The organism is Mucilaginibacter sp. NFX135 (assembly GCF_048565145.1).
Lineage (GTDB): Bacteria > Bacteroidota > Bacteroidia > Sphingobacteriales > Sphingobacteriaceae > Mucilaginibacter.
Map to the genome: position 1 here is coordinate 3,170,137 of NZ_CP183412.1, position 57,671 is coordinate 3,227,807.

At 41.9% G+C, this 57,671-nt stretch carries 42 protein-coding genes and 1 tRNA gene (1 of these 43 running past the window's edge); 23 read left to right on the top strand and 20 right to left on the bottom strand.

What is annotated here, in order from left to right; genetic code table 11:
- Nucleotides 1-84 precede the first annotated feature (84 nt).
- The 18 genes from ACNURT_RS13435 (at nucleotide 85) to ACNURT_RS13520 (ending at nucleotide 30,127) form a co-directional block, all read left to right on the top strand.
- Nucleotides 85-3,273, top strand: coding sequence for a SusC/RagA family TonB-linked outer membrane protein (locus ACNURT_RS13435; RefSeq protein WP_419698105.1), 3,189 nt, complete (start codon nucleotides 85-87; stop codon nucleotides 3,271-3,273).
- Between the two features lie 21 nt (nucleotides 3,274-3,294).
- Nucleotides 3,295-5,115 (top strand): RagB/SusD family nutrient uptake outer membrane protein, encoded by a 1,821-nt coding sequence (locus ACNURT_RS13440; RefSeq protein WP_419698106.1) that lies wholly within the window; start codon nucleotides 3,295-3,297, stop codon nucleotides 5,113-5,115.
- A 66-nt stretch (nucleotides 5,116-5,181) separates the two neighbouring features.
- Nucleotides 5,182-6,387 (top strand): glycoside hydrolase family 172 protein, encoded by a 1,206-nt coding sequence (locus ACNURT_RS13445; RefSeq protein ID WP_419698107.1) that lies wholly within the window; start codon nucleotides 5,182-5,184, stop codon nucleotides 6,385-6,387.
- Between the two features lie 410 nt (nucleotides 6,388-6,797).
- Nucleotides 6,798-8,639: a sodium:solute symporter family transporter gene (locus tag ACNURT_RS13450; protein WP_419698108.1), complete on the top strand. Its 1,842-nt coding sequence runs from the start codon at nucleotides 6,798-6,800 to the stop codon at nucleotides 8,637-8,639.
- Nucleotides 8,640-8,681: 42 nt separating this feature from the next.
- Nucleotides 8,682-9,497, top strand: coding sequence for a glutamine amidotransferase (locus ACNURT_RS13455; RefSeq protein ID WP_419698109.1), 816 nt, complete (start codon nucleotides 8,682-8,684; stop codon nucleotides 9,495-9,497).
- Nucleotides 9,498-10,712, top strand: a complete 1,215-nt coding sequence (locus tag ACNURT_RS13460) for a hypothetical protein (protein ID WP_419698110.1) — start codon at nucleotides 9,498-9,500, stop codon at nucleotides 10,710-10,712.
- A gap of 41 nt (nucleotides 10,713-10,753) precedes the next feature.
- On the top strand, nucleotides 10,754-12,904 hold the full coding sequence (locus ACNURT_RS13465) for a hypothetical protein (RefSeq protein ID WP_419698111.1): 2,151 nt from the start codon (nucleotides 10,754-10,756) through the stop codon (nucleotides 12,902-12,904).
- A 222-nt stretch (nucleotides 12,905-13,126) separates the two neighbouring features.
- On the top strand, nucleotides 13,127-14,305 hold the full coding sequence (locus ACNURT_RS13470) for a glycoside hydrolase family 172 protein (RefSeq protein WP_419698112.1): 1,179 nt from the start codon (nucleotides 13,127-13,129) through the stop codon (nucleotides 14,303-14,305).
- Between the two features lie 10 nt (nucleotides 14,306-14,315).
- Nucleotides 14,316-15,485 (top strand): glycoside hydrolase family 172 protein, encoded by a 1,170-nt coding sequence (locus ACNURT_RS13475; protein ID WP_419698113.1) that lies wholly within the window; start codon nucleotides 14,316-14,318, stop codon nucleotides 15,483-15,485.
- A gap of 32 nt (nucleotides 15,486-15,517) precedes the next feature.
- Nucleotides 15,518-16,621 carry a family 43 glycosylhydrolase gene (locus tag ACNURT_RS13480; RefSeq protein WP_419698114.1) on the top strand — a complete coding sequence of 368 codons (1,104 nt, stop codon included), beginning with the start codon at nucleotides 15,518-15,520 and terminating at the stop codon, nucleotides 16,619-16,621.
- A 25-nt stretch (nucleotides 16,622-16,646) separates the two neighbouring features.
- Nucleotides 16,647-17,939, top strand: coding sequence for a histidinol dehydrogenase (gene hisD, locus ACNURT_RS13485; RefSeq protein WP_419698115.1), 1,293 nt, complete (start codon nucleotides 16,647-16,649; stop codon nucleotides 17,937-17,939).
- An 11-nt stretch (nucleotides 17,940-17,950) separates the two neighbouring features.
- Nucleotides 17,951-20,227: a DUF2961 domain-containing protein gene (locus ACNURT_RS13490; RefSeq protein WP_419698116.1), complete on the top strand. Its 2,277-nt coding sequence runs from the start codon at nucleotides 17,951-17,953 to the stop codon at nucleotides 20,225-20,227.
- 9 nt (nucleotides 20,228-20,236) lie between these two features.
- The gene (locus tag ACNURT_RS13495) at nucleotides 20,237-21,667 is read left to right on the top strand and encodes a sialate O-acetylesterase (RefSeq protein ID WP_419698117.1); all 1,431 of its coding nucleotides are present in this window, start codon (nucleotides 20,237-20,239) and stop codon (nucleotides 21,665-21,667) included.
- 28 nt (nucleotides 21,668-21,695) lie between these two features.
- Nucleotides 21,696-24,326: a GH116 family glycosyl hydrolase gene (locus ACNURT_RS13500; protein WP_419698118.1), complete on the top strand. Its 2,631-nt coding sequence runs from the start codon at nucleotides 21,696-21,698 to the stop codon at nucleotides 24,324-24,326.
- Between the two features lie 1,206 nt (nucleotides 24,327-25,532).
- Entirely contained in the window at nucleotides 25,533-27,596 is a 2,064-nt protein-coding gene (locus ACNURT_RS13505; protein WP_419698119.1) for an NAD(P)-binding protein, read from the top strand.
- A 46-nt stretch (nucleotides 27,597-27,642) separates the two neighbouring features.
- Complete coding sequence (locus tag ACNURT_RS13510) at nucleotides 27,643-28,164, top strand: JAB domain-containing protein (protein WP_419698120.1); 522 nt, start codon at nucleotides 27,643-27,645, stop codon at nucleotides 28,162-28,164.
- An 835-nt stretch (nucleotides 28,165-28,999) separates the two neighbouring features.
- Entirely contained in the window at nucleotides 29,000-29,719 is a 720-nt protein-coding gene (locus tag ACNURT_RS13515) for a hypothetical protein (protein ID WP_419698121.1), read from the top strand.
- Nucleotides 29,720-29,818: 99 nt separating this feature from the next.
- A complete protein-coding gene (locus ACNURT_RS13520; protein ID WP_419698122.1) occupies nucleotides 29,819-30,127 on the top strand; it encodes a helix-turn-helix domain-containing protein in 309 nt (102 codons plus the stop codon).
- Nucleotides 30,128-30,317: 190 nt separating this feature from the next.
- Here the strand turns inward: ACNURT_RS13520 and ACNURT_RS13525 are convergent, their stop codons facing one another.
- The 19 genes from ACNURT_RS13525 to ACNURT_RS13615 all read right to left on the bottom strand — a co-directional run bounded on the left by ACNURT_RS13525 (nucleotide 30,318) and on the right by ACNURT_RS13615 (nucleotide 51,726).
- Nucleotides 30,318-31,046: a TatD family hydrolase gene (locus ACNURT_RS13525; RefSeq protein WP_419698123.1), complete on the bottom strand. Its 729-nt coding sequence runs from the start codon at nucleotides 31,044-31,046 to the stop codon at nucleotides 30,318-30,320.
- Nucleotides 31,039-32,337, bottom strand: coding sequence for a Qat anti-phage system QueC-like protein QatC (gene qatC, locus ACNURT_RS13530; protein WP_419698124.1), 1,299 nt, complete (start codon nucleotides 32,335-32,337; stop codon nucleotides 31,039-31,041). Before qatC ends, ACNURT_RS13525 begins: the two co-directional genes overlap by 8 nt.
- Entirely contained in the window at nucleotides 32,334-33,176 is an 843-nt protein-coding gene (qatB, locus tag ACNURT_RS13535) for a Qat anti-phage system associated protein QatB (RefSeq protein WP_419698125.1), read from the bottom strand. Before qatB ends, qatC begins: the two co-directional genes overlap by 4 nt.
- A 3-nt stretch (nucleotides 33,177-33,179) precedes the next feature.
- Nucleotides 33,180-34,994, bottom strand: a complete 1,815-nt coding sequence (locus ACNURT_RS13540; RefSeq protein WP_419698126.1) for a KAP family P-loop NTPase fold protein — start codon at nucleotides 34,992-34,994, stop codon at nucleotides 33,180-33,182.
- A gap of 802 nt (nucleotides 34,995-35,796) precedes the next feature.
- Entirely contained in the window at nucleotides 35,797-37,482 is a 1,686-nt protein-coding gene (locus ACNURT_RS13545) for a UvrD-helicase domain-containing protein (RefSeq protein ID WP_419698127.1), read from the bottom strand.
- Between the two features lie 3 nt (nucleotides 37,483-37,485).
- Nucleotides 37,486-38,760, bottom strand: a complete 1,275-nt coding sequence (locus ACNURT_RS13550; RefSeq protein ID WP_419702129.1) for an ATP-dependent nuclease — start codon at nucleotides 38,758-38,760, stop codon at nucleotides 37,486-37,488.
- Between the two features lie 5 nt (nucleotides 38,761-38,765).
- Nucleotides 38,766-39,239, bottom strand: a complete 474-nt coding sequence (locus ACNURT_RS13555; RefSeq protein ID WP_419698128.1) for an AAA family ATPase — start codon at nucleotides 39,237-39,239, stop codon at nucleotides 38,766-38,768.
- A 37-nt stretch (nucleotides 39,240-39,276) separates the two neighbouring features.
- Entirely contained in the window at nucleotides 39,277-40,959 is a 1,683-nt protein-coding gene (locus ACNURT_RS13560; protein WP_419698129.1) for an RNA-directed DNA polymerase, read from the bottom strand.
- 577 nt (nucleotides 40,960-41,536) lie between these two features.
- Nucleotides 41,537-42,583, bottom strand: a complete 1,047-nt coding sequence (locus ACNURT_RS13565; RefSeq protein WP_419698130.1) for a restriction endonuclease — start codon at nucleotides 42,581-42,583, stop codon at nucleotides 41,537-41,539.
- Between the two features lie 284 nt (nucleotides 42,584-42,867).
- Nucleotides 42,868-44,157, bottom strand: a complete 1,290-nt coding sequence (locus tag ACNURT_RS13570) for a serine/threonine-protein kinase (RefSeq protein WP_419698131.1) — start codon at nucleotides 44,155-44,157, stop codon at nucleotides 42,868-42,870.
- A 279-nt stretch (nucleotides 44,158-44,436) separates the two neighbouring features.
- Nucleotides 44,437-45,162, bottom strand: a complete 726-nt coding sequence (locus ACNURT_RS13575) for a hypothetical protein (RefSeq protein ID WP_419698132.1) — start codon at nucleotides 45,160-45,162, stop codon at nucleotides 44,437-44,439.
- A 439-nt stretch (nucleotides 45,163-45,601) separates the two neighbouring features.
- Entirely contained in the window at nucleotides 45,602-46,036 is a 435-nt protein-coding gene (locus ACNURT_RS13580) for a helix-turn-helix transcriptional regulator (RefSeq protein ID WP_419698133.1), read from the bottom strand.
- A gap of 323 nt (nucleotides 46,037-46,359) precedes the next feature.
- Nucleotides 46,360-47,580 (bottom strand): site-specific integrase, encoded by a 1,221-nt coding sequence (locus tag ACNURT_RS13585; protein WP_419698134.1) that lies wholly within the window; start codon nucleotides 47,578-47,580, stop codon nucleotides 46,360-46,362.
- 246 nt (nucleotides 47,581-47,826) lie between these two features.
- Nucleotides 47,827-47,916 (bottom strand) — tRNA-Ser (locus ACNURT_RS13590).
- Nucleotides 47,917-48,014: 98 nt separating this feature from the next.
- Complete coding sequence (locus ACNURT_RS13595) at nucleotides 48,015-49,001, bottom strand: YihY/virulence factor BrkB family protein (RefSeq protein ID WP_419698135.1); 987 nt, start codon at nucleotides 48,999-49,001, stop codon at nucleotides 48,015-48,017.
- A 10-nt stretch (nucleotides 49,002-49,011) separates the two neighbouring features.
- Nucleotides 49,012-49,419: an acyl-CoA thioesterase gene (locus ACNURT_RS13600; RefSeq protein ID WP_370995720.1), complete on the bottom strand. Its 408-nt coding sequence runs from the start codon at nucleotides 49,417-49,419 to the stop codon at nucleotides 49,012-49,014.
- Complete coding sequence (gene mltG / locus ACNURT_RS13605) at nucleotides 49,419-50,474, bottom strand: endolytic transglycosylase MltG (RefSeq protein ID WP_370995719.1); 1,056 nt, start codon at nucleotides 50,472-50,474, stop codon at nucleotides 49,419-49,421. The genes ACNURT_RS13600 and mltG overlap by 1 nt, the downstream gene beginning before the upstream one ends.
- 174 nt (nucleotides 50,475-50,648) lie before the next feature.
- Nucleotides 50,649-50,951 (bottom strand): rhodanese-like domain-containing protein, encoded by a 303-nt coding sequence (locus ACNURT_RS13610; protein WP_419698136.1) that lies wholly within the window; start codon nucleotides 50,949-50,951, stop codon nucleotides 50,649-50,651.
- Nucleotides 50,935-51,726, bottom strand: coding sequence for a PASTA domain-containing protein (locus ACNURT_RS13615; RefSeq protein WP_419698137.1), 792 nt, complete (start codon nucleotides 51,724-51,726; stop codon nucleotides 50,935-50,937). Before ACNURT_RS13615 ends, ACNURT_RS13610 begins: the two co-directional genes overlap by 17 nt.
- A 253-nt stretch (nucleotides 51,727-51,979) precedes the next feature.
- On the opposite strand from ACNURT_RS13615, the gene ACNURT_RS13620 reads away from it, so the two are divergent.
- The 3 genes from ACNURT_RS13620 (at nucleotide 51,980) to ACNURT_RS13630 (ending at nucleotide 54,889) form a co-directional block, all read left to right on the top strand.
- The gene (locus ACNURT_RS13620) at nucleotides 51,980-52,960 is read left to right on the top strand and encodes a D-alanine--D-alanine ligase (RefSeq protein WP_419698138.1); all 981 of its coding nucleotides are present in this window, start codon (nucleotides 51,980-51,982) and stop codon (nucleotides 52,958-52,960) included.
- Between the two features lie 181 nt (nucleotides 52,961-53,141).
- Entirely contained in the window at nucleotides 53,142-53,777 is a 636-nt protein-coding gene (locus ACNURT_RS13625) for an ABC transporter ATP-binding protein (RefSeq protein ID WP_419698139.1), read from the top strand.
- Nucleotides 53,777-54,889 carry a hypothetical protein gene (locus ACNURT_RS13630; protein ID WP_419698140.1) on the top strand — a complete coding sequence of 371 codons (1,113 nt, stop codon included), beginning with the start codon at nucleotides 53,777-53,779 and terminating at the stop codon, nucleotides 54,887-54,889. Before ACNURT_RS13625 ends, ACNURT_RS13630 begins: the two co-directional genes overlap by 1 nt.
- Before the next feature lie 151 nt (nucleotides 54,890-55,040).
- Here the strand turns inward: ACNURT_RS13630 and ACNURT_RS13635 are convergent, their stop codons facing one another.
- Nucleotides 55,041-55,463 (bottom strand): acyl-CoA thioesterase, encoded by a 423-nt coding sequence (locus ACNURT_RS13635; protein WP_419698141.1) that lies wholly within the window; start codon nucleotides 55,461-55,463, stop codon nucleotides 55,041-55,043.
- A 454-nt stretch (nucleotides 55,464-55,917) separates the two neighbouring features.
- Here ACNURT_RS13635 and rpsO point away from each other — a divergent pair, with 454 nt between their 5' ends.
- Together rpsO and pnp are read left to right on the top strand one after the other, a co-directional pair.
- The gene (gene rpsO / locus ACNURT_RS13640) at nucleotides 55,918-56,196 is read left to right on the top strand and encodes a 30S ribosomal protein S15 (protein ID WP_370995712.1); all 279 of its coding nucleotides are present in this window, start codon (nucleotides 55,918-55,920) and stop codon (nucleotides 56,194-56,196) included.
- Between the two features lie 132 nt (nucleotides 56,197-56,328).
- Nucleotides 56,329-57,671 carry the 5' portion of a polyribonucleotide nucleotidyltransferase gene (gene pnp / locus ACNURT_RS13645; protein WP_370995711.1) on the top strand. The gene runs 790 nt beyond the window's last position, so only the first 1,343 of its 2,133 coding nucleotides appear in the window; the start codon lies at nucleotides 56,329-56,331; its stop codon lies beyond the right edge, outside the window.

Genomic DNA, 57,671 nt, shown 5'->3' on the forward strand with positions numbered 1-57,671 from the left:
TTCTGCAGTGCTGACGATCGTTGCGCTACACGTTCGTTGTGAGTAATTAATAAATAATACACGTATGCTAAACTTTATTAATTTATGCGAATTTCTACAAAACCATGGGTTTTGGATCTTGAAACCCACATTAACCTGAAAAGGAGTTTTAGATATATCCGTTACCAGGTGTGCAAATCTTTGCTTTTGTTGTTAGTTATCACCTGTAGTTTATATAACCAGGTAAATGCGGCAACACCAGCCGAAACAATGAACGCGCAAAAAACAGCAACGATTGCTTCATTTGTGCTTTCGGGTACTGTTGTTGATGAAAAGGATGAGATATTGCCTGGAGCAACAGTTAAAGTGATAGGCAGTGCAAAAGGAACTATTACCGATGTATACGGGAAGTTCCTGATTGAAGTGCCCAGCGAAAGCGACTCGATATCTGTAACATTTGTTGGATACAAAACCCAGCATATCCGGGTAGGCAACCACCGCACCATGCGAATAAAACTGGTGCCTGATGAAGCTGGCCGGAAGTTAAATGATGTAGTTGTTGTTGGCTTTGGTACACAGAAAAAGGTGTCAGTTACCGGAGCCGTATCAACTGTAAAGATCTCCGATCTGCAGCAGGTATCAACACCTTCATTGTCCAACGCAATAGGTGGCCGGCTGCCGGGTATTATAACCAGGCAAAGCTCTGGCGAACCTGGTTACGATGCTTCGAGCGTGTATATCCGGGGCTTCGGTACCACATCTGGCGGAAGAGCTCCATTGGTGCTGGTTGACGGGGTGGAGCGGGATATGAATAATCTCAATATACAGGAGGTTGAAAGCTTTTCGGTATTGAAGGATGCTTCGGCTACTGCGGTCTACGGTATACGCGGTGCCAATGGTGTTATTCTTATCAATACCAAAAGAGGTGCTGAGGGGCGGCCAAAAGTAACTTTCCGTACAGAAACTGCTATGCTGACAGCCTTGCGCCTGCCTGATTTTATTAATAGTTATGAGTATGCAACATTAGCCAACGAAGCCATGGCCAATGTGGGAAAGCCCGCTTTTTTTACACCGGCCGAGGTACAAAAATACAAAGACCATTCCGACTCGTTTTTGTATCCGGATGTTAACTGGATTGACGCCACGTTGAAAAAGAACACGCTTCAAACCATCAATAATTTAAGCCTGCAGGGTGGCAATCAAACTTTTAAATATTTTACCAATGTTGGTTACACCATTCAGGATGGTATTTATAAGGAAGATCCTACCATTCCATACCCTACCAATACCAGTGTAAAGCGTTATAATTTCCGCTCAAATGTGGATGTCAGCTTATCTAAAAGTTTTTCCATAGCGCTTAATGTAGGGGGCATTATATCCAACGGTAATTATCCAGGTTCAAGTGCCGGTGTTATCTATGATGCTTTAAATTATACTCCAAATAACAGTTACCCTTTTAAAAACCCCGATGGTTCTATCCCCGGAAAAGGTACGTTCCTGTCCGAAAGTCCCTATACCCGCACTACGCAGGAAGGTTATCAAAAGCAATTCCGCACTACGCTACAAAGCTCACTGGGTACAAAGTGGGATCTGTCTTCACTGATCACTCCCGGCTTATCTCTTAATGGGTTGTTTTCCTATGACTATTATAACCAAACAGATAATGTGCGCCATAAAATACCAAGCACTTATCAGTACCTGGGTAAAGATGCTAACGGTAAAGATCAATATAAGCTGATCCAGACGGAAACAGCATTAGGGTTCTATTACGGCAGCGCCTCAAATCGTGCGGTTTACCTGGAAACATCAATTAATTACGACCGCAAATTCGGCAAAAGTTCGGTAAGCGGCCTTTTGCTGGGTAACAGGCGCGAATACATCAACCTTACAGCGGCTAACTCGCTTGATAATATTCCTTTCCGCAGACAGGGTTTAGCAAGCAGGGTAACGTATGATTATGATTCACGCTACCTGCTGGAATTTAATGGAGGGTATAACGGATCTGAGAATTTTCCGGCCGGTAAGCGGTATGGATTCTTCCCTTCCGGGGCTTTTGGCTGGATCATATCCAATGAGAAATTCTGGAATAAGAATGTGGTCAGTTCCTTAAAGATCAGAGGGTCATACGGAAAGGTTGGTAACGATCAGATCGGTGGCTCACGGTTTCTGTTCCAGACCACCATTAATAAAAATGCCGATAATTATCCTTTTGGCTCCAGCCAGGCTTATCCCACAGGTGCCTTTGCCGAAAGCCGCATTGGTAATGAAGATATCAGCTGGGAAACATCAACCAAAGCCAACCTGGGTTTAGATATGGAAATGTTTAACGGTAAGGTGGTATTACAGGTTGATGCTTTTAGGGAACACCGTACCGGTATATTGCTGCAGCGCCAGCAGATTCCCAGTTCGGCTGGTTTTGGTGGCAATATCCCTTATGCCAACCTGGGTATTGTTAATAACAAAGGTGTTGATGGTAATATACAGATTAGGAACCGGACAGCAGGTGGTTTCTACTATGCATTCCAGGCCAATTTTACTTATGCTCGCAACAAAATAATAGAGGACGATTCGCCGGTGAAGCCATTGGCATATCAGAATTCAAGAGGCCAGAGTATCGATCGCCCATATGGCTATATCGCCGCAGGCCTGTTTAAAGATCAGCAGGATATTGACAATAGCCCGTCACAAACGCAGTTACAATCTATTATCCGTCCCGGCGACATTAAATATAAGGACCTCAATGGCGACGGGAAGATAACCACAGATGACCAAACCTACTTTGGTTATGCCCGCAACCCCGAAATTATGTATGGTTTTGGCGTAACACTGGGGTATAAGAGTTTTGATATCAGCGTGTTCTTTACGGGTGCTGCCCGCTCCACCTTCTTTTTAGGGGGCAGGCCGGTTTGGGCATTTATGGATGGCGTAGGTAACTATAATGTGATCAAAGAATACTACGATAACCGGTGGATCCCGGGCGCAAATAATGCCAACGCTAAATACCCTTCTGTTATCGATGTGAAAAACACCAATAACTATGTCACCAATACGCTATATGCAGCAAATGGCAATTATCTGCGTCTTAAATCGGCCGAAATAGGTTACAACATACCCAAAAGCTTTTCACAAAAAGTGGGTGTAAGCAACGCACGCTTTTTTGTTAACGGAACCAATTTATTGCTTTGGGATCACTTGAAGGTGATTGATCCTGAACAGGACAATAGTAATGGTGTGAGTTTCGGCGGATATCCGCAGGTACGTACACTCAACTTGGGTCTGCAGGTTACTTTTTAAACACATTTAATTAATAGTATTATGAAATTACTTGTAAAATCAGTTATGATCATGTTGTTGCTTTTTGTAGCAGCATCCTGTAAAAAAGATTTTTTGAATAAAGCGCCGGATGACGACCTGACCATTGATAAGGTTTTTGCCAATCGGGATTATGCACAGAGTTTCCTGAGTAATATTTATGCTTCCTTACCAAAAGAGCACCGGCAGGTTGACAACGATACAAAAGGTAACCCTTACATAGGCGCATCTGATGAGATGGATCAGTTTTACGCCATCTCTTTTTCAAACAGCATGAACGCGGGTTCATGGAACCCGACATCTTATGGCAATAACATTCCAGATCCCTGGACCGAAAATTATAACGCCATTCGTAAAACCAATATTTTTATTGAAAACATTGATAAGGTGCCGCTTGATGATTTCTTTACCGATGCTTTGCGGGCCAGATTAAAAGGGGAAGCTCTTTTTCTGCGTGCCTACTTTCATTTTTTACTGATCAGGGTTTATGGCCCGGTACCTATTTCAGATCATAGCATATCACTTTCCGCGGACCTGAAAAGTATCAGGCGAGATCCAATAGATAAATGTGTTGCCTTTATCGCTTCGGAATGTGATAAAGCCGCTGCATTACTTCCGGCACGTATTACTTCTGATGCCGAATATGGCAGGCCGGCAAAATCTGTTTGCCTGGCTTTAAAAGCCAGAACATTGCTTTATATGGCCAGTCCATTATGGAACGGAAACCCGGATTACACCGGTTTGGTTGATGATAAGGGGACACATTTATTCCCGGCTTTTGCCGCCTCACGCTGGCAAGATGCAGCTAATGCTGCCAAAACCTGCATTGACCAGACTGAGGCTGCGGGATACGGGCTTTATACCTCGGCAACTAATGACCCGGTTAAAAATTACCAGGAACTATTTTACGCAAATAACAATAAAGAAGCTTTTTTCTCTTATAACGCTGGCTTATTTAATGACCATGACGTGTATAGTGAGCCACTGAGCTTATTGGGTTTTACCTTGAATGCGCCGACTCAAGATCTGGTTGATGATTATGAAATGGCCAATGGCACCCGACCTATAACCGGTTATAATGCCGATCATACACCGATCATCAATCCCGAATCGGGTTATACCGAAACAGGTTTTACCGACGTGGCCGATCCCGGGGGTAAATATGTAGCAGGTACCAGTAACATGTATGTTAACCGCGATCCGCGTTTTTACGCTACCATTCATTTCTCGGGCGATATATGGAAAACCCGTACACAGGGCCTGGAATTTTGGTTTAACGGGGCCGACGGCAAAAAGGCCGCTGGCTCAGGAAATTATTCTAAAACAGGTTACCTCGTGAAAAAATTATGTAACCCAAGTTTTGTTTGGCGGCCGGTAGTACAGCCGGTATTGCGCACCTGGGTTCTTTTTAGGCTGGGCGAACAGTATTTGAACTATGCAGAGGCCTTGAATGAAGCACAGGGGCCCGTAGGCGATGTATACCGGTATGTCAATCTGATCAGGGCCCGTTCGGGGATGCCGGGGTTGCCAGGCGGGCTTTCGCAAAGCGATATGCGCGAGCGTATCCATCATGAACGCCGTATTGAGCTGGCATTTGAAACACAGCGTTATTTCGATTGCCATCGCTGGAAAATAGCCGAACAAACCGATAATACCTACATCTATGGTATGAACATTCAGGCGGGTGCATCAAAAACCGACCCTGCCTTTTTCGTTAGAACAATAGTTGAAAAACGCGTTTTTGAAAAGAAACATTACTTATGGCCAATGCAAAAACGCGAAACAGATAAAAATCCAAACCTGGTACAAAACCCGGGTTGGTAATGTTTAGTTGGTTAGTTTAATACCGGGGGCGAGCCCCGGTATTATTACTTACTTAATAATATTTATATGAACAGATCATTTACGATAATCACATTATTATTAATTCTTGGCGTTTGTCCCCTTAGGATAAAGGCACAGCAGCTTTATGAGCTTCCGCCAGATGCCGAAACACGTTGGGTAAGCTTTGAGAACCGCACCGGCGATAAAGGCAAGGGCGGCATGGAAAATAAGGGGGCTAAAGGCCATCCCAGCGAATGGATAAATGCCGGTAAAAGTGTTACCCTGCTTGATTTTGAAGGTGCCGGCATTGTCAACCGTATCTGGATGACCATTATTGACCGTAACCCGGAAGCCTTGCGTGCTATCCATATTGAAATGTATTGGGATGGTGCCGCAAAACCGGCTGTGTCAGCTCCTTTAGGTGATTTTTTTGGGATCGGTCTTGGAAGAATGACTGCTTTTCAGAGTGCTTTGTTTAGCGATCCTGAAGGGAAATCATTCAACTGCTATGTGCCTATGCCTTTTAAAAAGCATGCCCGTATCATGCTGGTTAATGAATCGAAACAAAACCAGTTGTTATTTTATGATGTGGATTTGATCAAGGTAAAAAAACACCCTAAAGATATAGCCTACTTTCATGCTTATTGGAGTAATAGCAGTGGCGTTGGACTGGGCAGCGATTTTGAGATATTACCCCGGGTAAACGGCAAAGGCCGGTTTCTGGGTACAAATATTGGTGTAGTGGCCGATAAAGTATATGGTGATACCTGGTTTGGGGAAGGTGAAGTAAAAACCTTTCTTGACGGGGATCGGAAGTACCCGACTTTAGCCGGCACAGGCACGGAAGATTATATTGGCTCCGCCTGGAATCTGGGTCCGTTTTCGCAATTATATCAGGGAGCAACCGTAGTTGATAAACAAAACAAAAAATTTGCTTTTTATAGGTATCATATACCCGATCCGATCTACTTTCATTCCGATTGCCGGGTAACTATTCAGCAAATAGGAGGGGCCGGGCGCGATCTGATCAGAGCGATTGCCCGGGCAGGAGGTAGGGTGAAACCCATTTCGGTTGGGACGTCAAAAAGTTTGATCAAACTACTGGATAACCCCGATTATCCGGATCTTTTTGATGATAAGTTCCCCGCGGATGAATGGGTGAATTTTTACCGTGTTGATAACTATTCGGCCACGGCATACTTTTACCTGGACAAGCCCGAAAGTAATTTGCCACCCCTGGCTCCATTGGCCGAAAGGATAAAGGGGTTATAAAATAAATGTATTTTTATTTTGATCAGCTATTGGAATGTTAATTGTAAAATTTTAAATTTGAATACGCATTCATAAATAATACATGTTTATGATATAAGTATGCTAAGCTTCCTGATCTGTCTGAGGTCATAAAACCTAATTGAAAAATGAAGGAGTCAATAATGATAAAATATCAATAGCGTTTTTGTATAAGAAAATTAAAAATGACTACGTATTCAAAATGAAAATATCCTCTATTCTATGCTTCGTAAAGAGATGTCATGCTGAACTTGTTTCAGTACCTCACATGCAGAGTAGGCAACTGTGTATGCGAACTACTAATCAGATGGGATCCCGAAATAAATCCGGGATGACTTCAGGGATTTATCCATTCGTAATTAATTCCCTAAATTAATTATCAAAAAAACAATATGAATTGGAACCAACCGGATATTTGGATAGTGGCAGGGTACCTGGCATTAATGTTTGCCTTATCGCTGTGGCACCGGCGCTTTGCATCAGCCAACCTCGAAAACTTTTTTCTGGGTGGCCGAAAGATACCGGGATGGCTAAATGGCATATCGTATACCGCCGCGCTGGTTAGTCCGGATGCGGCAACCGGTTATGGTGGCCTGGCCGTAGTAACGGGAGCTTTTATATCCTGGTGGTATTTGAGCCGGTTCGGACTGGCATTATTTATCGGCGGAGTGCTGTTTGCTGTTTTTTGGAGGCGTTTAAACTTATTTACATCACTTGAATTTTATGGGTTAAGATTCCCCGCAAGGGCAGCATCGGCCATGAGGATATGGATAGCCATACGCACCTCGCTTATCGCGATGCCTGCCTGGACAGGGATCACCTTGCTGGCTGCCTTTAAGATCATGGGACCGGCGTTTGGGTTAACCAAAATAGAAACGCTGTACCTGGTAGTGCCGGTTTCATTTCTGTTTGTTTTCTTTTCGGGTTATAAGGGAGTGGTGATCTCGAACCTTATCCAGATGAGTATTTTCTTTATTGGCACCATTACCCTGGCCGGACTCACGCTGGCTCATTTTGGCGGACCTGCGGCGATGACGTCTGCTATAAGTCATGTGTTTGGCGCTACCCATCCCGAAATGTTGCAGATGACACCACCTGTTAAACATGATGTATTCCCACTGGCGGCTGCTATGGCCTGGATGTTTGGTCAAAGTATAGGCTACGGCGGCGATGCCGCGCCTATGGGGGGTGCTATGGAGGGACAACGCATTCTTTCAACCCGCACACCATCAGAGGCGCTGACCATGTATGTGGTCGCAGCTATCACCATGTTTATTTTATTGCTGCTGGTTACGCTGCCCAGTATCTCGGCGGCGGTGATATGGCCTGAGTTGCGCAATGCCGGCGCCGACCGGGAGCTGGTATACGGCCGCCTGATGAAGGAGATGCTGCCGCACGGCGCCATGGGACTGCTGGTGGCGGCTATGATGGCGGCTACGATGTCGGTAGTAGGTGATAACCTGAACTTTGGCAGCCAGGTGCTGGTAAGTGATATTTATCGTAAGTGGTTTGTACGCACAGCCAGCGAAAAACACTATATGCTGATGGGCAAAGTGGGTATGGCCATTATCATATCCCTGGCCATTGCTGTGGTATTTAACGTGAGCATCATTACAGATGTAGCCATATTTATGCTGCAGCTTAGCGCCGCCGAACTGCCTGCCAACTGGGCACAATGGTGGTGGTGGCGGTTTAACGGTCCGGCCCGGGTAGCCGCTTCATTTGGTGGGGCAGGTATATTTTGCCTGGTGGTATTGGGGCCAAAGCTGTTGTTGTTTATGGGTGTTGCCTCGGCGCAAAAGCTGATGCTACCCTGGTACTGGTCAACCTTATTGGTAATGGGGCTTACTACCATCCTCTGGATAAGCGTTGCTTTGTTGACCAAACCCGATCCTGATATATTACTAAACGACTTTTATCAACGGGTTCATCCATTAGGTTTCTGGAAATCATTCCGGGTAAAACATGGTTCAAAACCACTTACTAATATTGTTAAACCCATATTTCGTGGCTTGGGTGTGGCGGTTATCGGCTTCGCGGCAACATCTTTATTGATACAGGGGCTCACGGAGGCATGGTTCGGACATTACTACAGGAGCATGGGTGAGTTGGCGGTATGCGCTATACTGTTCATCATATTTAAACGGACAGCCAAAGCTTATCTGGCTTACCTGGCCATCCGCACGGCGGAGAACACCGAAATGCCAAAATCAATCTTAACTGTAATCGAATAAAATCTTTAAAAAATTAATAAAAATCAACACGCTAAAAAATTTATGAGAGCAAAAAAAGAGTTCAGATCAAAAGACGAACATGTGCTATATCTTGGCGACTGGGTATTTCACGTTGGCCCTACATTTATCGAAACCCCCTTTGGAACAGAAACAAAAGATGCCGACCTGCATTTCTACGGCGAACGCCTGACCGAGGCCCTGGAGCATCACGTTGATGTTACCCCTTTAGCCAATTGGGAATTATATCGTTTGGAACCTGGCAAACTGGAAGAGTATCTGGAGCAATCTGTTTCCCTGATCATTAGCGATGTTGAAGCCAAATGTTTTCATCTGTACCCAAGTTTTTTTGACCGTGCCAGGCGCGAAAACAAAGTAGTAACCTTTCCCGACAGGCTAAACGTGATCAAAGACTGGATCAGCGATGGCGGCGGTATGATGATGCTGGGCGGTTGGTTATCCTTTAGCGGCGTGCAGGCCAAATCGGGTTGGGGCAGGAGCAGTCTGAAAGATGCCTTACCGGTTGATTGTTTACTGGTCGAGGATCTGGTGGAGTCATCAGCCGGGTTTACAGCCGAAGTTCTGGTGCCTGATCATCCTGCAGTAAAGGGCCTGGCATGGGATAAATTCCCGCCCATATTTGGTTATAACGAGGTAAACGAAAAGTCAGAGGGACAAGTGCTGGTGCGCGTAAAAGAAACCGGCCATCCCTTGGTAGTAGTGGGCGAATATGGTAAGGGTAGGGTGTTAACCTACATGTCTGATCCGGCTCCGCACTGGGGTATCAATTTTGAGTTATGGGCCGATTATGACAAATTCTGGCAGCAATCTTTAAACTGGGTTAAAAAGAAAAATAAATAAATGACCCCATCACCATTACTTGTGGGAACCTCGGTTACTGATATCACCCCACCGCTCGAAGTTGGGTTATTAACCTCTTCGATAAACGGATTATATGAGCCATTTGAATCGGTAAGACTGCCTCTAAAAGCACGGGTGCTGGTATTTCGTTTGGGTGCCGAGCTCATTGCTCTTGTATCCGCTGATCTGTTGGCGCTAAATGATACCGCAGTTGACGGATGGGATAACTTTAAACAAGGCATGACTGATATTATCGACGGGGATAAGATTATTTTTACCTATACCCATACCCATAATGCGCCTGAATCCGTGGCCCTGTCAAACTTATATCAAACAGAGATTTATCAATTTTGGCTGGCACGGGTACAGTTCAGGATTCGGGAAGCTATAAAGACTGCCATGGTAGCCATGCAGCCATGTACACTATCTGTTTTTTACAATAAGTTGGATGGCTTTTCCATGCAGCGCCGTATAAAAACCACCAATGGTATCGTCATGTCTGATAGTATCCAGCCCATAGCTCCAGAATTGCTTGATCTGCCTCCGGTTGACCATCGCGTTAAAACCGTTCGCTTTTATAATGATAAAGGGGATAGCGTAGCTACTATGGTTCATGCTATATGCCATCCGGTGCATGAAATGTGTCTGAAACATATCTCAGCTGAGTTCCCCGGCGAAATGTGCATAGAAATGGAACGTTCTGCTCAAAACGGAATGCCTTTGTTTTTAAATGGTGCAGCTGGTGATACTAATCCACCAACGGTTTCCATGGGGCCTGATTACGCGCGGGAACATGGCATGGCCCTGGCCAAAGTTGCTCAAAACGATGAAAACGGATTAAAAATAAATAGCTCAGTTTTTGCATTTACCCGTAGTAAAGTGCAGCTGCCTGTAAGGGAGGGTTCGGGAATTACCAATGATAAGGATGCCCTGGCCCGCTTTAGCGCTATCAGAATAGGTGAACTGGCGATGGTTTTTTTACCCGGCGAACCCTTTGTAGAAACCGCGTTAGATATTGAAGACAGATCGCCCTTTACCTATACCATAGTTGTGGCTTATGCCGAAAATAATATTGGTTATATCCCAACGGAAGAAGCGCTTAAACTGGGAGGCTATGAAGCAGGACCGGGTAAATGGTCGTACATGGAAGCGGGAACCGACAAGGTGATCATTAAAGAGGCTCTGCGCTTGTTAAATGAATTGTATAACAGATAAATACCGGCAACAGCTGATCGAAAACAGTAACGATAAACATTATGAAAATAAATACAACCATAAAAAGTATGATTTGGATCTGCATCTTGCTGATCAGTACCGCTATCCAGTGTATTGCAAAGGGTGCGGACCTGTATTTTTACGGCAGCGAGAAAAACGACCTTTATCAATTGCTGAAGCGTGAGGGTTTCAGCATAAAAAAATACAACACCCCACAGGCAGCGGTAAATGCAGCTACCCAGGGATCTGGAGTGTTTATTATTGCCTCAGCCTATCCCAAAACAGACCCGGTTAACAGGATCAGTCAACAACTGCTCGATCAGGCCAGTAAAAAAGGGATCAAATTATATGTGGAATACCCTTCATCATTCCCGGGTTTAACTATTCCTGAAAAACCGATTGAAACCCATTTGGAACGTGCCGTGATAACCGAAGACGTTTTTGGCGATAACCTAAAACCGATGGCCCTGTTTGCAGTGCAGAACAGTTTTATATTACCAGTTGAGGTTAATAAACCGCTCATTGTACTGGCCAAAGTAGTTGGTTTTGATAAAGCCGAATATGGGCTTAAGGATACTAAAGCCTATCCCTTACTCTTTGAGCAAGGCGGGGCACTGGTAAGCATGACTGGTCTTAGCAATTTTGAAACCGGCCGATACGGTCCGCAGCAATCTATCAAAACTGTATGGAAATACATCTTATCGCGTATAACGGGTAATCAGAATATTAACCTGGATAAATGGATAGAAGATGTAAAACCGATGTTTAACCGCGATGAGCCATTACCTGCTAATGCCCGTTTAACCACCATCAAAAAAGGAGCGCAATGGTTTAATAACGGCCGGTTTTTTATCGACCACAGTTGGAAAGCCGACTGGCTGAAACATGACGGATCTAACAACACCGAGCCGCTTGGTCCGCCGGTAAGTCAAAGTAAACCAAGTGGCGATGGTAGTCTGGGCATAATTGAAGGACATACATCTACTATTTATTATGATGGCAGCCAGCAGTACCGTTACTGGATGCGTGCCGATGTGCAGGGTGAGGTGAGTATGGCTATGGCCGCAGCGGGCAGTTTACTAAACAATAAGGAATATCAAACAAAATCGGCCAATTTGGTCAATTATCTGTTCAAAACCTCCAACCTGCGTGCGGGTAATAAAAATAATCCCAACAGCCCTGCTTATGGCCTTTTAGGCTGGTCGACGCCCAACGCGGTAACTTTTTATGGCGATGATAATTCCAGGGCTATACTGGGCGCTATAGCCGCGGCATCGTACCTGCATACCGATAAATGGGACAAGGAGTTAACCGAGGCCATCATAGCTAATTTCAGAACAACAGGTAAACAAGGGTTTCGTGGTGAGCGGCTGGAAGAAGCGGATATCATTAAAAATGGCTGGCAATATTATTACAATCGCAATCTGGTGCATGAATCACCACATTTTGAATCTTGGATGTGGGCCTGCTATTTATGGCTGTATAGTAAAACCGGTTATGCTCCTCTGCTGGATAGAACGAAATCAGCTATCAAAATTACGATGGATGGCTACCCCGATCAATGGAAGTGGGGGAGCAGTATGCAAACCCAGCGTGCCCGCATGATATTGCCGCTGGCCTGGCTGGTACGGATAGAAGATACGCCGGAACACCGCCAATGGCTGGATAAAATGGTAAATGAAATATTAAAATATCAGGATGCAAGTGGCGCTATACAGGAAGAATTAGGCAAGGGCAAAGGCATGTTCAAAGCGTTGAACAGTAATGCCGATTACGGGACAGACGAAGGTTCGCTCATCTTTAAAAATGGCGAAAAAGCGTCCTGTATGCTGTATACCTGCAACTTCGCGCTGTTTAGTTTAAATGAAGCATACAGGGCTACAGGAGATAAAAAATATAAAGGAGCAGTTGATAAATTATCTGATTTTTTAACCCGCATACAAGTACAAAGCACCAAACATCATGATCTGGATGGGGCATGGATGCGTGCCTTTGATTATGGGCGCTGGGACTACTGGGCATCTAACTCAGACGCAGGCTGGGGGGCCTGGTGTACACTAACCGGCTGGATCCAAAGCTGGATAGTGACTTCGCAGATCCAGATCGAACAAAAGAACAGCTTCTGGGAAGTAACTAAAAATTCGGCTATTAAAACCAAAGCAAAACCGGTGATTGAGCAAATGATGAAGTAGAAAAATACAGCCATGTCATTGTGAGCGATAGCGTGGCAATCTTATACTGTACAGGGAAGATCTGCATAGTTTGCGATTGCTTCGTCGTTCCTTCCTCGCAAAGACATGAGAGGGAATGGATGTCACCCTGAGCTTGTCGAAGGGCGTGCGCAGAGGCCACTTCACCATGCTTCGACGGGGGATGACACCCTTTTAAAAAATCAGAATTTAAAAACTAAAAACGTGAAAAAAAAGATACTTCATATTCTATCGTTTATCATGCTGATTGCCGTCTCAACAAGCGCGCAGATCTTAAATAATGACTTATCAGCTTTATCACAGATACAGCAAGGAGTAACTTCCAAACGAATTAGTAGTTATGACCGTACCGGCGGAACCGATGATTTTATACGGATAGCTAAAGACGAGAAAAAGACCATATTTGAAGTGAGGGGTGCAGGCATCATCAATCACATCTGGATAACCATGGCACCCGACCCCGGTACGCTGAGCCGTAACGATGTGATCATCAAAATGTATTGGGATGGTAATGAATATCCGTCAGTAATATCGCCCATAGGGCCTTTCTTCGGGCAAGGCTGGAATGAATCGTATCAATATAGCTCCCTACCACTTTCTGCAAGCCCAGTTGAGGGACGGGGTATGGTATGTTATTTTACCATGCCATTTAGTAACGGTGCACGTATTGAAATAGAAAATCAATCGGGCAGGAGGATAGATAACTTTTACTATAGTATTGACTACTTAACCATGAACAAGTTGCCCGCCGGCACCGGACGTTTTCATAGCTGGTATAATAAACAGTTAACCGACGCCTCTAAAACAGAAGGAGAAAACGAATGGGGTGTTTTTGGCAAGTCGGGTAACAATTTGAAGGGAGAAAGAAATTATGTTATTGCCGATATTAAAGGCAAGGGGCATTTTGTGGGTGTAAATTATTACGTCAATTCGCCAACACCAATGTGGTATGGTGAAGGTGATGAAATGATATTTATTGACGAAGCGACCTCACCTACGCTCAATGGTACCGGTACCGAGGATTATTTCAATACGGCATGGTGTCCTAAAACGGCTTTCTCCAATCCTTATTATGGTTATCCACGGGTAAATAATGATATCGGCTGGTTGGGGCGCACGCACCTGTATCGCTTCCATATTACCGATCCTTTATATTTTAATAAAGCCTTTAAGTTCACCATTGAGCATGGTCATAATAATGTGCTCACACTTGATCTGGCGAGTGTGGCATATTGGTACCAGGACGTGGCCACCCCGGTTCCGCCTATTCCCGATGCCGAGGCACGCAAGCCGATGTCATTGATTACCATTGGCGATATTCATCGCTGGCGTAACGAATGGCGTAAGAGTAAAGGTAATGATCCAAAACTGTGGGGCAATTAAACGCATCGGTATGGAATCATTAAAATATATCATCATCGCATTGTTATTGGCTTGCTCTTCGCGGTTATATGCCCAGGAAATGATGGACCTGACACAGGTTAAACACGACGTAAAATCAAAGCGGGTAAGCAGCTATGACCTGAGCGGTGATAATCACGATAACCTGCAGAATATCAAACCTGGCGAAAAACGGACGATCTTTAATGTGCAGGGCACGGGTATCATTAACCATATCTGGATCACGATGGCACCCGAGCCCCGGTTTTTGAGCCGCAATGATATCATTATTCGCATGTATTGGGATGGTAATGATTATCCTTCGGTTGAGTCACCTATCGGGCCGTTCTTTGGGCAAGGCTGGCAGGAATCATACCTGTTCACTTCAGCGCCCTTACTGGCCACACCAATGAATGGGAATGGGTTGGTAAGTTATTTTGCCATGCCGTTTGCTAAAGGGGCACGGATCGAGATCGAGAATCAATCGGGCCAGAATATCAATGCCTTTTATTTTTATGTGGATTACGTGGAAATGAAAAAGCTGCCCGCCAATACCGGCAGGTTTCATGCCTGGTACAATAAGCAACTCACCGGTCCGGTAGATAGCGTGGAAGATGAACACTGGATGTTTGGCCCTAATAAACCGAATAAATTAGGTAAGGACAATTATGTGATCGCCGATATTAAAGGCAAAGGACATTTTGTTGGTGTAAATTATTATGTGCATTCGCCTACACCATATTGGTATGGTGAGGGTGATGACATGATATTTATTGATGGCGATGAAAAGCCCGCGCTAAATGGAACCGGTACCGAAGACTATTTTAATACCTCATGGGGCGCTCCAAAAACACCTTATAGCACGCCGTATTTCGGTTACGCTAAAGTGAATAACGATATCGGCTTCCTTGGTAAAACACACATCTACCGGTTTAATGTTGCCGACCCAATTTACTTTGATCAATCCCTGAAATTTACCATAGAACATGGCAGCTCTAATGTAATGACACTTGATTTGGCCAGTGTGGCTTATTGGTACCAGGATAAGGCTGAACGTATACCACCCATTCCGGATGCAGCCGCACGGAAACCCATGCCCATGATTGGCCCGGTTGATATACACCGCTGGCGCAACGAATGGCGCAAAAGCAAGGGTAATGATCCAAAGCTGTGGGGCAATTAATGCAATTAGTATTTACCAAATATAGAGAACCTATGAAAACAGATTATAAAACGAGGATCATCAGTGTCATTAAAAACAATAGATTAATAAGACTGGCATTATTGATAATCCCTGTGATTATTATTTTATCATGTACTAAAAAAAACACTCAAAATATACCACCACCTGATCCGCCGGCTAAGATAACCACATTTAAAAACCCGTTAGTTAGTAGCGGTGCCGATCCATGGGTGATCAAGAGCGGCAACTCATTTTATTATATGAGTACTCAGGGATCCAATATCTCCATTACCAAAACTCCGGCAATTTCCGAACTGGGTAAAGCCAGTTCAACCGTAGTATGGACGCCTCCGTCAAGCGGAGCCAATTCCAGGAATATATGGGCACCCGAACTGCATTACCTGCAGGGTAAATGGTATTTATATTATACTGCCGGTGCATCTTCAGATCTGGGTACCCAACGCTGTTTTGTACTTGAAAACTCATCTGCAGAACCGTTAAATGGCACCTGGGCCGATAAAGGCAGGCTGTTTGATCCTAATGGTGATTTTTTTGCCATTGATGGTACTGTATTGGAGTATAAAAACAAGCTGTACTTTATCTGGAGCGGACAGATCTCCAAACAGGATATTACCCAGCGTATTTACATAGCCGAAATGGCCAATCCCTGGACGCTAAAAACTGCCAAAGTGCAGATCTGCGTGCCGGAATACGATTGGGAGAAAAAAGGATCGCCGGTTAACGAAGGTCCCGAAGTATTGCAAAATGCTGCCGGGCGGGTATTCCTGGTTTATTCGGGCAGCAGTTGCAATACGGATGATTATGGTCTGGGTATGCTCAGTCTTAAAGCTGATGGCGACCCGCTCAACCCGGCCGATTGGACTAAAAGCCCTGTGCCGGTATTCAGTAAGAGCATTGATAACAATGTATTTGGTCCCGGGCATAACGGTTTCTTTAAATCAAAAGATAACAAAGAGGATTGGATCATTTATCACGCCAACGCGCAAAGCGGCTTAGGTTGTGGGGGATCCAGGAGTCCGCGGATCCAGAAATTTACCTGGAACACGGACGGCACACCTAATTTTGGTGTACCCGTAAGTACCACCCAAAGCTTAACAAAACCTTCAGGAGAATAACAACAATAATATATATAACACAACAATGGCAGAGGTTTTAAAAAGAGGAAGAAGTGCATCGGAAATTAAAGATGCAGATACGAAAGTAAAAGAGACCGTACAAAAAATGATAAATGATATTGAGGAGCATGGTGATAGCGCGGTGAGGCGGTACTCAGAAACGCTCGACCATTGGTCGCCCGTGTCGTTCAAACTTAGTGAGCAGCAGATTAAAACAATTGTAGATAACACTCCCCAGCAGGTGATAGATGACATCAGGTTTGCCCAAAAACAGATCAGGTTTTTTGCCGAACAACAACGAGCCTCTATTTCGGATCTTGAAATAGAAACGTTGCCGGGGGTATTTCTGGGGCATAAAAATATCCCGGTTAATAGCGTAGGCTGTTATATCCCGGGAGGTAGGTATCCTATGGTAGCATCGGCCCATATGAGCGTACTAACAGCTAAGGTAGCCGGTGTAAAACGGGTGATCGCTTGCACACCGCCAATCAATGGCGAAGTTCCGCAGGCAACTGTATGCGCCATGCACATGGCCGGTGCCGATGAGATTTATATAGTGGGTGGTGTACAGGCCCTGGTAACCATGGCTGTAGGTACGGCTACTGTACAGCCGGTGGATATGATAGTTGGCCCAGGCAATGCTTATGTGGCCGAGGCTAAGCGCCAGTTATACGGGCGTGTAGGTATTGATCTGTTTGCCGGTCCAACTGAAGTACTGATCATTGCCGATGATACCGCCGATGCTGAAATGGTAGCCTGTGATCTTTTAGGCCAGGCCGAACATGGGCCAACTTCACCAGCGGCATTGATCACCACTTCTGCGAGCTTAGCAAAGGAAACTGTAATTGAAATTGAAAGGCAGTTGCTAAAACTTCCAACAGCGGATATTGCGCGAGTAGCCTGGGAAGATAATGGTATTATTATTTTGGTAGCCGATGAAGATGAGGCTGTTCTGGAGGCCGATAAACTGGCTTATGAACATGTGGAGGTATTAACCAAGGACCCTCGGTTTTTCCTGGACAAATTAACCAATTATGGGGCGCTGTTCCTGGGACCCGAAACAAATGTGGCTTATGGCGATAAAGTTATCGGCACCAATCACACCTTGCCTACCATGAAGGCCTCCAAATACACAGGTGGTCTATGGGTGGGCAAATTCTTGAAGAATTGCACTTACCAGCGATGCACAGAAGAGGCAAGTGCGATGATTGGGGAGTATGCTATGCGTTTGTGCGAGCTGGAGGGTTTTGCTGCACATAAAGAGCAGGCAACATTAAGGGTGCGGCGTTACGGCCATTTATTGAATACCGTAAAGTAAATTTTATGGATATGACGATCATCAGATATTGGATTTTTGGTGTGCTCTGGTTAATGTCATTGACATTAATGGTGCATGCTCAGCCGGGGCACAAAAAATCAGGTGATATAACTTATAACGCTATTCCGGTAGGTGCAGATGCTTATCTGCGCTGGGATCTGTTACCGATGCAGCGTATAGGTGTACGGGCTTATATGCGAAGTACTTATGATCGTGCTGGTGGTGGTTATGACGCTTCTCACTTTTTATTTATGAACAAAGAGGACGAAAATGTAACCCTCGATGTAAAGGGGAAAGGTATATTGTATTTTTTCAGGGCTAATCACTGGCATGGCAGCCCCTGGCATTTCACCATAGATGGTACGGACAATATAGTAAAGGAAACGGCAACAGATGCTCCCGTAAATGCTGATAAGGTGTTTAAACATACAGAGTTTATACCTGCTAAAGCTTTTCCGGAACCATTGGCATATACCTGGGCTACCACAAAAGGCGCCGATCTGATCTGGACACCAATGCCTTTTCGCGATTCGCTGCGAATAGCCTATTCCCGCACTATTTATGGCACAGGTTATTACATCTATCATTTGTACGCTGATGAAACCAGGCTTTCTCAACCCATTAGTTCATGGAATATGGCTAAAGTGCCGGATCAGGACGTAATCAATTTGCTCAACCGGGCTGGTACTGATATCGCTCCAAAAAATATTACAACCTTACGTAGTAGTATTAAATTGGATAAAAATGAAGTATTACTGTCCAATATTAAAGCTTCTAATTCAGTTATCAGGGCACTGAAATTCACACTGCCGCTTGATCAGGCTACTACGATGGAACGCGTGAGGTTAAAAGTAACCTGGGATAATGCCAAATATCCTTCGATTGATGCGCCTTTGTGTTTGTTTTTTGGCGCAGGGACATTTTACAACCGGGAGGATAAAGCCGATTTTGTAAAAGGTCTGCCGATCAATATTCACTTTGATTATGTTAATAAAAAGGTGGAGCTGGCCTGCTATTATCCCATGCCTTTCTTCAAATCCGCAAAACTGGAGCTGACAGGGATATCACCAACGGAAACGGGGATAAGCTATGAGATCAGGTATGAGCCAGCCACTATCAAAAAAGAACAAAGTAGTTATTTCCATGCCACGTACAAAGATTTTCCAAAGCCCCAACTGGGGCAAGATATGACCTGGCTGGATACCCGCGGGATAGAAGGGCATCAGGATTGGTCGGGTAGTTTTATGGGGACGTCCTTTATTTTTTCACACAACGCCAACCTGAGTACGCTGGAAGGTGATCCGCGTTTCTTTTTTGACGATAGTCAAACGCCACAGGCTTATGGCACGGGTACTGAAGAATGGGCCGGGGGAGGTGATTATTGGGGTGGGGAGAATATGACGCTCCCATTGGCAGGGCACCCATGCGGGGCGAAAGATAAGAAAACAGCGGTTAATGAAAAGGATCTGATCCAGTCGGCGTATCGTTTTCTCGTGGCCGATATGATGCCTTTTGGTAACCGTGCTGTTATCCGTTTTGAACATAACGAAAACGTATCACAGGAACATTATGAAGCTGTAACCTATTGGTATGGGCTGCCGGCGCCATCACTAATAAAAACTGACTCCCTGGATATCGGGCAGATCAAAAGCGAACAGCAACATGCCTATTATTCACCCAACGCATCGCCGGTGCAGGTAATAAATTCCCGTTATGAATGCGGGCCCGATCATTATCCGACCGGTGCCTGGGGTTATGATCTGAACAATAAACCCGGTTACAAGGAATTTATGGGCAAGGAGATCTATCCATCGCATCAGGAAAATGGCCGTTATACCCGCGGTACATCAGAGTTTACTGTTAAGCTTAATCCAAATAATTTAGGTGCGCTGCTACGGCGTACGCTTGATTACAGCATCCCAAATCAAACTGCCGAAGTATATATAGCCAGAGTTGTTAAAGGACAAGTGGCTGAAAAAGTAAAATGGCAAAAGGCTGGTACCTGGTATCTCGCCGGAGCCAATACTTGTGTTGTTTCTCGGCCGGCCGGTGAGTTAAGCAAACGGGTTTACAATATTCAAACTTCCAATCGCCGTTTCAGGGACGACGAATTTCTGATACCTGCAAGATTGACCAAAGGGTTGCCGGCGATAAGGATTAAGTTGAAATTTATACCTGACCAGCAGCAGCTATATCCGGGCAAGCCTTTCCCTGAACAAAGTGCCTGGAGCGAACTGGCTTACCAGGTTTATTGTTATGTAAATCCTCAACATCATATCGGCAACTAAACTCATCTCATGAAAAACAACAATAACAGACAGATATTTATAAAGCTGGCATGTATGATGATCATACTGATTTGTCTGAGCACTTTTGCGCATGCAGATATCCGTTTGCCGGCTGTTTTGAGTAATAATATGGTTCTACAGCAACAGAGCCGGGTAAAACTTTGGGGTTGGGGCGAACCTTACGAAAAAATTACCGTCACCACATCATGGGATAACAAAACTTACCCCGAAACTAAACCTAACGGTAACGCCAACTGGGCGCTCAATATCAGTACCCCAACTGCCGGCGGACCTTATACCATTACCATCAAGGCGCGTAACACCATAGTTTTAACTAATGTGCTGATAGGAGAGATTTGGGTATGCTCAGGGCAAAGCAATATGGAGATGAGCGGTAACTGGGGTTTACAGGATATTAAAGAAGCCTATAAAATAGCAAGCAATGCCAATATCCGGTTCTTTCATATCCCAAAAGCTACAGCCCCTACGCCGCAAAATGATTGTAACGCGCAATGGGCTGTTTGCGATAGCAATACTCTGCGGTCATTCAGCGCTGTGGCATACTTTTTTGGCCGGAAATTGAATAGTAAATTAAACGTACCTATCGGCTTGGTAGAAGCCGCGTGGTCTGGCTCATCGGCCGAGGTATGGACGCCAGATAGCGTGGTTAATAATGACCTTATATTAAAACAAGCCGCCACTAAAATAGCGGCAAATGATCAATGCCCTAATATGGCAGGTTACGCGTATAATGCGATGATCGCCCCCGTAAAAAATATTTCTATAGCCGGGGTTATCTGGTATCAGGGCGAAAACAACACCATCAATGCAGCTACTTATCCGCGCTTGTTTACCGCAATGATCGATGCCTGGCGCAAAGCATTCAGCAAAAATGTTCCCTTTTATTTTGTACAGGTAGCTCCCTTTAAATATCAGTTAAGCAATGTGGGGGCATTAATGCGCGAATCACAAACGGAGAGCATGAAGCATCCTAATACAGGGATGGTGGTTATCACGGATCTGGTAACGGACGTAAATAATGTGCACCCGGCCAATAAGCACGATGTTGGCCTAAGATTGGCTAATTGGGCACTTGCAGAGACTTATCATCAATCCGGAATCCATTATAAAAATCCGATATTTAAAGATATAAATATTCGTAAAGAGAAGGCCATCATAACTTTTGATGATGCCAATAGCGGCCTGACCATAAAAGGAGATTCCATTGCTGAAATATCTATTGCCGGGACTGACAGGGTATTTTATCCGGCAAAGGCAATAGTAAAAAAAAATACATTGATTGTTTGGAGTCCGGTGGTAAAACAACCATTGGCTGTGCGCTACGGATTTAGCAACACAGCTATAGGTAACTTGTTTAGTAAAGATGGTTTGCCCGTTGGTCCGTTCCGTACAGATAGCTGGCCGGTTGAAATTAAATGACAAGTATATAACCCATAAACCTACTATAATGAAAGAGAATAATAACAGGCGAAAGTTTATTAAAAACTTAGGTATAGGCACTTTGGGTGTGGCTGCTATGCCCTCTAATTTGTTTGCAGGAACTAAGGCGCACGCTGTACACTTGCCAGATACACAGCATCCGCCAATTGTAAATAGCCCTGCTGCTGAAGGGAAGCGGATTTATAATGAATCATACACCAATGATTATCTAAGTCGTGTTGCTTTTCCATTAGGTGGTATGGGCGCGGGTATGTTTTGCATCGAGGGTACGGGTGCCATATCACACATGTCGGTACGGAATAATCCCGAGATCTTTAATGAACCCTGTATGTTCGCGGCTATCTCTGTAAAGGGAATGGATAAAGGAGCAAGAGTATTGGAAGGGCCAGTCCCGGCCTGGAAAAAATTCGGGCAGCATGATTCTGGCTTGGGCGGCGGTGGCGAAACCTGGGGGTTGCCGCGTTTTAAAAATGCCCGGTTTACCGCCCGTTTTCCTTTTGCCATGATAAACCTGGAAGATAGCTCCATGCCGTTGAAAGTAAATATCAATGCCTGGAGCCCATTTATACCAACTGATGAGGATAATTCCAGCTTGCCGGTAGCGAGTTTAGAGTATGAGTTTGAAAATATCAGCGGCAAAACTATTGAAGCTGTTTTCTCTTATAACAGTCGCAATTTTATGCAGCAAAGGGATGCCAGAAATTCCGTTAAACCTATAGCTAATGGTTTTATACTTTCGCAGGATGGAACGGAGAAAGCTCCCGAAAAAGCCGGTGAATTTGCCATATTTACAGATAATGAAAGTACTGTGGTTGACCATTGTTGGTTCCGCGGCGATTGGTGGGATGCTTTTACCATGGCCTGGAATACCGTACAAACCGCCAATATGCGTAAAAATGAGCCTGTAGAGGCCGGTGCACCCGGCGCCTCGCTCTATGTGCCCTTCATATTATCAGCAGGAGAGAAGAAGACTATTAAGCTCCTGATGACCTGGTATGTTCCAGAAACAAATCTGCGCATTGGCGATGAGCCACGCAATAATAATGATCAGCCCTGCGAAAAACCAACAAACGAACTTGGTAATAAATTCCATAAGCCCTGGTATAGCGGCAGATTTAAAAATATACAGGAGACGGCTGCTTACTGGCAGCAGAACTATGCCAAGCTTCATAAAAATTCAACCATTTTTAAAAACGCTTTTTATGATTCCTCGCTTCCTTCTGAAGTACTGGAAGCTGTGGCTGCCAATTTAACTATACTCAAGTCGCCCACCGTTTTGCGGCAAATTGATGGCCGTATGTGGAACTGGGAGGGTTGCGGTGATAGCTGGGGGAGCTGCCATGGTTCATGCACACACGTATGGAACTATGCTCAGGCGGTTTCGCATCTGTTTCCCTCGCTGGAAAGAACGCTGCGTGAAACGGAATTCGAGGTAAGTCAGAATTGTGATGGTCACCAGCAATTTCGTACTTCTATTCCGATACGCCCGGTAGCGCACAATTTTCACGCGGCATCCGACGGGCAATTGGGCGGCATCATGAAAGTTTACCGCGAATGGCGTATCAGCGGCGATAATGCTTGGCTCAAACGTCTTTATCCTAAGGTAAAAATGAGTATGGACTATTGCATCAAAACCTGGGATCCCCGCGGCCACGGGGTATTGGAAGAGCCACATCATAATACTTATGACATTGAATTTTGGGGCGCCGACCCGATGTGCACTACTTTTTATCTGGGAGCATTAACGGCCATTACCGCGATGGGTAAGTTTTTAAAGGAGCCTACCAGAAACTATGAGGACCTGTTTGCTAAAGGGAAAGCCTTGTTGGAAGGCGCCCTGTATAACGGCGAATATTTTGTGCAAAAGATACAGTGGACCGGCCTTAACGCACAGGATCCCACCACGGTGAAAAATCGCTCGGCAGAGGCAACTGCATTACTGCAAAAGGAAGGGCCAAAATATCAATATGGCACGGGGTGTCTGTCAGACGGGATACTGGGCGTCTGGATAGCCGATATGTGTGGACTGGATATAGCATTAGATAAAGGAAAGATCAAACAACATCTGGCATCGGTACATAAATATAACCTGAAAACAGACCTGTCTGAACATGCCAATCCTCAAAGGCCCACTTATGCTATTGGAAAAGAAGGAGGGCTGTTGTTATGCTCCTGGCCAAAGGGCGGTAAACTGTCTATCCCCTTTGTTTATAGCGATGAAGTATGGACCGGTATTGAATATCAGGCAGCATCACATCTTATCCTTACGGGGCAAGTAAACGAAGGACTGGAAGTGGTACGTACTTGCCGTGATCGTTATGACGGCCGGGTGCGGAATCCATTTAATGAGTATGAGTGCGGGCACTGGTATGCGCGTGCCATGGCAAGCTATGGTTTGTTACAAGCTTTAACCGGGGTGCGTTTTGATGCAGTTGACCAGGTGTTGTACATTAACTCAAAGATGGGAGATTTTAAAAGTTTTATCTCCACAGGTACTGGCTTTGGAGTGATCAGTCTTAAAAATGGGCAGCCATCCTTAAGTGTGCTGTACGGGAAAATACCTGTAAAAAGCTTCAATGTATCAGGGCAGCATAGCGTATCCGCAAAAGGGAGGGTAAAATTAAGGTGGCCAAATTAGTGATAAAGCCGGGGCATGATTTTCATGTGACTCATTGGTGGCGGGCGAAGCTACCGCGTTGTATTTATAAAAAGGAATTGTATCGCCTATAATACCCCTTTTAGCCAGTTGGTATAAGATCTTTTTGTTATCCTTTACCGCCTGATCTGTGGGAGAATAATCTACTTGTTATACGGCTGAAAGTAGTGCGTATAGCGATAATCAAGATGTTAACCTCGTTAATAACTTGATTGTAAATTAGTTAAATATGCGTGACAATTTATCTCAAAATAAAAATTACCACGATTTTGCCACGAACTTCTGAGTATTTTTGGTATTTTTTGGGCAGTTGAGCCAATAAAAAACCCTGTGAACTATTGTTACAGGGTTTTGTTCATTTTTGATGATCTTAAGAGCGGAGAGCTAGGGAACAATGTTAAAGTATTTAGTCCCTGTAAATCAATGCTTTATATCTTTTTTCCGTTAAGAGGCGCCTAATAGGTCACCTCCAAAATGAACCAGAAATCGTTAACGCTTATTATTGTAAATTTAAAACTTTAGAACAAAATTTCAAAAATATTCTGAAAGAGTTAGCTTAGTACAATCTAAGATTGCTAATTACAATAGCGCATCTTATAATAAATTTCTGTTATATGTATGTCGCTTTTGACTGTAGAGATTTAGTGTAAATATAAGGATTTGTGACGCGCTGAGTTACGATTAAACCACACTAACTCATATTTAAAGCTTAAGTAACCAACTACGCAAGTTAGGTAGTCAAGGCCGAGCCACCAAAAAAGAACAAAACACACTAGCCCGCTCAACATGGCCTTTACTTTTATCCCGGCAGTGGTTTATCTTCTTGACGGTGGTAATATACATTTTAAACAGTTCCTGCCGTACTTGTCGTAAATTTGATTATGAAATATTAATTCAGACGGGCGAAATATTTCAGATTTTACATCCGAAAGAAGATGAGAATCCCAGTGACGTTTATGACCATACCGCCGCATTGAAAAAAGGAAATAGAAGGCTATCCGTCACTTCCCGAAATTAGAAAGATTACAGATGTTATTATGGAGCCAAGTTATTTGCAGATTAACAAGATGTACCCGATCTTATCGAGTGTGAGATGGAAAAGCTTTTACGCGATCCGATGATCGCCCAATTGATCATTAGAAAGCATATTAAAAATAAGATATATTTGCAATTACTTGAGAGAATATAATGCCTAACCAAGCCACAGATACAGCACAAGCGGAAGAATACCTAAAGCAGTTTACAGTCGACCGTAATCAGTATATCATTGGTATTTACCAAAAAGGCATTACGATCCATAATCAGCAAATCAGGGCGCTGAACATCTTTCATTGCTTGTATCTTCTAGGGAAAATTAACAAAGATACTCGGGTTGGCATCATCGGTGGCGGCATTGCCGGTTTAACCTTTGCTGCGGCCGCGCTTCACAGCCGTATTAAAGTATCCCTTTTTGAGAAAGATGAAATCTTACTTCCCTTGCAAACCGGCTGCCAGACAAGATTCATTCATCCGAACATCTATGCTTGGCCGACCGCTGGTTCCACTGAGAAAAAAACATACCTCCCGGTGTTGAATTGGGAAGCAAATAAAGCCGACATCGTTGCCGAAAAAATCCATCAGGAATTTCAGGGCTTGCGGGATTTCTACGTCCACCGTGGCCTGAACTTCGATAGCTACTACAACGAAATCACTGATTGTGGAGCGATATCGACCATAACCGAAGATAAGAATGGCAAATGGATAGTGACCGCACCCAAAGGTGTGATCGTCTGCGATGTTTTGATCTACGCTGTCGGTTTTGGTGTGGAAAAAACGGAGTTAGAACATACGCTATCATATTGGCGTTGTACAGATATTTCACAGGTTCCCGAGCGAACAGCGGAGTATTTGATCTCAGGCGTTGGCGACGGGGCTTTCATGGACATGATCAGTGCTTTGATTCCTAAATTCGATTATGACAAAGTGACCAGTATCATTGCGGAGAACGATTTACTTATCCAAATGTTAACAGAAATCAGAGGAGCGTTTTTTAATGCGCTGGAAGCTTCTAAAAACGGAGGACCGAAATTGTCTAAGACCTTTGTTTTTGATGAGTTTGACGGATTGAGGCCACGCTATTATGAGCATATATTACCACACCTGAACGTACGTGAATTTCGGATTGTGTTGCACGGACGAAAGCCCTTTAATGAGATTTTCGACATCAGCAAAGTCTCTATGCTGAATTCTTTTCTAATCTTTATACTGCGTGAAAAATTCACTTATCAGCATGGTGAATATAGTTACGATAAAGGTGGGCGGCTGTTCGCCTTGGATTCAGGTGACTATTCGCATCAGGGAGACCGGGTCTTATTCAGGTACGGCTCTGACAAAGATCAATTACTAAAGGAAATTCCCGGCCTGTATGAAAAGATCAAAAATGCCAAACTGAAGGATTTGCAAGAGTCCAACCTCCACGATGGAGACATTCAGAAATTATGGCAGGATGAGGATTTTAACCAACGTTTTGAGCAGGCACATTATACGGAAATCCCTAATGTTACTGGTAATGCATTACCCTGTCTGGAAACCTTTACCCGTGGATTAGCCGGCCAACTTCGTTCTTTATTGCCAGAGGGGACAGTTTTCCGGTTAACATTTCATAAGGTGCTGGATAAAAACAAAAAAATGTATTATCAGCAAATCACGCCATACTATGGACATCCCAAGATCGAGGGTGACGGCGGATTTGGCCGCATATTCAGTTGGAACACTGGAAGTATCGGCTATTCGATCCTGAAGGGTCAGCCATTATTGATCCTAAAAAAAGGGAACAAAGATGAATATCGCAAATTACTTGAACACCTGGCCCTGACCGGAAAAACAGAAGACCTTGTGAATAGTGCTAAGTACAGCTTCCTTAGTCTGCCATTTCTCGCCAAGATGGCAAATGCCGAACCAGTGACCAACTTTGTGCTTTATGTTGATGCGGAATGCGATGACTTCTTTACTGAGCCGATTTTAGATTCTATCCTTTCTGCCTCCGCCATTTTTGTAGAAAGCTTTGAAAGTTTGGTTGCTAAGAATCAGGTAAATAGGGGTAGAGAAAGTAATCCTTACCAGTATTTGAACGATGATGATAAAAAGTTATTCAACCCGATGGTCGGTTTCAAAAATGTCCTCGGTAATTCATCAGATTCGTATCAAGCATTCGTAAAAAAAGTTAAAAAACCAGGGGTCGGTGAATTTATGGCATTTAATTCGCTGACCTAATATAGAAGTCATTAAATATTCGTTAAATTTAAAGTCGAAAATGACAATGAAGGAAGACAAGAGGCTGCATCATTCGGAACCCGCCACAGGGTATATCAAATCGTGGAAAACGGACACCTACAAGCGATATTTACAGAATCTCTTTAAATTAGAGCCGGTGGAGCATCATGCAAGATTGAAAACGTCGAGTGAGGTGTTCAGCATTGTTATACACAATTGGGACGAAGATGTGATGGATTCGGTCAAGGCTTATAAAACAGTAGTGCTTGACTCCTGTGATCGTCCATTGCGAAGCGTTTATTTTGAACCGAATGCACCAATCGACCTAGACCATATCAAAACCCTTTTTGAGGTGATTCGCAGTCAGATAGATACAGCGGCATCTGTTGTGATTTGCCGGAACAATGCCTCCAAACCATTTCTGCCAGATGAGCAGGAAAAACGTGTCGCCGCCAGCTTTAGGAATTATGGTAAAAAGGTACACATACCCGTGATCGATCAATTTGTCGTTTCGTCAATGGGAATGTACAGATTTCAGACTGAAGACTATCTTGAAACAACCGTTTAGCTTAGGTATCGAAACCACAGTAAGTTGATCAAATAACTACACCCATCCGAATAAAAGCATTGCTCATCTTCAATAAGATCTTTGCTCTACGCATATTTTGTTACCCGGAATTCCAAATAAAAGAAGATGATCGAGTACAACACTGAAAAATCGGATTTTATAGCATTTAGCCTTTTTTGAGGCCGTAATCGTGGAACCGGGAGCGGAGGTGAAAAAATTACGTAACTACCTCACTTTCAATATTAATATTCTGGTTTTGACCCTGCTCACCGGAAGTTCACCAATGGCCACTAATTGACCTCGATTATGCTACTTAGTTTATTAGTGTAAATATCAGATTTTTAATGTGTTAAGCAACTATTCTAATGAAAATATTAGACAAAGCAAAGGAATGATATCATATAGCAATGAGATATTTTAAATGCTTGGTCTTGGCTAGTTAGGGAATGATTTTTTAATTATAACAACCTATAAATCAGTGTATTTGTATAAATTTAATTTTCTTTTGGTCCCCCAATAGCACACCCTTAAAAAACAGACCAATTACGCTAATGCTTAATAACCAATGTATGAAAATTTTGTACAATAGGGTAGTATCTATTGTACAAATCTCGAACTATTTTCTGCCCGATTCAGCTTATTGGCGAATTTACACTTGTGTCTGAGCTGAATTGTGGGAATGAAATAGACCCTACCTTCTAAGGAAGGAATACAATCGCACCTTGTGAAACAGGTTATCATAATGTAAAATAGAGTTATAATACCACAACTTTGTAATAATTTATTTGTTAATAAGTAAAATAATTATTTCATTTGTGTGATATTTTTACAGCCCATGAAAAAGAACGTATTCATTTCCCATACTGACTTCAAAACGGATAGTTTGGAAGTAACACAGAAGATATTAAAAGTATTAAGAGCAGAGGGCAACCATTTGAAGCGTATCGAGGATTTTATTGAGCCTCACTTTTATTTGCAAGGGACATTTTCGCGTGAAACGCAATTGAATGAAATGTTGGGTACTTGGTTAAAAAGCGATCTTACGTATGATAGCTTTTTCAAGGACTACACGGTGCAAAAACACCTTTGCCGTGAAATCCATTTCGATGTTTTTGAAAATCACAGCCATTTACAGCAGCAAGCCAATAACGCGTTATCGGAATTTCGAAAAACGGGGAAAGAAGAATATTTGTTCCGGTACAAGAAGCTGATCGGTGAGATCAGGTCATTGTTGCTTGATACACTTTTAAAGGTCGAAAGGATCGCCAAGTCCCTCAAGGTCTGTTATGCCATGGGGCCAGATATTGATTTCCGGCGCATCTACCGCCAACGTATCAAAATGCTATCCTGCAATACCGACGACGAAGCTCATGTTGTTATTTTTTTTAGCCTGAACCACAAATTGTTCTTAAACAAAAAAAACAACAAAAAACAACATGAAAATTCAACATATACAAGCTTGCATCACCGACTTGGAGGACATTATCCGGGAAGGCAGCAACCTGACCAGCCAACAGAAATCAGCCTTACAACATGTTATCGAACGGCTGCGTGAAAACTGCTCCAACCCCGATAAAAAAGATTTAATAGATATCACCGCCTTAATTGCCAAGATCATTCTGGAGGGCGTAATTCTTTACCATCAACACCCATCATGAACATAGGAATCGCAATAAAACAACTTCGCAAACAAAAAAAGCTCAGCCAGGCAGAACTGGCTGAGCAAAGTGGGCTGACCCAAACGGCACTTTCTCAGATCGAGAACGGCAGCCGCCGTCCGAATGTCGAATCAATGAAAAAACTTACCGACTACTTTAACATACCGGAGATCGTTATTTATCTGCTGGCTACGGAAAGCAATGACGTACCCGATGAGAAAAAGGAGATGTTCGAAAAAGTATTCCCTAATTTACGCAACATGATAATCGGCTTGCTTGAACCTGATGATTTGCAGGCTCAATAATTATAGTGATTGACTAATCCACGGATTCCGATGTGTGTTAATATAATTTACAAAATTTTGCGTATTTGATGCGGAATCAGTAGTCACATTCCGCCGAAGAAGGTGGTCAATATCAGCGATATATCCACGAAGACAGCTTAAACCTAAAAAATAAACTTAAGATCCATACCCGTGTGGAAATGGGGAAAAATTAAATAATCAGGCGCTTAAAGTTTTCATGCAGCTGTATGGATATTTCCTGAACAGATAGCCTTTTGATAGAGGCTATCTGTTCGACAATTAAAGCGACGCTAAGCGTATCGTAACACTTTCCCTTAACATTAACAAATGGTGCATCAGACTCCAGCAGTAAACGTGTTTTTGGTACAAACTGGATAATCCGCCTGCCAGAGGCAGAGCAAGTCATTGCATAATTAACAGAAATATAGGCACCGTTGGTAACCGCCTGGTCAAGCGTCTCTAATCCTCCAGAATACCAGTGTAATATGAATTTTCCGTTGAAGTCATGGCCAATTATATTTACCACGTGTTGTGCAGCACCTCTAGAGTGTATAGTTAGTATTTTCCCTCCTAACTGATGGCACCTCTGGACAAGCTCTTCAAAAAAGTTCACTTGCAACGCTTGTGAGTCTTTTGCTACTTTTAGATCAATACCTACTTCGCCAATGTATTTGGCCTGTTCCAAGCTGTCCCACATTTGCGGGATATCCTTAGCAAACTTCGCCAAAAGTTCAGGATGAAAACCAAGTGCGGGACGAATAAACCTTGAACTAACCTTGCTATTTAGCTGACGGTAGAGAACAGGAAGATTTGTAACAGCAATAGTGTAAATCTTCCTGTTCTCTATTTCAAGGACCGTTGAATCGGGATCAGCCATCAAATCGATATGGGCATGAGTATCATGAAGAAATTCATCCATGCTGCAAATCTAAGAACTTTCCAAGCTCATCCATTCCACGGGAGTACAAAGATATGTATTCTTCTAGGTCCTGATTGATCTGTCCTGCAATCTGAATGACAAGGTGATTGTTTTTCTTGCCTCGGAAATCAAGTATACCGATTTTGAAAGAACGCAATTCATTCACTGCCTTTTGCTCTTGATATTCTGGGTCACGGTACTTAGTTAGGTCATTTCCAAATGCTTTGTGAACAGAGGCCCTTCTGATCGTACATGGAAGACAAGTTCCACAGTGCAAAGGAGTAGACAATTTTTGATAACGACCCTGATCTGGATGGGAACAAGACATCGAGATTTGGTAATGTGCTTCGATAAATGCCTTGTTGGGACTATCCAGCATCATCTCGCCCTTGGTCTTAAACTGGTAAGGATTGCGCAATTTTATTTCCAGGCCGAGGTTGTCCAGTAGTTCCTGTAAAAGGTGCATGTAGTAGGGATGCGTAGTACGTGTACTGCTACTGCCCAGCCTGGAATTGGTGAGCGGTATATTGAGTGAGATCAGTCCGTTTTCAGGGATATAGAGTTCCACTTCTCGGTTACTACACGAGGCAAGAATAATCGCATGTGCAAAAAATAACAGGGACCTGGTCCGGGTAGAATCCTCTACGCCTTTAATCGGTGTAGCATTAAAATTAAAAAACTGGTTATCATCCAGATCAAATTTTTCTTTTAACACCGCATTTACCGCATCTTGAAAAGGTTTGACACCCTTTCCGCCACCGTAATGACCGATGAATGCTATGTTTTTAGTTTGCGCTAACAAATCTGTGGCTCCAATAAATGAATCCAGGCCACCTGAGAGCATACAAAACTTATCAGGATCAAATTTTCGGTCTGTGTAACGTCGACTAATATTATCTGATATTTTGGATTCCTTGAGGTTGAGTACACGCTTGCGGAAATGGATGTGCCAGATATCGCCACTCAAGTAAGATATCATCTGCTCCAAGTGTTCTTTGTTGCTTTGCCATTTATCGAGTTCAATAACCGGAATATAGAGCGTAAACTCTCTGGTCCAGTTGTCTGAGAAATCGCTCCTAAGCACCTTGCGGTCTGCATAATAAACCATTAAAGAGATATAAAAAAGATCCAGTGCCTCTTTCTGGAAGAAGTTAGCCATGCGGTAGAGTGGCCGAAGGCTGTTGTAAAAAGTGTGGTGGTAATCCTCCTTACTGGTTAAATCAACCACATAGTCCGCGCTATCCAGGGTAAAGGTGTCTTGCTCATCTATTTTAAATACAATCTGTCTCATAACATAATCTCCATGGCGGTGTAACACTGGTTATATATACTTTCCACCTCTTCAGTGGTAAATGGTGTATTAGAAAAGTCTTTTCCTGTGAACACAACGTCAACTTTTGAGTCAATATATTCCCTTAACTCTGTCTCTATTTCGATAGCCTTGTCTGGTGTAATGTCGGCCCCTTCAACTCTGCTGCCTAAGTCATTGAGCAGACGTTCATTTATAAAAGATTTAACATAACATGGAATAATAAAATTTAGCCCTTCGGCATCTAAATCCATGATATCGATACCGTTATCCTCTACCCGCTCATATAGCTCTTCCATGGTTAGGATAAGTGCTTTTCTAGCGATGGAATCTTCGCGGGTAACTGGCGACGGAGCCAATACGCTGATAAGCTGGGTTAGAACCTCTGTTACCGACTTGCCATCATAGTTAATCTGATAGCCGTCCAATGTCTCACGGAAACTCGAGGAGGCAACCCTGTTGACGAAATCACCTAAACTCACAGTGGTGCGAATACCAGCGGGCATTGATTTGGAAGCACTTCTAGCCCCTCCATAAGCTTTCACATAACCGGAAAGGCTACTGGCTGCCGAACCAGCGTTTCCAGAAGCGAATTTGGCCATACTTGTTTTTGCGGACTGCCAGGATGTTTGCGGAACTGAATTGGCTTCCATTCTATTAGGTGCATCTACTTCCTCATTATCATCTTGATCGTCCTGCGGGTCTTGGTAAGCGTCCGGTTGAGGTTGCTCAGGTGCATCCGGGTCGAAATCTGGTGGCAATAACGGATTACCCTTTGGTGGGCCGCCACCGGGGCCACCATACATACTTGAAGTTCCCATATATTATTTTAGGTCATTGAGTAATAGCTCGGATAGTTTTGGATTGTCTTTTGCCCAGATTTCAGCAAGGGCTTTCATCTCGGTCACGCGGTCAGACTTTTTAGCAAAGCTGGCCAGTCTTGGAGAGAAGGGGCGTTTAATCTTACTAACAGGAAGGCTTTCCAAACTACCCATTACATCTGCGTGAAGGGAGCTATTACCTTCTCCCCATTCGATAAAGGAAGCAAAATGGAATTTATCAATTTCTGTGCTCTGCTCTAATTCAGTAAACAGGGCTTTTAGAATTTCTGAGGACTCAAAATCATTAAGCTGTGATTGCTTCTTCAGCGCTTCCTTACGACCCAATTCCGATTTAGATAAAAGGTCTTTTAAAATTTTATTAGCCTCTGTGCTCAGGCTGGCAGATGTTCTGGCACGAGAAATCTGCAAACTCTCCCTTGAGAAATAAAAGTAAGCACTCAGGTCGGTTCGAGAAATTTTTGGTCCATTTTGGGCCCAGTTCCTGAACCACTGGTCATCTTTCCAAACCTTGAGCCTATCTACCTCCTCCCATTGATCATTTTCAATCTTTTCCATTTCGATTAGTTCTCCGTTATCCTCTGCCTGCATCAGTCCAAGCTGTTTAAAAACCGGATCTTTAAAATATTCAACTAGCATCAGTTTCGCTAGTATTCGTTTGTCGAGTGTAATTTGCTTGAATTCTGCCATTTTCAGACGCATGGAGAATGAATTCAAAAACCTTTTGCAGTGCCTTGGATTGCCATTGAGATTTTTAGACAGCACAGAGGAAAGCTGCAACGAGAGCGAAAGGGTTTCCTTAAGCAGGTTTTCATCCAATTTAGGAAAATGTCTTTTTATCAGTTCATAGGTAATCTTGAACTTAAGAAAATCCTTGGCTTTCTCCTGTTTGATGATGTTAATGATCCGCTGATATTCGGTTTTGAACACATCCTGAAATAAAAGACAGGTGATATAGTACTCTACCTCGGCAGTGCCTAATTGTGGGATCTTAATTGGATACTGAACCATCTTTTCCAGGTACTCCTTACCGATGTCAATCTGGTTTCCCTGAACTTCGGGATATCGTTTTCTTACCGCATACATGACTTGGCGCTCATCTGCACCGATTATAAATGCCGTTCCTGTGGCAAACACAAAAAGCCGGATAGCTTCAAGGGTTTCGAGAATGGTATCATGGTTGCAACGATCTAGTTCATCAATGAAAACGACAAGTTTTTTGATATTAGTCTCCTCAAGTAGCTTTTTGAAATCTGTATGAAAGGTCCTTAGGTTCTTGCGGATCTCTTCCTTCTTAAAAGTTCCCTCCATAGCCTTCTTGATGTCGGATTCCGCAACTTCTGCTCCGGCCTTTTTGACTTTGCCCAATATGGTGGTAAGGGTCAGGTCTGCAATTGTACCTATCCCTCCAGTAAATAGTAAATCGGTTCCGAATTTGAGTCCTTTGCTTGCTATACTGAAATAATCGATATTTTTAAAGAGCTTGCCAATAAGTTCTTTGCCTTTTACTGTGAGGGTTCGCTTTTCCTTTATTTTATCAAGTATACTACCTAACAGGGCCTCCTTTGCATCCTCGTAATCTTCAAAGAGCCACCCGTTAAATTTCAAGCAAAGAAAGTCCGTGTTGTCTTTATAATCCTTAAGAATCATTTCCACCAAACTGGATTTTCCGCTCCCCCAATCGCCATAGACACCAATCGTACAAGGTGAAAGGTCGTCATTCTCAATGATATCTTTAGTAATATCAATCAGGTAGTCAAATTCAAGAAGGTCGGTTTCGGTTTCACTGTCTTTCCACATTATGTAGGCTTATTTTAATGATCAATATGTTGTTGTCTTAATGATTATTTGCAAATTGTGAAATAATTACTGGCACGAAATACGGGAAACCGTATTTAAAGAAATTTTCCTTTTTCGTCTGAAAATGATTAAAACATCTCGTTCACTGTCTAATTGGACGTTGAGAAACTGCATTTTAATTTTTTTCATTGGAAAACCCTATCTCGAGGTGTTCACAATTGAAGAGTTAGTTACGGTATCGCAAATTGGCACTTCACTAATTGTTTAAAGGCAATTGTGTGAGGTAAAGAGACGATTACGTGGTAAAAAATTAGAATATTTTCTAACATGGCTTTGAATGGATATTCTAAATCAAGTTTCGTTTTAAGTGCCAGAGTTATTGCATAATATGCGTACAAGCTCAGAGGTCTAAAATTTGGTTTGGTAGTTAGAATAAAGTTAATATTATTTCTGATAATATGAGAAATAATGAGATGGTATTGTTGGTAATTATACCGTATAATTTGCTATCAAAAAGTTTTAGATCATATTAACCTCAAAAGACTGTGAACATCCTGCTGACGAAGAGATAGTGCTCGCTAGTAAAGATGTCTTCTTCTGGTAGCTGTATTTGCAAGGTTGTGCCCGGTGTCACGCATACACGTGCTTCAGCTTGCGGTTTTCTTCTTCCAGCTCTTTCAGCCGATTCAGTTCCTGGGGTTTATATTTTAAATTTAGTCGATATACGTTAACCTATCTATAAGTATATAAAAAATCACTAATTACAATTCTCATTGTGCTAATAGGATGAATTGACAATCCATTATTTCCCTTGGACATAGCTGACGAAAATAGATGGTTTCCAATTGTGTAGGACGATAAGTGCAGCTTTTGCCCGGCTCAATCCAACGTAAAATAAATGTCTTCCATCATCTTCATTTTCAACCGTCAAAGTATCGCGTTCCTGTTTTTCGAAATTCCAAGATTGGTACGGTATTTTACCTTCGTTTATATTATTTAAGATAACTAGATCAAATTCCAATCCTTTAGATTGGTGGATTGTATTTATATTAATTCCATTCATCCCGGAAACTGTTTCCATATATTTATCCAATGTCCAGAGTTTCGATTCTTCAATATCAATTAAACTCGAAATTTCTTCAAAAGCGGAATGTTTAAACGAAAAGATAGAATCAAAAATTTGTTTCAAATAGGCCAAACCATCGATTAAGTTCATAGACTTATCCAACGCAAGCGTTTTAGTAATAAGCAGATTTGTAGCATTGGTCAATTCTTTTTCATCGTAAGTTAAGTTGTTTTCTGCACAATGTTGATCCATATTCCGCTTAACTATTCGAAGATTACGTACAGACGTTAAATAATTAAATCGACAAATTGCTCTTAACAATCCAAACGTAGACGTGTTGTTCGACTTGTGAGGAAGTGCTCCTAGTCCCACAACCGGATATTTATGACGTAAAGCGCGGCTGACATTTAAAGCGTCAATCCAACTTGTTGATAAGATAGCGATTTCATACAAATCGCCGCCGCTTTGTATGAATTTTTCAACACAATTTAGCAGAGTTTCGTTGTGATTATTCTTATTGGTCTGGTGGATGATACAGGGTAAGTTCTCGTTCTTGTATTTTGATTCATTAATCAATAACGGGTGGTGAGCGAATAGCGAGGAATAAGCATTAATTATATTATTTGTTGAACGATAAGTGTGCTCAAGAATCCTGATTTCACTCGAAAAATCGGCTGTTGCCTTATTAAACGCGTTATCAATGGCACCCGCGAAACGGTAAATCCGTTGTTTTTCATCACCGACCATGAAAAAAGTACAGATATGTTTTTTATTGATGGTTTTAAATATTTCGTATTGAAAAATATTAGTATCCTGGAATTCATCTACAGAAATTTCATAAAATTTGTTAGCCAAAGACGTTACCACGAAGTCGTTATTGAATATGATAACGTAAGACCTATACAGGATTTCGTTGAAATCTATAGCTTTTTTTGACTTTAAAAAATCATAGAACAATTCTGCTACGTAAGCTACAGACCAATCGTTAGCCAGTTTAACTGTCAAATCTAGGCTGCCATCCAATCCTTTTTTAATTTTGTTCAATTCATCAAGGGGACTGTTTCCAAGGTCGAGAAGTGGGTTGAGCTCTATAAATTCCAGCAATTCATCGTATGAAATCACTTTAGGTTTTGGATATTTATAGAGCCAGCCAAACGGTCTTAAGATAAATTCTAAGCAGAAACGATGAATTGTGCCAATAAACACATCGCTTTCCTGATTAGTTACCAATCTTGAAGCGATCTCGTCGGCCCCGGCATTGGTGTAAGTGATGAGTACCAAAGATTTTCTATGGGGCAAAGAATCGAGTTTGTGCTGAGCTCTGGCTACCAAGGTTTTAGTTTTTCCGCTGCCAGGGGAAGCACTGACTATTGTGTTACTTGGTGAATTGAAAACAACATCATGTTGAATACGGTTTAACATTACCTATCTGATTTTCTTTGCAGTGATAATATGCTCGATAGCGGCCTCCAGGTATCTGGGTGCCGTAAATTCATCGTCAATCAGTAAGCTTAATTCTTGTGCAAATCGGCCTTTCTTAATCGTCTTGTCAATTCTCCTAAGTAATTCTCCTGGCCAAAGCTTCTCGTCTTCTTCGGTAGCGGTTAACAAGTTTTGATAAGATTGTCCATGTCCAAGGTTGTCAAAGCATTTCTTAAGATAAATTGCATTAGTTTTTGAATCGGGAAATAGATCAACTTCTAAGGTTTGGATTCCGACAAAGACCTGAACACGTTCTTTTACTTCTAACGTCTGAGCACTTACAATAGCTGTTGTTGCAAAATTGTCAATCCACTCGTCAGCATCACCGTCAATAACAGCTGCAACAGGAATTTCTAAATTCGTGTTTTGTACTATCTTTAAATAGGGGTCAAAGTAACGACTGTGGATCGGAATTACAGATATATTATGTTCCGTAAGGTTTATGTCATAGATTTCTTTGGCAATTGCTGGCAAAATAAATTGTTCTGCAACTCCCTCGACATAGATGATTGCTGATGCGAAAAACATTTCACTCCTGGTTGCATCTAAGTAACGTTTCAGCAAAGAATTTTCCCGAGCACTCAGTACGCCATTTTTAAACGGTGCAAAGGACTTAACCTGATTTCTCATGTTTTTAAATAAAATATTTAAATTCTTATAGTTGCAATCACTAGCTATATGGGTTGAATGTGAGGTCATGAATACCTGAGTAGTCTTTAGATCATTTAGGTTTGCAAAAAGTATCTTTTGTAATTGAGGGTGCAAATGGGCTTCTGGTTCTTCAATCAATAAAATATTAATTTCATGGGCTTGACTTGAATTTTCCAACTCTGCTATAAATAAGCTTAAATAAAGAATGTTTTTTTGCCCTAGTCCAAGAATTTGAATAGGGATGTTGTGACCAATTGCGGGATTAAAAAATAAGTTCATTTGGCTCCATGCATCAGTGTCAAAATCAGAAAGGAAACTAATTGAGATGGGAAACGAAAAGTATTTACCGGCGATGTCTACACCTTTTTTTTGAATTTTTTGAGCTATGTCAGGGATAAATGGTAACTTATTGAGCTGAGTTGACGATCCCTCTAAGATGGTTTTTACACTATCTAACTCGGTGTCAGCATTATTTCTCGACTGGCAGTATTGACTTAATAAGGATTTCGTACTACCTTGAAGATCGGAATTGATATTTCTAAAAGCGTTTATGTAATATAAATTAATACCCTCTAAATCCTAAATGTGATGGGTGTAGCAAGCGATATAATACTCTCGAGGTCATCTGCATCACAACCCGCAAATAATCGCCATTGAAAATCGTGAAGATCAATTCGATCCGGTATTTCAGCACTTGATATAAATTGATTTTTATGAGCATAAATATAAGTTATCTGAGCGGTGTTGTGGCCAGTTTTACATGAATGAAAAGTCGGGAACTCTGCTAGTTTTTCGCTATATAATTCAATGCTGATTAGTACATGATCATCTATTTCCAACGTGTTTTTAAAACCGTTAAAATCTTTTAGCTCCAATTTTCTGGAGTTATATGACAGTTCCTTATCTAAGACCAAACGGATAGCCCAATAGAGATTGCTTTTCCCGATATTATTTTCGCCGATAATAGTTTGAAAACCAGGAGAAAACTCTATCGTTATATCTTCAAAATTCCGGAAGTTTTTAATCGTGACTTGTTTGATATTCATGATATTTGTTTAGGCGTGTAATCTTAAGTAAACAGATTTAAAACGGCAGGTCGTCATCATCATTCCATGGAGGAGCCACATCCGGCGGTTCTGGAGGAACCACTGCCACTGCGGCATAAACACTGTCCGAGTCTTGTTCGTCATCCTCATAGTCGTCATCTTCTGCAAAATAAGGTTGGGATGTACTTATTTTTACTTTGGAGAGGTCTTGGATCCGGTTCGATTTATAAAAAGTAACTTGGTTGTCCTTTAGAAGTTTAAAGAACGGATCGGCTTCGATATAGTCAGGAATGTTTGGTCCCGGAGCTAACCAGCCTTTTAAATTGGCCTCGTAAGCTACAAGCCAGTACTCTGAATATAGGTTTTCTGCTGTTAACAGTAGCTGCCAGGCTGTTTTATTAAGGCCTACCGGTATAAATCCCTGACTTTCTAAATCAAGAACCGTTAATATAACTATGGGATTAGTATTGTCTGACAGCAAAGCCGCAGTATTTTGAGAGAGATTAATTCTTAGTGATTTAGTAATCCACAAAGCCCAAGAAATTTCAAAATCATTTGATAAGGGAGAATGATAATCAATGAACTGTTCTAATGCGTCACGTATTATATTAACGTTGATCTGATAGCCTTTTTCATAATAACTCACGAGATTCTGAGCAACATAAGGCAGAATTTTGGGTTCAATTAGCAAAGAATTTAGTAGCAACGCCTGCAAAATATTCCAGTTCTTTACGTTAAAGATCGTGAACCTTAATTTTGACATCGCGTAGGTAAGCACCAAGTCTTCCGGAAATCTTTTAGCAAAAGTAACAATCGTGTCAAAAAAAGTTATTAGATCGGTTCGCTGGTAATCCCAGCGATTTCGGAATCTGAATTCCCTTATTTCACTGAACCATTCACTTTCTATTATTTCAGGCAAATCGAGTAGCCTCTCTTTATTTTGATTGAGTTCTAATTCATAGTCATTTAGCGCTTTGTGAATGACTGCACGGGCTTTTTCAAGGTCACCTTGGTTCTTAAAGTACAAATGGTAATCGTCAACTACCCTAACACCCGTTAAATATCCGACTTTGCTTTTAATTTCAACATCGATAGCCGTCAGGATAATCTCCGATATGATCCGGCTGGAGTCTGGACCAATTGGCAGGCCTATGGTCTGCCCGTCCTGCATATTACGACAATCTTCATCGAGTGCATTTCCAAAAAGTGTGTTTCGGCGCCGCTGTATTTTGGAGATTTCTTTTGTATGTAATGCCCAAGGTATGCTATGTGTGTATATGGAACTATAGAATTTAGCAATATCAATTTTTAGCAAGAAACGGTAGCCAGTGGATCGGATAATTTTTTCGCGGACTGTATTTTTAAAACTTGGCTTCAATAAAGACCGAATGGCATCCGGGCGAATTCTGATTGGTGACAATGATATGTCAGACATTCTGCAATGCCTCTCAATAGCTGCCCAATTATTTACAATAGTATCAGCCAGGCGAATATAATGCAGAGGGTGAGGGATTCCGAGATTTCGACGATAGCCTTTAATTTTGGGTATAGAAAATGGTGTAATTTTAGTAGTGACTTTTTTTCTATTTCCAGCAATTGGATCAAATAGATCAAGGGAGGCGATTACTTGATTTTCAACAATTGCAAGATCTTCGGTCGTAAACGGAGGCAGTAATTCCTCTGGAAAATACCCTTTGGTAATTAGATCCGTCCTATTCATAACAAAATCTGTTTTGAAGTCGAAAAATATATCAAGTGATTAAACAACGAACAATGTATCTCTTCGTACCAATTAAGGTCCATCGGGCTATGGTGAGCTTTTAGCATGCAATTTTTGTGCTTTAGGTTTATACAAATCTCTTTTTATTATTGAATCCCACAACTATAAGTTTAAATAAATAATTATATCAATTTAAACGGCCATCCGAATCGGTAAAGGTTACAACAATGGTGACAATCTATATTTTTTTATTGGCGTCGTAATCTATATATCAGTATAACTGTATATTCAGCATCCTCTCGCGAAAGCAGGAGCAAGCGGAAGTTGGGCAGAGCCCTACTTTGCTTGCCCTAGGCTTCGCTACGGGGGTTTTACGTATACTCCTGGTATACTTTCGGGCTTCCATGATTATGAAATAGAAGAAAATAGTATACTTCGAAGTATACTGTATATCTGTATAAATGGTTATTTAAATGTGAACGTTAGTCATTCCAAAATTCACAAACGCACAGCATAGATATAAAATAATTGCCAGCCCGTTAGCTGGTTCGAAGCTATATTCGTTTAACGGCACATTTTAGCGGATATATTCACTTACCCAGTCAATAATATCCCCGTTGTCTTTGAAATGTAGTTGATGGGGAGCATGTTTTGCCTGATAATCAATTGCATCAGGTGAGAAGAATGAAGAAGTTACGATGATCCCATTGCTGTTATTGGTATTCATCACCTGACAAAAGCTCCTAATAATGTTGACATCAATTTTCCGATTTCGGGCATATCTTTTACATTCCACTAGAAAGCGATATGGAAAACCAGCAATATTGTTCACAGCAATAAGATCATAGCCACCATCTCTGGTTTGTTTGGTGAGCTTGACATCAAAGCCCTTTTTTCGCAACAATTCAGCTACCATCTCTTCAAAATTCCTCGGTTCAATTTTAAAGATTAGCTCGTTGTCGTTATATATATCTCTTATAGCTTTTTTTACTCTTGCCGTTTCGTCGAGCAAGATGATCTTGGATGAGGGAATTTCTGCTATGGGCTCATTAATGAGCTCGTAGCGTAGAAACCTTAGATTTATGAGTGATTCAACAGTAGCACTTTCAATATTTGTTGCCGTGTTTAAAAGATGGGCCTGGTTGATTACATGCAGATAAGAACGATAGTCTTTCTGGTGTTGTCCCAATTGTTCAGCTATGCGCCTGAAACCTGTCATCTGCCTTACAAAATCATCAGTCCATAAAGGCTGTAAATTTATACCCATCTGACCTAAGATACCATCTGCTCTGCTATTGCTTTGTATAATCTCATCAATTTTCTTTATTGTTGAATTTTGCATGTTCCACGGCAGATTGTTAGATAAAAGGTTGAGTGTTTTTAGCAGGTCTGCCGATGCCGTGATAGCAGGGGTGTTGATAGTGATATTATTGATTACCTTCAATATTTCAGTATGACTTTTCAAGGTTGGCATAGTCTTACTGATCTCATTGACGGCATTTACAAAAGCACTTGATGCCTTCATTGCCGATGTGCTTTTATTCATATCTGCAATAATTTTTGAAACCGCTTGAGCTGCGGTGACGGTCAAGGAGCTGTCGTTTTTTGAATGGTCGGAATCCACAATTTTTTTTAATAAAAATACAGTTTTTTCAATAATGCTTGATTGGGAAAAATAACTGAGGGGTAAATGGTATTGATACGAAAATTACCCTTTATTGAAACGACCAACGGGAGCGAGTCCGGACATACCCCATTGGGGTATGTCCGGGTTTTTGTATAGCAAAAACATTAACTCGCTCTCTTTGAGGCGGGACATTCGCTTTCTGAATTTTTCGGTTATCTTTACGATTGATAGGTTAGCCACATTTGTCAATAATCAAGAGATGAAAAGAGGTGAGCGTACTTTTATTCACTCTCTTTAGTCAGAACCGTGGCGAAGTCAGGCCAAATAATATCTTCCATACTTTCGAGTACTGTATCATCAACCAAGTCGGCTACACTCTGAAAGCGTTGAATTATCTTTTCCTCTTGTCCAATAATAATAGAAAGGATATAATCAGCCCCATTGGGATAAACTTTAAACATATAGCTCCGCTTAATCTTGCCTTTAAATTTTTCAGTCAAATAATAGTGTCCCGCAATACAGATGGGGTCCCAGTGTGGCAAAACTGAGGGGCCACTGATTCCAATACTGACGTTGGGGAATTTATTTCTAGCTGGAAATGCAGCGAAAATTTGTTTGAGACGTCCATACATTGCCTGCAACACTACCTCGACTTTTCCTTTTGATAAGTCAGCTGCACTCATGATTAGGGTCTTGTAATCTATCTTTTCTTCGTCTTTTATATCCCTAAGTTTATTAAGTAGATCTGTCAAACCATTGATGTCTTGGAATCTATTATTCAGTTGCACCTGAAAGCCTCTATCAAAAAGTTGCCTAAGCAAATTAATTTTCACCTTGGCCGTGCCTTCAATTAAACTTTCAAAGTCTACACGCTGATGAGGATATCTTCCTTCCTCGTCTAGGAAATGAGATGGATATTTAGAAGTCAATAAATAAAAGAGTATGCCGACAAGATAAGTGATGTCGCTCCTTTTGTCGCGTTTGTTGCCATTATTGTGTTTCAGCTCTGGTAAATATAAAAAACGGTTACCCAATTGCATAACGCCGGATTCGTTGAGTACTTCATCTGCCTCCATGGCTGATAGACCAAAATCAATCAATCGTGGTTCAGCTACTCTACCGTCCTTCAGAATAATGTTGTCTGGCTTGATATCCCGGTGAACAATACCAAGTTCGTGACAAGCAATCAGGATATCTGTCATCTTTAATACAAACTGAATCGCCTCATCTAAGGAAAGCGGTCCTTCTGCATCAATTTTTTCTTCAAGGTTAACACCTTCAATATAAGGATAAACAAAGAAAAGCCGCTTCTCTACATCCGGAGTTTCATCACAATTGTGATCAACTATTTGAGGAACGAAGGGATGTTTTAAAGCTATATAGGAATGAATCTCCCTATAGAATCGAGTACGCCTCTCCAACATGGTGGCATCTTTAATAACTTTCAGCACGAACTTGCCCGGTACAACGTCGTTGATCGATGTTACTAGAAAATTATCACATTGTCCACCTCCATTAAGTTCTTTTTCAATTTTCCAGCGATCTGTCCAAGGTTTTGATTGTTTGGCCATCTTATTATGAGAAAGGTGATAAGGTTATTAAAGTAAGTTGCTAATAAATGCAAGAGAATTTTTCTTAATAAAATTACAAAAAACAATAACATTATATATGTTACCAGAATAATATTTTCAATCGAAAATGTGTTAGACATTTAAATTACCCTCATTCGTCAAAAAGATTGGAAAGCAACTTTAATTCAGCTAAGAATTGTGCTGAATTTCTTGCATAAATAGGCCTATACCTCTATTATACGAAAGATATAAGCAATGGTGCTGCTAATGGGTGTAAATTCAAATCACGTACCAGTTGTCCCGAACCAGTATAGTAGCCATATTCAACGGTTTTGTGGCATCAGGTACACCATCCAAACTGTAAATTCGCCGGTAAGCTACATCAACCAAAATGCAGTCTCGGGGATTGAGGCTAATATTTTTGCTATCATAGTATTTTTTTAAAACGAGGAGTTTAACCGCCGCTTCTTCCGCAGGAAATTTCGTCTTTGAGAAATTGAATTTAAGAAACCCAATATGATCTAAACCATATTGATCGTGCAAATGTATGTCCGCCATTGTGCCGATCCGAACACTGTTGAGCATGATGGCATTTTTCTTTTGATCGAGGTTACTGTAGAATGTATAGTATTCAAGTATCGGCGTTAACAAAGTAGCCATTGCAATAATCCCATCCAAACCTTCGGCAGAGTAAAAGTTATTTTTGTACATCACTTTCTCCCTCGGATAGGCAGTTGCAGCCTTTCGATATTCTTTAGCCTTTCGTTTAAACTCGTCAAAATACAAATCATAATCATCCTTGAAGTTTCCCTCAAACGCATTACATATGCATTTGCGAGCCATCTCATGATACCCTGGTACAAAATCGGATGGGTACTTGCTGTTTTTGATAATAGTTAGCTTAGCTCTTTCGGACGCTACAACTAATCTACCCATCATGGTTAAAGATATCCGTGGTTCTTCAACGACCTTGCGCGTTTTAATTTCTAATTCTACAGCACTCATCTTATGAAAGATTAATTATGCCAAATTAGTTGGCATTTTAATTAAAGATACGGGTAATCAAAGCGTTGTAATAGAATTACTTTTGCACATTATGTGCTTTTACTAACAATATTAGTCTGTAAACTTTCCCTATTTGTTCTAACTTGAGGCTTCGAAGCAGCTTTATTCATTGAAATGGCAACTATCCTACTTGTTCGAATGAAAAATGTATCAGACAGTGTTACTTTAATTTTTTCAACAGAATAGACCATGGTTATTCAACCTATCAACCGTTAAGCAACTGACAACTTCAGAAAGCAGAACTGCCAAGGGATCGTGGAATAAGTGGGTTGGGACAGGGACTGTGCATTTATGCCGCGAAAGCCCTTTACAGTTTTGCATTCGCGGGTTAACTTTGCTGAAACAGGTGGTCGGTTTTTTAATAGCTATTTGGCGTTTATCAACCTTTCTGAAGGGCTTGTTTAAGTATATCTACTTTTTCACGTTCGCTATCCAATAAACGCTCATATAGCTTTTTGTTTTCTTCAATCACTTCAAGCCATTTGTCTATTGGATTAAAGGTGCAATAGTTTGCATGAAAAGTGCCATTACTGTTACTGAAACTATTGTCATTGAAAGTGTTAAAATAAGTTACGGCTGCCTGCTCATCAAAATTTTTAATGGCTTCTTCGGGTACTTTTAACGCTTGAGCAATCTTTGATAACAATTCCGGTTCAATAACCTCTTTAGCTTCCAGCAATGAAATTCTTTTCTGACTCCAATCCTCTCCAAGTTCCAACGCGAGTGCTTCCTGTTTTAGCCCGAGCATTTCACGGAAACGTTTAACATTGCGGCCCTGGTGTATTTGATTTGATCTTTCGGCAGTTGTCGTCATAGGTCAGAAGTATTTATAAATATTATATAGCCAAAGATAATAAAAATTACAAGCAGGTAGAGGCCTCGGTAATTTAGAAGACCAGTAGTAAGTTATGCCTGCAATTAGATAACAACACTATTTTCCTCATTCACCATAAACGCGAAGGTAGCATAAGCCGGATAAAATGAAAAGGCTATACAAGCGGGCAGTTATTTTTAGTTTTTCAATGGCTTGCCCGGCCTTGTCATTTTGTCCGGCTTCGCGCTGTTGTTGCTTACATGGTGAATAAGGAATGAATTATTCATTACCCAAAGCAGATGTGAAAAGCACACCGCTGCGAATTACCTCGCTGCAAATTTCTGCTTTAACCGGCCCATGTCCTCACTCACCTTGGCATCTAGGATTTTCGCATAATGCTGCGTTGTCTTGATATTCGTATGGCCAAGCATTTTGGATACACTTTCAATGGAAACGCCATTTGCAAGTGTTACAGTTGTTGCAAAGGTGTGCCGGGCTATATGATAGGTCAACTCTTTATTGATGCCACAGGCATCAGCTATTTCCTTTAGATAGCTATTCATTTTTTGATTGCTCAATACCGGCAATAATAAGCCATCATTGGCGCATTGCGGATGGTCTTCATATTTGGCCATTAATTCCATTGCCTGGGCTAACAATGGTATTCGGGAAGCTGTATCTGTTTTTTGGCGGCTCGTGTAAACCCATTTCTGGCCATCAATACCAGTGACTATTTCAGTGCGTTTTAACTTCTTTACATCCGCATAAGCTAAACCAGTGTAACAGCTAAAAAGAAAAATATCCCTTACTTGCGATACGCGGTCACTAATCAGTTTTTTACACGCCATTGTTTCTAATTCCTCGCTGTTTAGAAAATCTCTTTTGACCTCTTTTACTTTTGGCTTATATTTTACAAAGGGATCTCTTTCCAGCCAGCCATTTGCGATACAGATCAAAATTATTTTTTTAAAATTCTTCAGGTATTTGACTGTGGAGTTGTTATTACAGCTTCTTTCTGAGCGCAAGTAAAAGTCATAAGCCATAATAAATTCATGGTCGATTGCATTTATATCAATGTCCATAACATTGTATTTCCATAGCAGGAATGCCTTAGTATGTTTGAGGCTTGTTTCATATCGGTCAAGGGTGCCTTTTGCATACTCTTTACCGATTAATGCTGCAACCTGCCTGTTATGTTCTTCGAAGATTGGCACCAACATTTTTCCTGGCGATGTTTTGCCGCCCAGTAGCCTGTCTTTTAAGTTTGAAGCGGTGATCGTTAATTTTTTTTCTATCATGTCCCGATGGACATCGTATACCTGGTGCTCTAATGTTTTTAAGTAAGCGTTGATGCTTTTTGCATCTTCATTATTGCCATTTAATTTCTGGCCGTTTGTGTTCCATTTGTCGGGATTGACATAGCGTTTAGAGGAGATTTCAATACGCGCGCCATCAATGGTGATACGTAAGTAAACAGGGGCAAGGCCATCTGAATTAGTTTTTGTTCTCTTTACATAAAAGAGGAGATTAAAAAATTTGTTCATCGCTGAAGCTTTTTAAGTGAATAAAATTAGTTAGATATTCAGCTATTATCAAGATGTTCAATTATAGAACAGGCTCAATAACAGCAACTTATAAGCGTTCTGGTGACCTTCTACATTTCCTTGTTACAGGTCACCTACAGGTCACCAGAGAAAAGCGATTTATTGGTTTATTTTAGCGTGGGCTAAAAACAAGAAACGCCGTAAATAATTCATTTACAGCGTTTTTGATCCTAATTATAAAATACTTGGCGGAGAGCTAGGGATTCGAACCCCAGGAACCTTTCACAGTTCAACAGTTTTCAAGACTGCCGCAATCGACCACTCTGCCAGCTCTCCGGCGACAAAAGTACAAATCCCGACTGAATTACCAAATCTGTTTACCGTTTTTTTTCAATTATTTAATATTGGGGAATAAGCGTTTGACGCTCAGTTGGTTAATTTTTTGGAGCGTCTGTTTTTTTACTCCGAAAGGTGTTATGAAGGGGTTTTACGATACGAATGTTGCGTTTTGAAAGCTCAATACTGGCGTTTAATTCAAATCCGATGAGCAAAATTAACGAATTGAGGTACATCCAGATCATCACTACAATGATGGTTCCAATGGAGCCGTACACTTTGTTGTATGATGAAAAATGGTTAATATAATAGGAAAACCCTATTGAGGTTAATATAGCTAAACCAGTGGCTAGAACAGAGCCCGGGTTAATGAATTTCCACCTTTTTTTGTGAGCCGGCCCGTACCTGTATAAGATAGATACCGTTACAAAAAATATAATGATGATCACTACCCAGCTTAGTACCAAACCAAGTAAGGAGTACAACCAGATGATGCTTTTACTGATCAAATGTCGCCTGATGAATTTTATGGCCGTTTGTCCTGCCACAAGTATACCTATGGCTATAACAAGGGCAAAACTGATGGCAATGGTAAGCAGAAGCGCTACCCCACGCCTTTTTATCCAGCTGCGCCTGTCTTTGAGCAGCGACGATTTATTAAAAGCCTTCATGAGGTTGGTTACCCCATTGGTAGCAAAATATAGCGTAGATAAGAAGCCTAATGATAATAACTTGCCATTTTGGTTCTTGATGATATCAATGAGAGTGTCCCTGAATGCCAGGTAGGCGTTTGTAGGCAAAATGGTCGATAGTATTCGCAATAATTCAACCTGGAAGTGATTTATAGGAATATAAGGTATCAGGGTGCACAAAAATATAGTTGCCGGGAATATAGCCAGCATAAAGCTGTACGCTAATGACGATGCCCGGTTAACCAATGAACTGTTGGCAATTTCCTTGTAAAAAAAAACAATAACTGTATACAAGGGCAGGGGGCGGAAACCCGGCAGGATGATAGCTTTTGTCCAGTCAACAAAGTACCTGTAAAACCCAAACCGGAGCAAAAAATGGTGAAGCCATCTCATTAACCCAAATCTACTTAAAAAATGGTACTAATTTATCAATGAAATCCTGTGGGGGCAGGCAGGGTCGGTTTGTTTTCATGTTGATGAATACCAGCAATGTTTCGCCCTGATTGATGAGTTCACCTTTGGGGTTACTGAGTTCGTACCGGAAATGGATGCGGATGCCAGGCATTTTATCCATGATCACCTTTACGCTGATCTCCTCGTCATACAGGGCCGGTTTCAGGTATTTACATTTCAGCTCCAGTACAGGCATCATAATGCCCGATTGTTCCATGCCACTGTAAGTTAAACCCAGGCTGCGCAGCATTTCTACACGGCCAACTTCATAAAACTCGGCATAGTTGCCATAATACATATAGCCCATCTGGTCGGTTTCGCCGTACCTGACACGTATTTTAGTAGTATGCTCAAACATTAGCGCATGATGTTTCGCTCGTTAAGCGCCTGCTGAAATTTATGCGCGTTCACCAAATGATCGGTCACGTTGGTGGCAAAGGCATGATAGCCCGAAAAATCGGCCTTGGCACACATATAAAGGTAGTCGTTCTTTTGATAGTTCAATACCGCTTTTACCGCGGCAACCGATGGCATCATGATAGGTCCTGGAGGTAAGCCTTTATGCAAATAAGTATTGTACGGTGAATTATATGACAGATAACGGGTTAACACGCGCTTAATAGTAAAATCATTCAGGGCAAAGATTACAGTAGGATCTGCGTCCAGTGTCATGCCTTTTTTTAGTCTGTTGAGGTATAAACCGGCTACAGCCGGCATTTCGTCGTCATGCAGCGCTTCGGCGTCTACAATGGAGGCTAAAATGGAAACCTGTGGCAAGGTTAAATTAAGTGCTGCTGCCTGTTGTTTGCGCTCTGGTGTCCAGAATTTTTCATAATTGGCATACATCTTTTCAAAAAATTTCTCGGGCGATGTATTCCAGTACAATTGATAGGAGTTGGGCATAAACATGGTATACACATTATCGGCAGTAAAACCATATTTAGACACATAGCTTGCAGAATCCAACAGGTTGATTATGGCCGTTGAATCGGGCTCGATCTTTTTGGATACGAAACCGGCAAACTGCTCTTTTTGCCTTAAACCATGAAACTCCAGCTGAACAGGCTCCTGTGTGCCCGATGCCAGCATATTGATGAGTTTGCGGTTACCCATACCCTGACGCAAATGGTAACGGCCCGGTTTTATCCGTTTAGGATAGTTCATATTTACAGCCGCCCAGTTAAACGAGGCTGTATCTTTCACCAGATCCTGCTCCTGTATGGTTTTTAATACCTGGTCATAAGTAGCGCCGGTATGTATATACAGGTATTCTTGTTTGCCCGTAACGTTGGGGCCAAAGTATTTTAAGTAATAATTGAAACCGGTAAAGCCCAGCAGTACAATAATAACGAGCACCAGGGCTATGATGAATTTTTTGAGTATACCCTTTGACGGCGCTTTTTGTTCAGTCATGATAAATAGATATTTATTTTATAGAATCAAGATATTAGAGTCAGGAATCAAGATGAAAAAAGTTTTGCTGATTGTAAAAACCTCATCGTTTGAAATATTAAAACCTGGGCAAAATTAACCCATTACTATTGTTTTTCTTAATTTTTGACTCTAATATCTTGATTCTTGATTTAATTATTTTAGTTTTTGGAGGGCTATCAATCCGCCGCTTAAATTTTTAACGTCAAGATAACCATTTTGCTGCAGTATAGTTTGTGCTGTTTTACTGCGCAAACCAACTTTGCAAATAACGATGATCTCGTCTGTTTTGTTGTAGGGCCAGTCACTAATCACTTCTTCCAGTTTTGGTAAAGGAATATTGAGCCCACCTATATTGTAGGTATGGTATTCCATTGTCCCGCGCACATCTACCAGGTTCAAATGCTCACCATTATCCAGGCGGGCCAGCAACTCAGTAGCATTAATTTGTTGGGGCATCTGGCGTTTTGGTACCTTGAGTTACGGTTAAGTTGATACGTGTACCAATACTGGCTTTACTGGCCGAATCGGTTTTCATAGGGTACTGTGATACTACAACCACGTTGGTGGAGTCGGTAATGGTTCCCTGGTAAGTAATAGTACCAATAGTAAGGCCGGCTCCTTTGATAGCAAAACGAGCGGCGTCCAGATCAAGTTTAACCAGTTCTGGGATCTCCACTTCACTGGCACCTTCGCCATCGCCCAAAACCAGGTCAATACGCGAGCCTTTGGGTATTTTGGTGCCTGCTTTGATCACCTGGCCGCCAAAACGTACTTCCAGGATACGGTCGCGAGCGATATCGGAGCGATAGGTAGTGTCGCCAATTTTTAAACCATAGTTAGATAGGGTTGCCACCGCTTCACGGTAACTGCTTTGTTCCAGATCTGGCAGCGAAATATTGGGAGCCTGCAGGGTAACCATAGTAAGGTAAATAACACGGCCTTCCTTTACATTGGTGCCCGCGTCAGGATCTTGCTCCACAATAGTTCCGGGAGCTACATCCTGCACATAAACCGAGTCAATCTTATAATCAAAGCCCTGCTCTTTTAATGTGGCTGTAGCCCTGTCTATCAGCAGTCCTTTGAGTTTTGGTACAGGTATGCCGGCACCGTGGTGAGTGTAGTATCCGAGGCTGTAAAAAGCTATTAAAACGATGACTATTACCGAAATAATAGCCATGATGATGTTATTGCGAAATGATTTTGTTTTTAAGTAGGCCCCAAATTTGCTCATTGGTATTGTAGTCAAATTAAGTATCAAACATAGTGATAATTTCGGAATTCGGATTTGGGATTTCGGATTTTAGGTTTGGCTATTTAGGAATTTTGATTTTCATTTTGGTATATTCCACACTATTATCCTAATTTCGGAATCGAAAAGGAGAGGCCTTCAAAAGGGATAAAATACAAAGTTCCAAATCAAAATAAATCCGAAATTGAACATCCGAAATCCGAAATCAAAATAAATCGAATATCCGATATCAGAAATGAAAAAAAACATAGCTCTTTTAGCCGGTGGTTTTACCGGTGAATATGAAGTATCCATAAACAGCGCCAGGAATATAGCGAATACTCTACCAGCCGAAAAATATCAAATTTATACCTTATTAATTAATCGCGACAGATGGTTTTATGAATCGGAGAACGGTCCGGTTGATGTAGATAAGAATGATTTTACTATCACGCTGAATGGCGAAAAGATAAAATTTGATTTCGCGTTTATTACCATACACGGCACGCCCGGCGAAGATGGTAAGGTACAAGGCTATTTGGATATGCTGCGCATACCTTATAATACTTGCGATGCCACTACATCTGCCATTACTATGAATAAGGCCTATACCAAAACCCTGGTAAATGGCATACACGGTTTGCACACCGCTCATTCCATGCGCCTGTTTGAAAAGGATATGCACGATGTGGCTATTATTGCCGCTACACTGAAATTTCCATTGTTCATTAAACCGAATAACGGTGGTAGTAGCGTGGGAATGAGTAAAGTATATAATGTGGCTGGTTTGCCCGATGCCTTAAAAAAAGCTTTTCATGAAGATCAGCAGATCCTGGTGGAAGAGTTTATCAAAGGGCGTGAATTTAGTATTGGGATAGCCCGGCTGCATGGCAAAATAACAGTTTTACCTGCTACGGAGATCATTACCTCTAAAGACTTTTTTGATTATGAAGCCAAGTATACCTCAGGCGTAACTGAAGAAATAACCCCCGCCGACCTCACCGCTGAGCAAAACGAACGGATAGCCAATATTGTAACCGAAGTTTACAGTAGACTCAATTGTAAAGGCATGGTGCGGATAGATTTCATACTGCTGGAAGGTTCAAATGATTTTTATTTTATTGAAGTAAATACCACTCCGGGGCAATCGGCTGCCAGCCTGATACCACAACAAGTACGAGCAGCAGGTATGGATCTGGGTGAGTTTTACGGCGCGCTGATAGAAGGAGCGATTTAAGAGATTTCGGAATTCGGATGTTCGATTTGGGAATTTGAAAAATATTCTTTTTTAATCATCCCCCAATAAATTCGAAATTGAACATCCGAATCCCGAAATTAAAAATATTATATTATTGTAGAGGCGCATATTTGCGTCTCTTTTTTGTAACAAAGGTTATTCGTTCCTCATCAAACCATCAATGCTAAAATTTATAAAATTTAAAAAGCTATACGGCGGATTCCCGGCATTAAATGTTGAAGAGCTTACGATCGATCCGGGTATCTACTGGATAAAGGGTGCAAATGGTTCCGGGAAAAGCACCTTGCTTAAATCCATAGCAGGCATACTATCATTTGAGGGTGATATTTTGCTGGATAACAGCATCAGTATCAAAAAACAACCTGTGGAATACCGGAAACTCGTAAATTTTGCCGAGGCTGAACCTATATTCCCAGAGTTTTTAACGGCCAAGGAGTTGATAGCGCTGTTTGCACAGGTCAAAGGCGCGCCAGCGGGGCAGGAGCAATATTATATAGATGCCATGCAGATGCAGGCTTATGTAAACCGACCGGTTGGTACGTACTCCAGCGGGATGCTTAAAAAACTATCGTTGGTATTGGCATTTATGGGGAAACCGAAATGGATACTGCTGGATGAGCCACTCATCACTATTGATACTGCTTCTTTAAAAATCTTGAATAGCTGGATAGCCGAACGTTACAACCAGGAGGGGACAAGTTTCCTGTTATCGTCGCACCAGGCATTGGAACATGCCGAACTGCCCATAACCCGCGAATTACTGGTAGAAGACCAAACCCTCAAATTTATTGCCTGATGCAGCAGCCACTCACCAAAGTATTGCTCAAAATATTTGCCGGTGGCTTTTACCAGGTGCATGCGGGGATATTGTTTTTTGTGTTTTTTATAATGGTGGGTACAGTACCCGGCAACATGCTGATAAGCTACCATAAATCGTTAATGTTGGCCATGACCAGTAGTCCGATGATGCTGGCTTTGGTGCTGGCGGTATGGCTTATTTATATAGCCAAAAGCTGGCACTATGTAAGCATCCAGCTTTTTGCACCTGATAAGCAATTCCTGTTTTACAGTAGTACAGCATTAAGCCTCGTAGAACAACGTAAAAGTTGGTATTATACGCAGGCTGCCATTTTAGCGCCCATTATTATTTATGCGCTGATGGCTGTTGGGGTAGGGCTTGCACATCGTTTTTATATTTTACCTGCTGTGATCATCCTGTTTTTAAGTGTTATAATCTGGTGCAGCGCGGCTCTATACATGCGCGTGATGAATGGCCTGATCGACAGTAATAAACAATCGCTTTTACTTAGGTGGAGCAGCAAATGGCGCAAGCCTTATTTTAGTCTGTATGTGTATCACATATTTGACGATAAAAAAGTGTCTTATTTTATCACCAAAGGATTATCATGGTTGATCATCAGCGGGGTGTTTTATTTGTTTGCCGATGTAAGTACCGATACAAGGGTGGCAGGTATAGTCATACTGGCGGTGATCACGGCCCATGTAGTACTGATATTTGAAGAGCGCCGTTTTGAAGAAACCAAATTAAGCTTCGCCCGTAATTTACCTGTCAGCCGGTTCCGGTTGTTTTTAAACTTTGCCAGTGTTTATTTCTTTTTATTATTGCCAGAAAGTGTTTGGCTTTTCAGTAGGTTTCATCTGCTGATGGCTTTGGAGCTATTGCTGGCTGGATTAAGCATAGCCCTGCTGTTCCACAGTCTGCTATATTGGTTTGGTCTCAATATGGATAAATACCTGCAATGGATCCTGGGCTTGTTTATCGTGCTATTTTGGATAATTATGTTCCACTTGCTTTGGGCACTGATACCATTAAACCTGGTTATTGCTTACCTCTTTTTCTATAACAATTATTATAGGTATGAGGGAGTCGTGAGTCGTGAGTCGTGAGTCGTGAGTCGTGAGTCGTGAGTCGTGAGTCGTGAGTCGTGAGTCGTGGTAAAATTGATGAACAATTTAGTGAAAAAATCCTAAAATCCTTTAATCAGGTGAATCAAGGTTCAGACAAAAACTCACTACTATGCACTCACTATTCACGATATTATATCAGGTAATGATCAATCACATCCTGTGGGATCTTAGCGCCACGACCGGTGGCCATATCGATCATCACATAATCAAAATAACCGTCGCAGCTTATTTTGCCTGTAGCTTTATTGGTGATAGTGAATTGTACCCGGCAGCCTTTCTCGTTAATTGATTCGATACCTGTTTTTACAATAAAGTAATCGCCCATAGCCAGGGGGCGTTTATAATCTACATGGGCAATACGTATTACCCAGCCAAAGCCACGCTCCATGAATTTTTCCATGGCCATGCCGTAGCAGCGTTCCATCTGATCATAACGGGCAGCCAGCACATAATCAAAATATTTGCTGTTATGCACATGCTGAAACATGTCAATATCATCGGGCCGTACACGGAGTTCAGTTTCAAAGGTGCTGTATTGGACAAGAGTATTCATCAGGCAAATATAGTTGATTAGGTTGATTGAGTGAGTGGTTGACTATGTTGATTGCGTGAATCGCATTCCCGCGTTAGGGATTGCAGCGGATACCGGCTCAGAGCCTAAGGCCTGCAGGCGTATGAGTGGAAAGCCCGGGCCGCAGGCAACGCACTCTTTATAAGTCAAAAGTTAAGACTCAAAAGTCAAAATAGTATGATGCGATGCCGAAAATTCGGCATGACTCCGAGATATATTATCTATTTAACTCAACTTATTTACTTACTTAACTAACCCAACCTAATCAACCAATCACTCATTTACTTATTCACCACATTCAACCTAATCACCCAATCACCCAATCCAACTCATTCAACCACTCACCAACCCATCAATATATTTTTACTTTTGAATTAAAACACTATCTTTGCACCCACAATTAATTAATCATTCACGCTTTAATATTATTCAAGTAATGTATTTAGGTAAAGAAGCAAAGGCAGAGATCTTTGCAAAACATGGTAAAGGTGCTACAGATACTGGTTCTGCAGAAGGACAGGTAGCATTATTCACCACCCGTATCGCTCACTTAACCGGGCACTTAAAAAATAACAAAAAAGACTTCTCTACTCAATTATCACTTCAAAAGTTGGTAGGTAAACGCCGTGCATTGCTGGCATACCTTTACAATAAGGATATTGAAAGGTATCGTGCTATCATCAAAGCGTTACAGCTTAGGGATATCATCAAATAAGTTTTTCAAGTTTTTCTTAAAAAGCCGTCCGTAATATTCGGATGGCTTTTTTACTTTTGAACAAATATATACACACACACATAAAAATCGATGCGTTCCGAAAGATGAAAAGCGCATCACAACAAAAACAAGATGAGTTTAAACGTAATTAAAAAGGTTATTGATTTAGGTGACGGCCGCACCATTGAGATCGAAACCGGTAAACTGGCCAAACAAGCCGATGGCTCTGTAGTGATTAAAATGGGTGATACCATGTTATTGGCTACTGTAGTATCATCACCGGAAGCGAAAGAGGGAGTTGATTTTTTACCCCTTTCGGTTGACTACCAGGAAAAATACGCTGCCACTGGTCGTATACCAGGTGGTTTTTTACGCCGCGAAGCCCGTTTATCAGACTATGAGGTATTGATCTCCCGTTTGGTTGACCGTGCTTTACGTCCAATGTTCCCAGAAGATTATCACGCTGATACACAAGTGATGATCTCTTTAATATCTGCCGATAAAGATATTATGCCTGATTGCCTTGCCGGTTTGGCAGCATCTGCAGCCTTGTCGGTTTCTGATATCCCTTTTAACGGCCCTATCTCTGAAGTTCGTGTAGCTAAAATTGATGGTCAGCTAGTGATTAACCCAACCCTGAGCCAGCTGGAGAATGCAACTTTAGAATTTATTGTTGCAGGTTCTGAGCATGACATCAACATGGTTGAAGGTGAATCAAAAGAAATTCAGGAAGCTGAATTGGTTGAGGCTATTAAATTCGCGCATACTGCTATTAAATTACAGTGTTTAGCTCAAAAAGAGTTAACCGCCGAAGTTGGTAAAACTCAAAAACGTGTTTACAGCCATGAAAACAGCAACGAAGAGCTGAAAAAAGCTATCTACGCTGCTACTTACGACCAGGTTTACGCTATCGCTTCTTCTGCATCGGCCAAAGACGAGCGCAGCGCTAAATTTAAAGAAGTACGTGACGCTTATATCGAAACTTTAGGTGAGATAGATGATGTGACTAAATTCCTGGCCAAAAAATATTACCACGATGTGGAGTATGACGCTATCCGTAACCTGGTATTAGACGAAGGTAAACGTTTAGACGGTCGTACAACTACTCAGATTCGCCCGATATGGAGCGAAGTCGGCTATTTACCATCTGCTCACGGTTCTGCCGTATTTACCCGCGGCGAAACACAATCATTAACAACAGTTACCTTAGGTGCTAAGGATGATGAACAAATGATTGATGGTGCTTTCATCAACGGATACCAGAAATTCCTGTTACACTACAATTTCCCTGGTTTCTCAACCGGCGAGGTTCGTCCTAACCGCGGTGCTGGTCGCCGCGAAATTGGTCACGGTAACTTGGCTATGCGTTCATTGAAGCAAGTATTGCCTTCTGAAGACGAAAATCCATATACTATCCGTATTGTTTCTGATATCCTGGAGTCAAACGGTTCGTCATCAATGGCAACAGTTTGTGC

Coding starts and splice junctions, on each gene's coding strand:
- ACNURT_RS13500 (WP_419698118.1), top strand. CDS start 21,696: ATGAAAGAGAATAATAACAGGCGAAAGTTTATTAAAAACTTAGGTATA.
- ACNURT_RS13595 (WP_419698135.1), bottom strand. CDS start 49,001: ATGAGATGGCTTCACCATTTTTTGCTCCGGTTTGGGTTTTACAGGTAC.
- ACNURT_RS13465 (WP_419698111.1), top strand. CDS start 10,754: ATGAAAATAAATACAACCATAAAAAGTATGATTTGGATCTGCATCTTG.
- ACNURT_RS13520 (WP_419698122.1), top strand. CDS start 29,819: ATGAACATAGGAATCGCAATAAAACAACTTCGCAAACAAAAAAAGCTC.
- ACNURT_RS13555 (WP_419698128.1), bottom strand. CDS start 39,239: ATGAATATCAAACAAGTCACGATTAAAAACTTCCGGAATTTTGAAGAT.
- hisD (WP_419698115.1), top strand. CDS start 16,647: ATGGCAGAGGTTTTAAAAAGAGGAAGAAGTGCATCGGAAATTAAAGAT.
- ACNURT_RS13540 (WP_419698126.1), bottom strand. CDS start 34,994: ATGTGGAAAGACAGTGAAACCGAAACCGACCTTCTTGAATTTGACTAC.
- ACNURT_RS13505 (WP_419698119.1), top strand. CDS start 25,533: ATGCCTAACCAAGCCACAGATACAGCACAAGCGGAAGAATACCTAAAG.
- ACNURT_RS13580 (WP_419698133.1), bottom strand. CDS start 46,036: ATGACGACAACTGCCGAAAGATCAAATCAAATACACCAGGGCCGCAAT.
- ACNURT_RS13610 (WP_419698136.1), bottom strand. CDS start 50,951: ATGCCCCAACAAATTAATGCTACTGAGTTGCTGGCCCGCCTGGATAAT.
- ACNURT_RS13450 (WP_419698108.1), top strand. CDS start 6,798: ATGAATTGGAACCAACCGGATATTTGGATAGTGGCAGGGTACCTGGCA.
- ACNURT_RS13545 (WP_419698127.1), bottom strand. CDS start 37,482: ATGTTAAACCGTATTCAACATGATGTTGTTTTCAATTCACCAAGTAAC.
- ACNURT_RS13635 (WP_419698141.1), bottom strand. CDS start 55,463: ATGAATACTCTTGTCCAATACAGCACCTTTGAAACTGAACTCCGTGTA.
- ACNURT_RS13600 (WP_370995720.1), bottom strand. CDS start 49,419: ATGTTTGAGCATACTACTAAAATACGTGTCAGGTACGGCGAAACCGAC.
- ACNURT_RS13455 (WP_419698109.1), top strand. CDS start 8,682: ATGAGAGCAAAAAAAGAGTTCAGATCAAAAGACGAACATGTGCTATAT.
- qatB (WP_419698125.1), bottom strand. CDS start 33,176: ATGGGAACTTCAAGTATGTATGGTGGCCCCGGTGGCGGCCCACCAAAG.
- ACNURT_RS13490 (WP_419698116.1), top strand. CDS start 17,951: ATGACGATCATCAGATATTGGATTTTTGGTGTGCTCTGGTTAATGTCA.
- ACNURT_RS13560 (WP_419698129.1), bottom strand. CDS start 40,959: ATGAATAGGACGGATCTAATTACCAAAGGGTATTTTCCAGAGGAATTA.
- ACNURT_RS13615 (WP_419698137.1), bottom strand. CDS start 51,726: ATGAGCAAATTTGGGGCCTACTTAAAAACAAAATCATTTCGCAATAAC.
- ACNURT_RS13620 (WP_419698138.1), top strand. CDS start 51,980: ATGAAAAAAAACATAGCTCTTTTAGCCGGTGGTTTTACCGGTGAATAT.
- qatC (WP_419698124.1), bottom strand. CDS start 32,337: ATGAGACAGATTGTATTTAAAATAGATGAGCAAGACACCTTTACCCTG.
- mltG (WP_370995719.1), bottom strand. CDS start 50,474: ATGACTGAACAAAAAGCGCCGTCAAAGGGTATACTCAAAAAATTCATC.
- ACNURT_RS13495 (WP_419698117.1), top strand. CDS start 20,237: ATGAAAAACAACAATAACAGACAGATATTTATAAAGCTGGCATGTATG.
- ACNURT_RS13625 (WP_419698139.1), top strand. CDS start 53,142: ATGCTAAAATTTATAAAATTTAAAAAGCTATACGGCGGATTCCCGGCA.
- ACNURT_RS13435 (WP_419698105.1), top strand. CDS start 85: ATGCGAATTTCTACAAAACCATGGGTTTTGGATCTTGAAACCCACATT.
- ACNURT_RS13510 (WP_419698120.1), top strand. CDS start 27,643: ATGAAGGAAGACAAGAGGCTGCATCATTCGGAACCCGCCACAGGGTAT.
- ACNURT_RS13575 (WP_419698132.1), bottom strand. CDS start 45,162: ATGAGTGCTGTAGAATTAGAAATTAAAACGCGCAAGGTCGTTGAAGAA.
- ACNURT_RS13515 (WP_419698121.1), top strand. CDS start 29,000: ATGAAAAAGAACGTATTCATTTCCCATACTGACTTCAAAACGGATAGT.
- ACNURT_RS13475 (WP_419698113.1), top strand. CDS start 14,316: ATGGAATCATTAAAATATATCATCATCGCATTGTTATTGGCTTGCTCT.
- ACNURT_RS13585 (WP_419698134.1), bottom strand. CDS start 47,580: ATGAACAAATTTTTTAATCTCCTCTTTTATGTAAAGAGAACAAAAACT.
- rpsO (WP_370995712.1), top strand. CDS start 55,918: ATGTATTTAGGTAAAGAAGCAAAGGCAGAGATCTTTGCAAAACATGGT.
- ACNURT_RS13440 (WP_419698106.1), top strand. CDS start 3,295: ATGAAATTACTTGTAAAATCAGTTATGATCATGTTGTTGCTTTTTGTA.
- ACNURT_RS13480 (WP_419698114.1), top strand. CDS start 15,518: ATGAAAACAGATTATAAAACGAGGATCATCAGTGTCATTAAAAACAAT.
- ACNURT_RS13445 (WP_419698107.1), top strand. CDS start 5,182: ATGAACAGATCATTTACGATAATCACATTATTATTAATTCTTGGCGTT.
- ACNURT_RS13525 (WP_419698123.1), bottom strand. CDS start 31,046: ATGGATGAATTTCTTCATGATACTCATGCCCATATCGATTTGATGGCT.
- ACNURT_RS13460 (WP_419698110.1), top strand. CDS start 9,498: ATGACCCCATCACCATTACTTGTGGGAACCTCGGTTACTGATATCACC.
- ACNURT_RS13630 (WP_419698140.1), top strand. CDS start 53,777: ATGCAGCAGCCACTCACCAAAGTATTGCTCAAAATATTTGCCGGTGGC.
- ACNURT_RS13570 (WP_419698131.1), bottom strand. CDS start 44,157: ATGGCCAAACAATCAAAACCTTGGACAGATCGCTGGAAAATTGAAAAA.